We start from the raw sequence: 45795 nt of genomic DNA, 5'->3' as shown, positions 1-45795 counted from the left end.
CCTTTGTTGCAGGTTTCAGCAGCAGATGAAGTTTGCTTTTTCATAATCTGACTTTTTTTATTTATAGCAAAGTTCTTCTTTGCAGCCTCGATTCTTTCCCGGACTGCTGCCACTCTGAAACTTTTTTACATATAAACTCACGCTAAATAACAAATAAAAAAAACGGGATTGTGCAATGTGGCAACCATACAAGAAATCGTATAAAGCATACCTGCAGCTTGAAAAATCTTTAAGCGATAACTCCGTGGAGGCTTACATGCGCGACCTTGAAAAACTAACGCAATACCTGCAGGTGGAAAACATTATGCAAGCGCCTGCCGGCATAGTTTTAAAAGACCTGCAGCAGTTTATTCAAAGCCTTGCGAAAATGGGCATTAATGCAGCTTCGCAGGCAAGGGTTATTTCGGGCATAAAAAGCTTTTTTAAATATTGCCTGATTGAAAACATTATTGAAAAAGACCCCTCTGTTTTGCTGGAAGCGCCTAAATTAAAACGGGCATTGCCGGATGTGTTGAGTTTTGAAGAGATTGAAAACATTATTGCTGCAATAGATATGAGCACACCTGACGGTACACGCAACAGAGCCATACTGGAAACCATGTACAGTTGCGGTTTACGCGTAAGCGAAACGGTAAACTTAAAGCTGAGCAATTTATACCCTGATATTGGCTTTGTGCGCATAATTGGCAAGGGAAACAAAGAACGTTTAGTACCTATTGGCAGCGATGCCGTCAAACATATAAAAATTTATAAAGACAATATCCGCAATCACATCACACCAAAGAAAAATAGTGAAGACATCGTTTTTTTAAACCGGTTTGGCAGCGGCTTATCGAGAGTGATGATATTTTATATTATTAAAGACCTTGCTAAAAAAGCAGGCATAAGCAAGACCATTTCACCACATACATTCAGGCATTCATTTGCAACGCACCTGGTAGAAGGCGGCGCTGACCTGCGCGCTGTGCAGGAAATGCTCGGCCACGAAAGCATTACCACCACGGAAATTTATACGCATTTAGACAGGGATTACCTGCGGGCAACGTTAAACCAGTTTCACCCGGCTTTTAAGAAATAAACAGGAACAAATTATTCAAGCTGTTGTATATAACCATTGTAAGATATGCTTTGCTTATCGTTGCTGCTTGCCTGTAAACTGGCTGACTTATTATCAAACACCGTTAAATAAAATTCAGTTCCTGAAAACCTGTCTTTTATTTTCATAGAGATTTCGTAGCGATTCTTTTTTCCCTTTTTAATTGCATAATCATAATTAGTGGAAGTAAAATTATAGCCTGCATCTGACGGGTCTATTGGCGCACTATATGCTCTCCCCGTATATGGCAGATATACTGCAAGCGAGTCGCCTTTTACATCAAGGGAAAAACCGCCGGTTAATGGCCGCATCGTGCCCCGCGCCGGGCTCATTGTTTGAGGGATAAATGAATAACGTTTTGAATCAAGCAATGATTTTACAGCACTTGCTGAGTCCTGCGCATATAACCCGCCCATCAAAATCAAAGAAAAAAGCGGTGAAATAATCTTTTTCATACGAAAAATTTTTAAGCAACCGGTTTGACTGTTTATTCCCGGCGCTGTTTAATTATTAGCCGGCGCAAAGCTCAAATTAAACATTTTCTTAGAAGCTCCTATGTTTAAGATTTTTTCGCACAGAGAACACAAAGCCAGCAGAGGCGCTTCATTACGCTTATGCTCCCTTACCCTGTGCGACAAATCGCTAAACCTGTAAAGAATTAAATTTTCAAACAGATGCTTAGGGTAAGCCAGGCTTCAGCCATCAATAAACCTTGCCGTAATGCTTTCCTTAACTTTTTTTATACCGGCAGGGGCGCCTGCATACACCACATTGCCGCCTTTATCTCCGGCTTCTGGGCCCATATCAATTATCCAGTCGGCCGTTTTAATTACGTCCGTATTATGCTCAATTACGATGATGGAATGCCCCTGCTCAATCAACGCATTAAAGGCGCCCAATAATTTTTGTATATCGTGAAAATGCAGGCCTGTTGTAGGTTCATCAAAAATAAAGAGTATATGCCCGGCGCTTTTGCCCTTGCCTAAGAAAGAAGCCAGCTTCACACGCTGTGCCTCACCGCCACTTAAAGTATCACTGCTCTGGCCAAGCTTTATATACCCCAGGCCAACGTCCTGCAAAGGTTGTATAGCTTTTGCAATGGCAGCCCCTGTTATCTCCCGGCTTCCTGCTTCTGGGGACGAGAAAAATTCAATCGCATCATCAACGCTTAATTCCAGTACATCATAAATATTCCTGCCCTTATAGGTTACTTCCAAAACTTCTTCCTTAAACTTCTTGCCGCCGCAAACCTCACAGGTTAAATGCACATCGGCCAGGAACTGCATTTCAACAATTTGCTCGCCTTCGCCCTTGCAGGCATCGCAACGGCCGCCATCCACATTAAAAGAAAAATGTTTAGGCTGAAAACCACGCACTTTGCTTAAATGCTGTCTGGCAAACAAATCGCGTATTTCATCGTAAGCTTTAATATAGGTTACAGGGTTGCTGCGGCTGCTTCTTCCAATCGGGTTCTGGTCAACCATTTCCACCTGCGATATATAATCAACATCACCTTCCAGGCTTTTATGAAAACCGGCCTTCTCGCCAAACTCTCCTTTCAGCCTTCGTAATGCAGGATATAAAATCTGTTTTACCAGCGTGGTTTTGCCGCTGCCGCTTACACCGCTTACTACACATAATACATCAAGCGGAAAATCAACATCAATATTCTTTAGATTGTTTTGCCTCGCTCCGGTTATTTTCAATGCATGCTTTGATGTACGTAATTTTTCCGGTACAGGAATTTTTAAATCCCCGCGCAAATATTTGCCGGTAAGGCTTTCCGGATTTTTAATGATAGCATCATAATTACCTTCAGCCACCACTTCCCCGCCAAGATGCGATGCCAGCGGCCCCATATCAATAATATGCTCAGCTTCCCGCATCATCATCTCATCATGCTCCACCACCACAACTGTATTGCCTTCATCACGCAATCTTTTCAAAACACTTATTAAACATTCTGTGTCTCTTGCATGCAAACCAATAGAAGGCTCATCGAGAATATACAATGAATTGGTAAGATTGCTGCCCAGGCTCCGGGTAAGCTGAATGCGCTGGCTTTCGCCGCCGCTTAAAGAATTGGCTAAACGGTTCAGGGTAAGATAGCCTAAACCCACATCCAGCAGGGTTTGCAAACGCTGGTGAATTTCTATTAAAATACGCGTCGCTACTTTTGTATGGTAATCACTTAACTGTAAATTATCGAACCACTTCTTTAAATCATTTACCTGCATTTCGCAAAGCTCGCCAATATGCTTGCCGCCCACCTTTACATATAACGCTTCTTTGCGTAAACGATATCCTTTACAATCCGGGCATTTGGTGCGGCCACGATAACGGCTTAATAAAACACGGTACTGGACTTTATACAGATTTTGTTCTACTTCTTTAAAAAACTCATCTATGCCATACACGCCGCCTTGTCCCTTCCATAAAACATCGTATTGCTCATCTGTTAAGTCAGCTATCGGTTTATGCACGGGAAAATTGATCGCTCTTGCACCTTTCACAAATTGTTCGCGCCACCAGCCCAGCTTCTCTCCTTTCCATGGGGCAACCGCGCCGTCATAAACACTCAGCCTTCTGTCGGGTATTACAAGATCAGGATCAATTCCCAGCACCTGACTGAAACCTTCGCAGGTGGGACAGGCGCCGTAAGGATTGTTGAATGAAAATAAATTGGGAACAGGCTCTTCAAATACAATCCCGTCTAATTCAAACTTATTGCTGAAATGCAGGGATCCCGCTTCGTTTATTTCCAGCAGCATTTCACCATCACCTTCATAAAATGCGGTGCCAATGGAATCGTTTAAACGATGCATATCATCTTCATCAAAATCTTTGGTAACAATCCTGTCAACCAGCAAATAAACGGCAAACGCTGCCTTAAATTTTTGTTTAAGCGTTTTGCCATCTTCTTCCAGCAGATCTTCAATACGTATAATATCAGAAACTGGTGCTGCATTTTTTTTGGATGGATGCGTTGCAGCCTTATCGGAAAAATAAATTCTTGAAAACCCTTTCTGTAAAAGGATATTCAGTTCTTCCCTTACTTCCCTCTTGGCATGCTGCTTAAACGGTACAAGAATATACACTTTGCTGCCTCCTGGTAATTCCCGGATGGCTTTTAAAACATCAGGCACATCATCTTTTTTCACCTCCCTGCTGCTGACCGGGGAAACGGTAATGCCTGTTCTGCCATAAAGCAGGCGCAGATAATCGTAAATCTCCGTCATGCTGCCAACGGTGCTGCGCGGTGTGCGGGTAATAACTTTTTGCTCGATGGCTATAGCCGGGCAAAGACCCTTAATGAAATCCACATCGGGCTTTACCATTCTTGCCATAAACTGGCGCACATAAGCACTGAGGCTTTCTGCATAACGCCGCTGGCCTTCGGCAAACAAAGTATCCATGGTTAAAGATGATTTGCCGCTGCCGGAAACGCCCGTAACCACAATAAATTTATTACGCGGAAACGAAACCGAAATATTTTTAAGGTTATGTACCCTGGCCCCCCTGATAAAGATATTTTCGGGCAACTTTTTCTTTTGGGTTAGCTTTTCCATCCTGGTGCCTGTCTCGCTTAAGCTCATAATAATTTTTATCTTTCTGTCTTGGACACATTTCAAATTTTCGCTTCATACACGGCACTCCGGTCGGTGAAACACCGACCGGTAGCGGGCTCTACAGGTGGGTGGTGACCCCCACCTGCGAAAATTTGAAATACACGCTCTGTCTTGTTCAAACGTAGAAAACGCCGAAATTACGCTCTATAAAAATTTTTTCGGGGAATATCATTTGGGGATTTCACTTTTTTTTTACATATTGCATACAATAGCAGATCAACAAAAAAAATCGTTGCCTATACTTACACTTTTACCCGGCTTCTTATTTTATAAAGTTTAACTAATTTCTGTAAAACAGTAATGCTGCATTAAAGGCACGATTATGAAAGCACATAAATCATTAAGTGATACCCAGCTGATTCTTGGTTTCCAGGATGGCGATTGTGGCGCCCTTGAAACGCTTGTTTCCCGCTATAAAGACAAACTCTTCAGCAGCATCCTGTTTTTGGTTAAAGACAAGTTTCTTGCCGAGGATCTTTTCCAGGAAACTTTTTTGCGGATCATTGACACATTGCGCAGCCGCCGCTACAATGAAGAAGGCAAATTTTTGCCCTGGGCCATGCGTATAGCGCATAACCTTTGCGTTGATTATTTCCGCAAAGTAAAACGCACGCCCACCATTCTTACACAGGACAAAAAGGATATTTTTGATGTGATACACGTGGTTGTAAATGATAATGCAGAGCACAGAATCATGCGCAACCAAAACTATGACCGTATTCACCAGATGCTTGATAAATTGCCCGAAGAGCAGCGGGAAGTAATTGTTTTAAGGCATTTTGGCGATATGAGCTTTAAGGAAATAGCCGAAACCACCAACTGCAGTATTAACACGGCATTGGGAAGAATGCGCTATGGGCTGATAAATCTTAGGAAAATGATGTTGGAAAAACAAATAAATTTGTAAGATATTGTTGTTAGACAGTGAGGAAGATGGCCGGTGTGATGTTTCCCCTTTTATGCTTACCGTATCTTAGAACTGATTAACAACAAGATGATAAAGGCTGTTTAAATTAACAGCCTTTATTATTTCCATCATATCAGAACCATTTCTTCTTCATAAAGTACCAGGCTATTACCACAGATACTACTATTGACAAAACAACCGGTATGTAAAATGCATGCTGCGTATTGGCATAAGGTATAGCCACGTTCATACCATAAATGCTTGCTACCAGCGAAGGAAATGAAAGTATAATGGTGATGGATGTAAGCCGCTTCATTACATTATTAAGGTTATTGCTTATAATGCTTGCAAAGGCGTCAAGCGTACTGCTTAATATGTTGGTATAGATATTGGCCATTTCAAGCGCCTGGCTGGTTTCTACAATAAGGTCATTCAGTATTTCGCGCTCATCTTCGCTTAATGATAAAAAGTTCGTTCGCTCCAGCTTTATCATCAGCAATTCGTTGCTGCGCAATGCTGTTACAAAATACAAAAGGCTTTTTTGAATGCGCATGAGATTAAGCAATTCTTCATTACGGTTGCTGTCGTATAATTTTTGTTCATAGGTATTACGTCGGTTATTAATCTCCTTCAAAAAATCCATGAAGTTCTGCACCACCTTCTCAAAAATTTTCAGCACCATTATATTACGCTTGTCAGGATTGCGTTTTTGAAAAGTGCTGAGGAATTTTTTTATGGCATCGTTATCAAATGAGTTTACCGTTATTATCTGGTTGCTGGTAAGGATAATGCATATAGGAATGGTTATATAATAGGCATCGCTGTCGTTAAACGAATTGTTTTCAGCAGGGGTTTTTATTACAATGAAGCGCACATCGTCTTCCACTTCATACCTGGGACGTTCGTCTATATCCAATGAATCGCGCAAAAATTCTATTGGTATTTCAAGTGTTTTGCTCAGCTCCTGAAACTCCTCATCCTTGAAAGGCGGCACAAGGTTCACCCAAACTGCATCAGCCGGTTTTTCTATCTCTATTACACTGTTATTGGCGATCTTAAAAAGCTGGATCATTTTGGAGGATTGTAAATAATGAATGGGGAGCATATATTTCCCGCCTCATAAAAATGTGCAATGTATTCTATATAAAACCACACAGTTATACCGTTTCTGATTTTACCCGGAAGGAATTACAAATTCATAAAGATTGGAAAGTTTTCCTTCAATCCGTATGCTATATGAAAATTTATTTTTCTTTCCTATGCTAACCACAGCCGACTCTTTCCTGTTAAATTCATGTACCTGTGTGGTTACTGTACTTTCTGAGAAACAGTATATAACCAATGTATCAATTTTCCCATGAACGGTATAAATTGTGTGAAACCGCGCTGTACCGGACCGGTTGTTCATATTTCAATTTCGCCTTTAAAAACAAAAGTAGCCGGGCCGCAAAGCCAGATATTCTCAAAACTGGTCTCGCTGGTTTTATCAAAGTCAACAGCCAGGTTTCCGCCCGGTGTTTTAACGCTTATATGATTAAAGCCATTATCGTTATGTGCAAATGAAAGCGCCGATGCCGTAACGCCGGTGCCGCAACTTAGTGTTTCATCTTCTACGCCCCGCTCATACGTACGCACATAAATTTCTCCTTCATCTCCCTGCTCCACAAAATTTACATTAATGCCTTCACCGGCAAAAAGTTTACTGTAGCGTATTTCGCGGCCAAGCTTTACCACATCAATATCCATTATATTATTTACCTGCTTTACATAATGCGGAGAACCTGTATTAAGAATATAATCTGAAAACGCAGATATTTCTATGGCATCTACATCTATCATTTTTAAGTCAATCCAGCCATTGCTTTCTATAGCAGCTTTATGCGGCCCGTCAACTGCAATAAACAAAAATTCTGATTTATGCAGCCCCATGTTATAAGCAAATTTTACCATGCAACGCCCGCCATTGCCACACATGGTGCTTGTATGGCCATCCGCATTATAGTACAACATCTCAAAATCAAACCCCTCCTTTTCGTTCATAAGCATTAAGCCATCGGCCCCTATACCAAAACGGCGGTTGCACAAATGTTTCACCTGGTTATCTTCAAGACTGATATGATTATGCCTGTTATCAATAATTATAAAGTCGTTGCCGGTTCCCTGGTATTTATAAAAAGTCTGGTTCATATTAAAGATTGGTTGATGTAATTATGTTCAAAGTTTTCTCAATTAAGTTATTTACCGTTTTACCTGCATCTTTTGAGAAACTGCCTGCCACACGGTTAGCCACCACAGCACTCAAACTGATACAATTGTGCCCCAGCAGTTTGCCCAGGCCGTAAATGCCCGAAGTTTCCATTTCAAAATTCAGGATACGATGGCTGCCTGAATTAAAACTTGTTAAACGTTCTCTCAATTCAGGATACGCCAACCCTAACCGTAGCATGCGTCCCTGCGGACCATAAAATCCCGGGCAGGTAATGGTAATGCCATGATGGAAACCATCAACAAAATGTTTAAGCAAAGCCGCAGCGCCCGCAGCTATATATGGTTGCGCAAACCTGTTGCTTAACTGGGTATGCAAAATAAACTGTTGCAGCAGGTTCTTTTCTTCATCATTGTTGGAAATAACATAAAAATTAAGCAGGTTATCTATTCCAAGCCCATGCGTGGAAACGATGAAACTATCTTCAGGAGCTTCTTTTTGCAGCGAGCCGCAGGTGCCAATGCGTATGATATTCAGTTGATGCAGTTGTTGTTTTACCCGCCGTTCGGCAAGGTCAATATTTACCAACGCATCCAGTTCCTGCATGACAATATCAATATTATCCGTACCAATTCCCGTAGATACAACCGATATTCTTTTTCCACCCAACGTTCCGGTGTGGGTAACAAATTCGCGATGTGACTGCCGCATGTCAATTTGATCGAAAAACCGGCTCACCAATGGCACGCGGTCAGGATCTCCAACCGTTATTATGATTGAAGCAATTTCTGAGGGCAATAAATTAAGGTGGTAAACGGCACCACGCTCATTCAGAATAAGTTCGCTTTCGGCAATACGCATAAACCTGTTTATTAGATTTAGCAAATATTAAAATTTATTTTGTGAGTGAGGATTTGTTTTGACGCTTGAATGCTTTGTTTTATTTTCGCACCCCCTGTTTTATGGTTCCGTGGCCGAGTGGCTAGGCAGAGGTCTGCAAAACCTTTTACAGCAGTTCGAATCTGCTCGGAACCTCTGAAAGCCCTCTCCGCGCTGCGGGGAGGGCTTTTTAATTGAATGAAGGCAAAGAATATTTTACATGAAGCGCCATGTAAAATACTTTTCATTATAGGGAATGCCGGCCGGTAAGGCAGGTATATTAAGGCGTTCTCCCGAAGCAAGTTCGGGACAGACATGAGACCATTGAAAAAATAAACTTGTACGAATGAAACCGAGCATGATAATTTTTTCTCACACAGGGGAATGTGCATAGCGAGGTTCCATGAGGCCATTGAAAAATCAAACTTGTACGAATGAAATATTCACAAACCATAGGTTGCATACTTGTATTGCTACTGGCAGGCATTTGTTATTTACCCTGGAGTTTTATACCAGGCAGAAATATTCTCGTTACAGGATTGAGCGCCCCGGGAACCATGTATGGCAAGCCCGGGCTGATGCATTTTGCATTGGGGGTAATATTGATAGCGTTTTTTTCTATTCCCAAGATCTGGGCAAAACGCATTAACGTTTTTATAGGCACAATCAACCTCGCATGGAGCATTCGCAATTTCATGCTGCTTTCCACCTGTTTCATGGGTGAATGCCCGGAAAAAAAAATGGGTCTATATTTAGAACTATTGCTGTGTATAGGAATTTTAATTATGACTTTTCTACCCGATCTAAAGCAGCTCGAAAAAAATAAAAGCTAATTTATTAAGTATATTAAATATAATATATATTAATCTGTATTAACTTATCCTTTTTACAATCTCACCTCTATAATTACTCCTTAACAAGCTGATTTTGCAGACACTCCAATGTTTTCAGCATACAATCATCTATACATTAATGTGTTATAAATACATATTAAATTAAAAAAATATTTATTTAATTAATAGCATTATTGTATTTATTTTTAGTACTATTGCAATATAATATTCAAATTAATTATATTTTTTATATTTAATATTCTAATATTTTTCCGAATCCATGCTGATGATTCACTGCCCATACAGAAGAAACTTTTCGCTAACTAAAATTTAAACTATTATGATTAAAAGGATCCTCTCTTCCATTTCGTTGATGTTTACTCATTTTTTTGTATTTAGCCAATCAGACACAGAACAAAAATCGCCCTGGCCTACCATTTCAGGCTCTGTTGATGTATATTACCGTTATAATTTTGCAAACGCTAAAGATGCTTCAACCGGCGAAAAACTCACTAACAATTACACTGCATTTACCAATTCCCAAAATTCATTCGAGCTGGGTATGGCCAGCCTTAGGGCCGACCATACTTTTGGCAAGGCCAGCGCAACCGTTGATTTGGGTTTTGGCAAAAGAGCAGAAGAATTTGCTTATGCCAACCCTGACAACCCAACCCTTTTTGCAGTAAAACAGGCTTATGTGAGCTATGCCGTATCAGATAAGTTTAAACTAACCATGGGCAAATGGGCTACACATATTGGTTATGAGCCCACAGATGCCTATCTGAACCGCAACTATAGCATGGATTACATGTTTTCGTACGGGCCCTTTTCGCACACCGGCTTAAAAGCCGATATTGGCTTAGGCGCAAAAAGTAATCTTATGCTTGGCGTAGCCAACACAACCGATTATGTATCGCAAAGCAATTCCCGCTTTTTTGGGCTGGCGCAGTTTAGCACAGCAACCACCGACGATAAATTGAGCGCCTATATTAACTACCAGGGAAGTTATGGCGGGAGCTACGGCTTAACCCAATTTGATGTAGTGCTTACCGGAACCATTTCAGACAAATTTAATATCGGCTATAATGGAACTGTTCAATCCGTAAAACCGGATGGTGGCAGTGCTGACAGTTGGTGGGGCTCTGCCTTATACTTTAACCTTGACCCTTCAAGCACTTTTGGAATAACGCTTCGCGGGGAATATTTCGACAACAAAAAAGCGGTTGTGGCCGCACCCGGCACCAGTATTTTCGACATCACGCTTTCTCCCAATATCAAAATTGGTAACCTTACCATTATACCTGAACTGAGGTTTGAAAATGCAAAGGATGAAGTATTCTTTAAGAATAATGGCGATCCTTCAAAATCAGGCTTTACAGGCATTCTTGCTGCAACTTATCACTTCTAATTTTTTAAATAAACAAAAATTGTTATGAAAAGTAAACCAATCCCATTTCTCCTGTTAGGTATTTTTGCCGTTTGGGGCATATTTATTCCGCTCGTTGCAGACCATTCATCAGACGGATACAATTTCGGCGATATTGCCTGGATGCTTGTATCCACAGCCTTTGTATTATTAATGACGCCGGGACTGTCATTCTTCTATGGCGGCATGGTAGGCAAGAAAAATGTTATCTCTACCATGTTTCAAAGCTTTATTGCCACCGGCTTAATAAGCGTTCTCTGGCTGGTGGTTGGTTTTGGGCTTGCGTTCGGCCCTTCCATTGGCGGCTTTATTGGCAATCCTTCTGAATTTCTCATGATGAAAGGCATTAACGGCCATGAAGCCTGGAGCCTTGCGCCAACCATCCCTATCTTATTATTTGCTTTATTCCAGATGAAATTTGCGATTATTACACCTGCCCTGGTTGTGGGCGCCACTGCTGAAAGAATTCGTTTTATGTCCTATGTTCTTTTCATGGTATTGTTCAGCCTGTTCATTTATGCGCCACTTGCACATTGGACATGGAACCCCGATGGTTTGCTTTTTAAAATGGGCGTGCTGGATTTTGCAGGCGGCACCGTGGTGCACATTTCCGCAGGCTGCGCTGCATTGGCAGGTTCTATTGTTTTAAAAAGGCGCAAAGTTGCCATAACAGGCGAACATGTTAAGCCTGCACGGATCCCTTATGTTTTATTAGGCACAGGTTTGCTCTGGTTTGGATGGTTTGGCTTTAATGCCGGCTCTGCGGTTGCCGCCAACAGCCTTTCTGTTGACGCATTTGCCAATACCAATACGGCAGCCGCGGCAGCCGGGCTTGGCTGGATATTTTTTGATATGCTGAAAGGCAAAAAAGCTTCGGCTTTAGGCTTCTGCATTGGCGCTGTTGTGGGGCTGGTGGCCATTACGCCTGCAGCCGGTTTTGTAGGCTTGCCGCAAAGCATTTTCATAGGCTTTATTGCGGCGATCTGTTCAAATGTGGCAGTATTCTGGAAAGGCAAAACAACTATTGACGATACCCTGGATGTATTTCCCTGCCATGGCATTGGTGGCATTGTGGGCATGATACTAACAGGCGTTTTCGCCAGCAAAGCCATCAACCCCGGAGGAAACGATGGCTTATTATACGGTGGCGGCAGTTTCTTTGCCCACCAGGTATTGGGTTGCTTTATAGTAGTAATATTTGCGCTGGTAATGAGCTTCATTCTTTTCAAAATAGTAGATATCATCAGCCCGATGCGTGTGAGCGAAGAAGATGAAATGCTCGGCCTTGATATTACACAACATGACGAAAGTTTATAATTTTATTTGCCTCCTCAACTAACTTGCTTCAGCTTAAAAGGCCCTGCTGCATTGCGGGGTCTTTTTCTTTTTTCATTGCGGTAGTGACAGCTTCGTCCACCGGCTTGTCAACATAAAACGTCAGCTTAAACCTGACATGACAGGGTTATACCTGGCATAACACTACATTTGTCGGATGCAATACACGCTGAAAAAATCGTTGGGTCAGCATTTTTTAAAAGATGATACTATTAGCAGGAATATAGTGGCTGCATTAACCAAATACCAGTTTAAAAACCTGCTTGAGATCGGCCCCGGCGGCGGCGCACTTACCAAATTTTTAATTCAGTTAAATGATACCAGCTTTAAAGCAATAGAATTTGATATAGAAAAAGTGACATTTCTCTTACAGGCATATCCATCATTGCAAGACAAATTGATCCATGCGGATTTTTTAAAAGCCGATATGCCCTTTGAAGAAGATTTTGCAGTGGTTGGAAATTTTCCTTACAATATTTCCTCACAAATACTTTTTAAAATTCTCGAATGGAAAGAATATGTTCCGCTGGTTACAGGCATGTTTCAGAAAGAAGTGGCGCAGCGCATAGCATCAAAGCCAAATACAAAAGCGTATGGCATATTGAGCGTTTTGGTGCAGGCTTTTTATAAGGTGGATTATTTATTTGACGTGCCACCTTCTGCCTTTATCCCACCACCAAAAGTTATGAGCGGCGTTATTGCATTAACCATCAAAAAAGAATTATTAAACATAAGCAGCAAAGAAAATTTTTTCCTGCTTGTAAAAACAGCTTTCAACCAACGCAGAAAAAAGTTGCGCAATGCTGTTCGTAATTTATTTAATGAAGATATTTTGCAGGCCGGAATTTTTGATAAGCGCGCCGAGCAACTGAGCATTGAAGATTTTGCGGCGCTTACATTTAAAATGAGATAAGCTATAAAATTTTTTTTGGGTAAAACCAGGCAGCCATCATGTCAATCAAAAAAGCAATTATTACCGCCAAAGTGCATGCATATTTAATAGATGAATTAAAAACAAAAGGGTATGAAATTTTACATATACCGGCGGTAACATACCAGGAACTTGAATCGCTGATAAAAGATGTAACGGGCTTAATAGTAACCACAAGGCTGAAAGTAGATAAAGCTATAATTGATAAGGCCGCTAACTTAAAATGGATAGGCAGGCTGGGAAGCGGCATGGAATTAATTGATGTGGCGTATGCAGAAAAAAAGGGAATTGCTTGTGTAAGCAGCCCCGAAGGCAACCGCAATGCAGTGGCAGAACATTCACTCGGGCTGCTGCTAAACCTGCTGAACAATATTACCAGCAGTTTTGAAGAGGTAAAGCATGGTAAATGGATACGGGATGGAAACCGGGGAACGGAATTATCCGGAAAAACAGTTGGCATAATTGGTTATGGAAATACCGGTGAGGCGTTTGCCAAATTATTATCCTCGTTCAACTGCACCATTCTTGCACATGATAAGTATAAATTCGGTTACGCCAAAGACCATGTGCACGAGGCGGAGCCTGAGCAAATTGCACGCTATGCAGATGTGGTAAGCCTGCACCTGCCGCTTACCAAAGAAACATTTCATTACGCTGATGAAGCGTTTTTTAAACGCTTTGAGCGCAAGCCCGTTTTTCTTTCCTGCTGCCGGGGCAAGGTAACAGACACCAGGGCCTTGTTAAATGCATTAAACATCGGTTTTATTAAAGCTGCCGGCATAGATGTGCTGGAAAATGAAAATTTACCTGCTTACTCCGATGAAGAAAAAGCTACGCTTCAGGACCTGTGCAGCAAAAAGAATGTAATCATCACGCCGCACATTGCCGGTTACAGCCACGAAGCTTTTTTTAAAATGGCAAAAGTGGTGCTGGATAAGTTAATGGAAAAAAAAGTTCTATGACCAGTTACTGTAATACGTATTCATTACACCTTAATATTTTAACGCGAAGAAAAAAAACAGGTCAACAAGATTTATTCAGGCAAATTTCTGAACCGACCGTTAAATTTAAATTTCATTCGTACAGGTTTGATTTTTCAATGGTCTCATGCCTGTCTGTTCAGCAGACAGGGAACCTCGCTATGTACATTCCCCTGTGTGTTGAATACATTTTACATGGGCGTTTCATTCGTGCAAGTTTGTTTTTTCGATGGTCTCATGCCTGTCCCGAACTCGCTTCGGGAGAACGCCCTGATGCACATTCCCCTGTGTGAGAAAAAATTATCATGCTCGGTTTCATGCTTTTGCTCCTTGCGTAGTATAAACACCGGGCATTCCGTCAGGCAGCTATTGATCATTTTCTTTTTCAAATAAATCACGATTTTTTCTCAGGCGCGAAGAAAAATTCCATTTCATCGTTTTGTATAAAAAAGCCGGGCGATCTGCTGAATGCGCCACCGAATACAGGAGCAGGCAGCCCGTCTTTAACAACCAAATCTTTATTCGTTATAATCCTTATTTCGTCGCAAATGTTTTCATCAATAAACGATTGCAGCAATTTTGCGCCCCCTTCCACCAAAACGCTTTGAATATTCAATTCATAGCAGGCCTTGGCAATTTGCTGCACCAGGCTGTTGTATTTGTTTGTCCGGTAATAATATACCTGGTTTAAAAAATTTTGGTTAGGATTTATTGTGTGTTTTTCATAATTAAATACAATTGTTGGCGCATCGGCATTAAAGATTTTAAGTTTCAACGGAAGCTTTAAATTTTTATCAATCACCAACCTTACAGGATTTTTCCCGGCCCACAAACGGTTGGTTAAATAAGGATTGTCAGCAATCGCGGTGTTGGTTCCCACTAAGATCGCGGCTGCTTCGTGCCGCCATTTGTGTACCAGCCTGTCGGTTAATTTATTACTGATTATTAGTCGTCTGTCGTCATTTGTTGCTATTATTTTATTAACAGCCTGCGCCCATTTTAAAATAATGTACGGGCGCTTTTGGGTATGAAATGTGAAGAAACGCTTGTTTACATTTTTACACGCGGTTTCCAATATGCCGGTTACAACCTCTGCGCCGGCGGCTTTTAATTTCTCTATGCCTTTGCCATCCACTTCTTTAAAAGGATCGCGGCAACCAATTATAACTTTTGGGATTTTTTTTCGGATGAGGAGGTCGCTGCAGGGCGGCGTTTTTCCAAAATGGGCGCAGGGCTCAAGCGAAACATACAAAGTTGATCTTTCCATAAATTGTTTATCCGCTTCTTTTACAGAATCAATACAATTTACTTCGGCATGCGCTTCGCCATATTTTTGATGATACCCCTCGCCTATTATGCTGTTTTCATAAACCAACACCGCCCCAACCATGGGATTAGGCGCCACAGTTCCTGCTCCAAGCTTTGCCAGTTGAATGCAGCGCCGCATGTATAATTCATCCCGCTGGATCATTCTTCAAAAATAATTAATAGCATTGCAATATGACTATTTCCGAGGCCGGTAAAATGATAACGTCAGCGCTTAATTCAATATATGAACAGCGTGAGCGCACAAACATAATGAATATGGTTTTGGAAAAGCTTACAGGTTTGTCAGGAACAGACAGATTGATTTATAAGAATAGAACGCTTACTTCCACACAGGAAATTAATCTTAAAAAAAATGTTGACCAGCTTTTGCAACATAAACCAGTACAATATGTTCTGCACGAAGCGTGGTTTGCCGGCATGCTGTTTTACGTGGATGAAAACGTATTAATTCCCAGGCCGGAAACAGAAGAACTGGTTGAATGGGTTTTAGAAAAATGCAGCCGTTCCGGCCTGCAAACACCTTCAGTTCTGGATATTGGCGCCGGTAGCGGGTGCATTGCTATTTCAATTAAAAAAAAATTACCAACAGCAAAGGTATTTGCATTGGATTTCAGCTTGCATGCCATCCAAATTGCCGAAAAAAATGCAGAAAAAAATAAGGTTGCCGTACAGTTTTTCCAGGCTGATATATTGAATGTTCAGCAGGCCCTGCCTTTTTCTGAATTAGATGTGGTTGTAAGCAATCCTCCTTACATCATGAAAAGCGAAGCGGCAGCGATGCGTCCAAACGTTTTGCAGCATGAACCGCACAGCGCCTTATTTGTTCCCGATGATGATGCCCTGCTGTTTTATAAAGCCATTACCGGCTTTGCGCTTCAGCATCTTAAAAATCCCGGCGGGCAATTATATTTTGAAATGAATGAACTGTTGGGTGAACAGGTTGCTTCCCTGTTGCATAGTAAAGGGTTTAGTCCTGTCGAGATTAAAAAAGACCTGCAGGAAAAAAACCGTTTTGTGGCAGGTTTTTTAAGATAATACGGGAACATTTATACAAGGCATAAACTAAATTTGCAGTTATGGCTATTACTACAACCAATGCAGCGCAGGTAAAAGAAGAGGTGGAAGCAGGATTGCTGGATGTGCTTGCCGCATCATATAACCTTATAGTTTGGAACGATGAGGTGAATACGTTTGACTGGGTGATTAAAACGCTGGTTGAAGTTTGCGGCCATACGGCAGAGCAGGCCGAACAATGCGCTTATATAATACATTTCCAGGGGAAATATGCCGTTAAGCAAGGCGATTATGAAACCCTTAACCCCATGCGCAAAGCCATCATTGACCGGGGCATAAATGCCACTATAGAAGAAATGGCGGAGCATTAGTTATTATTTACCGGCTATTTAATTTTTTTAATAAACACTTTACGAACAGGTTTTACCTAGCCTGTAAATTAACGCAAGTTCGATATAAACATCCGCCAACCCAATGCTTTAGCTTTGGGCAGGAGATGCGTATAGATTCCCGGCTTTAGCCTGAGCGCTTCAATTAAAAATAAAGCCCTGGCTAAAGCCAATAACACTTTACCTGTAAACAGTCCGGGCTTAAAAGCCCGGGTTAAATTATATCAGACACACGTTAAATTAGTTTCCTTTTATACCGGTTCTTTCCTTTCTTCTGAAAAGCTGATAACTCTTAATAAAATTCCAATTTGTAAATTAATTGATAAATGTGTAAACAAACGCCAATTAAAATTTTAATTTGAATAATAAATTGATTAATAGCTGGTTTGAATTGGTATCAATTATGTTACGCAACATTTTATTTAGCAAGATTGATAATTCTCAAATTATCATTTTTCGTATTTTTTTTGGGATTTTGATTTTGATAGAATGCTGGGGCGCAATACCTACAGGCTGGGTAAAGGAAGTTTTTGTTGATCCGCAAATAACCTTCACTTTTATTGGTTTTGAATGGACTCACTTTCTTCTCGGCCAAACCATGTATTACGTATATGGTTTCCTGGGATTTTTGGGACTCTTAATAACCATAGGCGCTTTTTATCGTATTTCATCTCTGTTATTTGCATTACTATGGTCGCTAACTTATTTTATGCAGAAGGAACATTACAATAATCATTATTATCTTGTAATGTTGGTTGCATGGTTCATGGTTTTTATACCTGCAAATCAATATAAGTCTATAGACGCAGGGTTATGGCCACAAATACGTTCCAATTACACTTACAACTGGAATCGCTTATTATTTATTACCCAATCATTCATTGTTTATTTTTTTGCTGCAATAGCTAAATTATATCCCGGATGGATGAACGGAGATTATTTAAGAATAAGGTTTTCAAGATCTGGGCTTAACAGAGGAGCTTTGGCCAACATTGCATTATCAAAAGAATTTGTTCAGACATTTTCCTGGCTTGGGCTTGGGTTTGATTTGCTTATTGTACCACTGTTGTTATATAAAAAAACCAGAAAGGTTGCTTTTATTTCAGCTTTATTTTTCCACACATTTAATTCAATTACGCTTCAAATTGGAATTTTTCCCTATTTCGCATTGGCATTGTGTGTGTTTTGCTTTCCTCCCGAAACAATCCGAAAAGCATTTTTTCCTAAAAAACCTGTTTATATTCCTGTAAAAAAAGAATTGTGTTCGCAGCATAAAAGGCAAACGGCTGTTATGTTTATGCTTTTTATCTACGTATTATGGCAAATATATTTGCCACTAAGGCATTATAGTATTCCAGGCGATGTTCTTTGGACCGAAGAAGGCCATCGTCTTTCCTGGAGAATGATGCTTAGAACTAAATCTGCCAAAACAAAATTTATTGTAGAAAATAAAAAAACGCATGAAAGAGAAGTAATTAACCTTTTAAATTATTTAACCGATCTTCAGGCCAGTACCATAAAGGATAAGCCGGATATAATATGGCAATTTGCGCAATACCTTAAGAAAGAATATGCAAGAAAGGGCATTGATATAGGTGTTTATGTAAAGTCTTCCTTATCAATAAATGAGGGACCTTATCATAAGTATATTGATAATAAAACCGATTTAGCCAATACAAAATGGAATTATTTTGGGCATCAGCCATGGATTTTACCTGAGCCTGATGACTATTCAAAGCCATAAAATCAGGGTAAAACAGCTGTGTACAGGATTTTTTAAAAATACGGAAGAGCAGCTTAAAACCGGCAAAGGCAATGCCGGCAAATTTGCTTTTATTAATTATGTACAGCAATTAGCAGGCGAAAGCATCGTTGTAATAGATTGCCAGGTTTACACAAAACACCTGGAAAGCCTGGGCGCTGAAATGATAGGCCGGAATGAATTTCTGGCCCTGCTTCAGCATATTGCTTAAATTCTCTTGAATATTATGCTTTTTATAGGTCAGGAGGAATTTCCATTAAATTTTCACGCATTCTTTGTGTAATTTATGCATGAAAAATTTAATGTACGTTTGAGAATGATTATAAATTAATTTATTAACCGCTATATTACGTGTGAACTATCGTAAGTTATCTCTTATCATTTGCCTGCCGCTTGTTTGTTTTTGTGCCGGTGCGCAGGTTAAAGATACCATTCAAACCATATCAAAAAACAATATCTTTCATCATGCGCTAAAGCTTATCAAAAGGAAGAATAAAGATACCAGCACCATCAGCAAGTTCAATCAGCAGGAACTGCTTACCACAAAAAGTGAGACAGCCTTTAAACAATACGAAGGAAAGATCGTCCGCAACATTATTATTAACCGGTTTAAGTTTGAAAAAACATTTACTGACACCTCAAAGTCCATTAATTATTTCGGAACAAGGATATTGAACGAGCTGCATAATAATACCAAGGAGTGGGCAATAAGGGATAACCTGTTTTTTAAAGAGAATACACCGGTAGCCGCTTACCTGCTTGCTGATAATGAGCGTTTTTTACGCACCTTAGATTATATGCAGGATGCCCGTATTATCATTCAGCCCAAAACCGGTTCGCCCGATTCTGTTGATGTATATGTGATTACCAAAGACCTTTTCAGCATCAATGGTGTGCTTAACAGGGCCAGCACCGGCAAGTTTAAGACAACGGCAGAAGATGTAAACCTTTTTGGGGCTGCACAAAGCCTGCAGGCTACTGTTTTGGTAGAGAAAGACAGGGTACCGGCCACCGGCACAGGGTTTTCTTACACAAAATTTAATGTGGCGCATAGCTTTATAGATGCATCGGTTGGTTATTCAACTATTAACCCCGACCTTTTTGACCGCACAACCGATGAGCATGCCATGTATCTTTCCCTGCAGCGAAACCTTGCTTCGCAATACAAGCATTTTGCGGGGGGCCTGACGATAGGCGATTTTAAAACCATCAATTATTATAACAAGCCGCCATTTGATTATTATGATTATCATTATAAACTATTTGATGCCTGGATAGGTTATAACCTTGGCATAAAAAAATATGCGCTCAACCATAACCATCTCGAAAGGCATTTTGTAAGCATCCGTTACATGAATACAAATTTTGTAAAAACACCGCAGCAGGCCATTGATGAGCTTATATTCAGGTTTAACGACAAGCAGGCTGTTTTAGGCCAGTTTACTTTTTTTAAACAAGCATTTTATAAAACAAATTACCTCTATGGTTTTGGGAATACGGAAGATGTTCCCTATGGCTACAACGTGTCATTTACAGGCGGCTGGTATAAACAGTCCTTTCTTTCCAGAATGTACAGCGGCGTTGATGCCAACCTTTACAGCGTATATAGCAAGGGAGATATTGTTCAATACTTTTTACGCACCGGCACATTTTACAACAAAGGAAAAATGGAAGATGGCGCATTACTTATAGGCGCTTCCGCATTTAGCAGGGCTGTGCTGCTAAAAAATTTTAAGATGCGCCAGTATGCCCGTATTTCCTATACACATGTCTTTAATCGTACAGGGCTGGAGCCTTTGCGCTTAGACAATCCCTTTGGCATTCGCTATTTTAAAGCCGATTCGGTATTGGGTAATAATAGGTTTAGCCTGCATTCTGAAACCATTACTTTTACCGATTTTAAAATTTTTGGTTTTAAATTTTCTCCATTTGGCTTTGCAGACATTGCGGCAATAAAAACAAAAGATGAGCCCGGCATTCAGGATTGGTATTATGGTTTTGGCGGCGGCATAAGAACGAGAAATGAAAACCTGGTATTTAAAACCACAGAGCTAAGGTTTGTTTATTTGCCAAATATCCCGCAGGGCTTATCCCAATTTCTCGTGCGGTTTACAATAAACATACAGTTCCGGTATAACACCAATTATGTGCATGCGCCGGACATCATTCAGCTTAACAGCGATTACGATAATAATATTTTTTAAATGAGCCGCTCTCAATTCTCCAGCTTCGTTAAAATATCCTTTTTAAAGCTGTTCCACATTTTATCAAAACTGCCGTTATCGTTTTCTTTCCAGCGCTGAAGCCGGTCACGCATTTTTTGTTTGCGCTCTTCTTTGGCTTCATCAAAAAAATACCGGATAAACTCACTATCCTGCTCAAAAGCAATTTTGTTATACAATGCTTTCAATTTGCCTTCCTGCTGCATGTTGGTTTCTGTAATTTCTTTCTCCATTATTTCCTGCAACCTCAGTTTTTCATCATACGTCCCACCGGGCAATAATGATTTGGCAAGCACAGGCATCAGCTCAATCAATACCAAAATAATAACCAGTAAATAATAACGAAACTGTGCAGCAGCATTGTTTTGGATAATATTATGCAAAGCCTCCGTCTGCGTTAAGAAACCATCATTCATTAAAACATTAAATGCCTGCAATTCTTTTTGTTTGATTTGATGAATGGCGCTTAATGCACTGTCAGCGCTGTTTAGTGCTGGTTGCAATGCAGCATGCAGGTTTTTATACGCATCATCAAGCTTTATATATTCGTCTTGCTTTGCCCGGGCAATATCTTTCAAACCTATTTTACCGCTGCCGCCTGTGCCATCGGTTTCGGCAATAAAAGCGTTACGGCTGGCAGCTACCTCATTATATTTTATATTAAGTTGCTGTTGCATTGATTTTTTGTCCTGCTGCCACCTGCTTATTTCCGGCGCATACAGGCTATCCAGTTCATGCTGCCTGGCAATTTTCCGGTGTTCGTTATCCAATGAAACCTGCACATGAATTTCTTTATTGAATAAATACAGCAATGCCGGTTGCGCCATAAAAGTACCAATGGTAAGCGCCAATATCAGCCTGAAAACAACAGGCAGCATTTTGCGTTTATTGGCGGTTGTAATGCCCTTTATAAGAGCACGGTCAATACTGAGAATGATAAGCCCCATAAAAACACCCAACATGATTGCAGCAATTACATTGCTCACAACCGTACTGAAAAAATAGCCCCATGCAAGTGTGGCAAAGGCCCAGGTTCCCAATACCGCCGCGCCGGTAATGGCATAGCGGTTGCGATCTACCGTACAGTCTTTTATCAACTCTTTTTCAGCAGTTGCCAGCCACCATAAAAACTGCGTGCATGATGAAGGTGCATAATCGTCCCTTCGTAAAAGAGCATGCGTATCCGGTTCCATTACATGAAATTTTACTGGTAAATAATGATGGGTGAAGATTGGGACTTTACTGGAAACGCAGCAATTTAACGTTGATTGTGAAGCTGGAAAAATTTAACAGGCGAAAGTTTGCCTGTTAATTCAACCGGCACGGTGAAGCCGGGCTTATGAATACATTAAAAAAAATTAACCGGCAGATAATTTTTTGGCAAGGCAACCTTTTGCATTCGTCAATCCCTTGTAAGCAAGCGATTCAGGCGGCATGCTTTGCACAGCTAACCATAACTGTTTCTTTTCATAATCATTCAAATCATCTGCTTCATAAAAATACGTGCGTATGGTAAAAAGAAAAGCATTCACTTCAGGAAAGCCAATCATATTTTGTCTTTCCGTTCGTATAAACAACCTGGCGGCATCATTTATCTGCCTTCCCTCCCACGCTGTTTTATTAATGGAAGGCGGCGGCTCCGGGTGATGGTTTAACCTGTTGTCTGTTGCAATGCCCCACGCAAATCTTGTAAACGGCCCCTTTTGAACAATGGATTGAAGCATCTTGAAATAATGCCCAAAAGTTTTTTGCATGCCGGCCACAGGCGCATGCACCGCATCAAAAGGCTTCCCTGTTTTTTGCTGCGGCGACCAATGATTGGGCGAACATACATGAATAGCCGCCAGCCAGTCTTTATTGTTTTCTAACTGGCATATCGCAAAATCTTCCTGCGCCTGGCTGCACAATGCATCAAACAGGGAAATATAATTGTTGTTATACAACTGCATCGTGTTTTTATTCCATGCTATTGCTTCATGCGTTCTGACATTGCAGAAAAAACAATTTCCGCCGCTATCTTCAAATTCAAACAGCGAAGGATATTCTTTCTGAAGTTGTGAAGCTATATAGGCAGTAACCTGTTTAATGGTTGAAGGATTAAGGTTATGCTGGCAGCAGTATTTATGCATGTTTTCATTCCTGCAGTTTTTTTTGTTACCGAGATAAGCATCATAATCCTGATCAATATATGAAAAATAAGTTTATCATATTCTGCTTCCGCTTTTGATACGGGGATTAAGCCCGGCGCTACCGAATAAGCACCTGTAAGAAAAGGCAAATACTTCATACAACTGGAAAATTACCTAAGTTTTAGCAAGCTCAGCACTTTATTAAAATCTCGTATAAAAAGCCAGTTGTATTGCATTATTGGAAGTGTTGGCAGATGCGCCTTTTATATACTGGTTAAGATAACCGGCATCCATATCAAACTTAGCATTAAACCGATAACCAACTGCCCCGTAAACCCTGTTCTGGTCAAACAGTTTGCCATTAAGCATCTCTTTATTCTGAATGTTGAAAAAGATTTCGTTTTGAACAGCTGCAAAAAAACCTTTGGCAAAAGCTGCTTCCTGTTTTGCTATTGGAACAATCAGCCGGGCAAAATAACGGAGGCGTTGAGAAAATATCTGATCAGCCTGCCGTTCAATAAACCGTTGTTCCAGCCTGAAACGGTGCTGCAGCGAAACCTGGCTCAACTTCATGTTATAAATATATTGTTCCCATATACGATTTTCCACGAGTGTGTTTTTTGCCGGATCCGGTAATCTGTTGTAATGGCCTATAAAAGCATAACCCGCAGTTGCATTGCTTTTGGAATTAATGTAAAAGGTAAGGCCCGGCCTTATTAAAACATGCCTTACATAATCCCGGTTATCTGCAGAGCGAACCTGCACATCAGATGTTAAGCCAAAACGCTTTGAGAATTTATACGTGTTAAACCAGGCAAGCCAGCCTGTGTTTTCTGAAATGGTTTGTGCAGCCGGCGCCTTGAAAAGGAAAAAGCTGATAACAATAGTTAATATGATTTTCTGTTTGCGCATGGGTTTTTTGCGCAAGATAATTGCTGATTATTTTTTTTCAGGCTTTTGATCGTATATCTTAACATTTACCGGCTAAGCGCTGCAATAATATCATCCGCGTTTCCCAGTTCCCCTATTCTTGGAAAAATATATTGGATGCTTCGCTCATGCGCTTCTTCCACCCTGTCACTCATGGCATCCAGCGCAAAACTTATATTATAACCAAGCTCACTCGCAGCCCTTGCCGTGCCTTCTACGCCAATGCTTGTAGAAACGCCTGCCAGCACAATGCCGGTAACATTCCGCTTTCTTAATTCTTCGTTCAGCGTGGTTTCAAAAAAAGCATTCCATGTATGTTTGGTAATGAAGATATCGCTGCTTGCTGCGTGGAGCTTATCTGTTATTTTAAACAAGCTTTCATCAGTTGGAAATGCATTCATTGCTGCTTCTTTTCTGGATTGCACCCATGCGGCATTGCCCGGGTTTACATTCACAAAAATCACGGGTAGTTTTTTTTCTTTAAAGGCATCAATCAATTTGTTTGTATTATTTAATACCTTATCCATTGAATGCACAACAGGTGCAGCTACAACGGCATTCTGAAAATCAATTAACACAAGCGCTGTGTTTTTATCAATTGCTGTTATCATAATCTCTGTTTTATTTTATTTAGGATACTGCAGCTTCAACAGATTGTACTGCTTTACCAGCAGGTTCTTTATTTGTTTTTATTGTGCTGATATGGAGAAAACGGAAATGCAATAAACCAATTATTAAAGCAATACATCCTTCGGCTAAAACCGTATTGGGAACGCCGATCCATTGTGATACGGAACCTACGATCAGTCCGCCCAAAGGCTGCATGCCAAAGAATGCCATGGCATAAAAACTGATCATCCTGCCCCGCATGGCAGGGTCTGCTGTGGTTTGAACAATAGTATTGGTGATGGTAACCTGCGACATCATTCCAAAGCCTGTTAACACCGCACAGGCAAGCGCTACCAGATAGTGATGCATATAAGAAAACAGCACAAGCCCTGAACCAAAAATGAGGGTATTAATGGCAAGCACTTTCCGTATATCGCTTCCGGGCTTAAGTGATGCTAAAAAAATGGCGCCGCTTAATGCGCCTAAACCGATCATGCTGTCAATTACGCCAAACGTAGATGCGTTTCCCCTGAAAATATCTTTGGCATAAACAGGCATTAAAGTGGAGAATGGCAAAACAAAAAGGCTGATAAAACCAAGCATGGCGATAATAAACCTCAATTGCTTTTCCTGTTTTAAATAACGCCATCCGTCCTGCATATCCTGTAAAATATTCTTTTTATGATGTAGTATGTCCGCTTTCGGTAACCGCATCATTAACAGGGACGAAATAACCGCAATAAAGCTTAGGGCATTTAACCCGAAACAAAATACATCCCCGAATTTCTCCAGTATAAAACCTGCAATGGCAGGGCCGATCAATCTTGATAAATTAACCATGGAAGAGTTTAAGGCAAGCGCATTGCCAATGTATTTCTTATCTTCTATTAATTCATTCACCAGCGATTGCCTTGCCGGCACATCAAAGGCATTGATGATGCCAAGAACAAAGCTCAGTGATAAAATCGCCCAAACCGAATAATGACCGGAGAGAACAATAAGGGTTAATAACGCAGCCTGTATCATGGAGGCAACCTGCGTTATCAATAATACGCGGTAACGGTTATGCCTGTCGGCCGTGACGCCGCCAATAAAAGAAAATACGAATGAAGGGAACATGGTGGCAAACAACGAAAGCCCCAGCATAAGCTTTGAATGGGTAAGGGAATACACCACCCAGCTAACGGCTGTTTTTTGCATCCATGTGCCCATAAGTGATATGGATTGCCCTAAAAAATATAACCTGTAATTGCGGCTTTTAAACGCTTCGAACGTGGTAATGCCCTTCTTTTGTTTTTCTTCAGTCATCTTCGAAATCAACTATTTTTTTTAAAGGCACAAGCGCTTTTTTAAGAACCTGTATTTCTGCCGCAGTGCAGGTGTGCATAAGCGCCTGGTAAAGCCAGTTATCCTTCTCCTCTCCTACCCGCTTTACCATGGCAGCGCCTTTGGCAGAAAGGGAAATAAATGACTTGCGCTTATCTTCTTTTGATGCCCGCCTGTTAATATAACCGAGCGCTGAAAGGTGATTTAATATTTGCGACATGGATTGCGTGGTTATTTTTTCAGCAGCCGCCAGCTCATTCGGCAGCATTTCACCGGAACGGTTTAATAATCCCATTACCGACCGTTCCGTAAGTGAAAGCGTGATGCCCGTTGCTGAATGCCTGCGGAGTTTTTTAACAAGCCTTGTAACGGTTGTGCGAACTTCGGAAATAAGCTCAAGATCAGATTGCTTTGCCATTTTAGTAAATAAACTTGTAAGTTTACCTTACAAATTTACAGCCTTAAATCATTAAAATATTCCTGCAATTGCCTTTTTTAGATATTTTTAAGGCTTCAGTCATCAGGTTTTACAGAATTGATATTTTTACACGAAATCAAATAACTGTTATGCGAGCAAAAATTTTATTGTTATGCGCCCTCCTGTTTATGTTTTCTTTTTTATACAGCCAGCAAAAAGGATATTACCGCACACCTGCTATTAATGGCAGCACCATCATTTTTACGGCAGAGGGTGATTTATGGAAATATGATTTAAATACCGGCTTTACCATGAGGCTTACTACAGACAAAGGCCTGGAAATAAACCCGGTTATTTCCCCCGATGGAAAACAGATGGTGTTTAACGGCCAGTACGAAGGTATCTCCGAACTATACTTCATGAGCATAAATGGGGGCATACCCAGGCGCATTACTTATGATTTTGATGGCGCCATACAGGCGTATAGCTGGACAAAAGACGGCAAAATAATCTATAGAACATCCGCCCGCAGCTCAATACCTGCTTCCCAAATATTTAAGCTTGACCCTGCAACGCTTGCCAAAGAAATCATTCCCTTATGGCAGGCTTCTTACGGCTGCTATGATGATAATAATATTTTGTTTTTTACCCGTTTCAGAAACCAGGGCAGCAAAACAAAAAGATATAAGGGCGGCCTGATAGAACAGGTTTGGAAATTCAACGGATCGCAGGAGGCCGTAAATCTCACCGGCGATTATGATGGCGCCAGCACCAGCCCGATGATCTATAATAACCGGGTTTATTTTTTATCAGACCGCGACGGCACCATGAATATCTGGAGCATGAATGAAGACGGTAAAGACCTGAAGCAACATACATTCTCGAAAGGCTGGGATATTCAAACGCCATCCATTAACGGATCAAAAATTGTTTATCAGAAAGGCGCTGACATTTGGATGTATGACATCAGTTCAAACCAGGAAAAAATGTTAGACATCAACCTTGTTTCAGATTTTGATCAACGCAAAGCAAAATGGATTAAAAGCCCGGTTGAATCCATATCCAATGCGGATATCTCGCCCAACGGTAATTATGCAGTTATTATAAGCCGCGGAAGAGTTTTTGTATCGCCTGGCAAAAGTGACCGCTGGCAGGAAATAAGCAGGAAAAGTGGTGTTCGTTTTAAAGAAGCGCATTTCATCAATAATAAAAGTATTGCCGCTTTGTCTGATGCTTCAGGCGAATATGAAGTGTGGAAAATGAATGCCGACGGAAGTGATACGGCTGTTCAGGTTACAAAGAATACAAAAACCATCATCAGCTTTTTCAGGATATCGCCGGATGGAAAACAGATTGCCTTTTGCGACAAAAATGATGTATTACGCATTGCTGACGTGGCAAACGGTACTGTAAAGTTCACATTCGACAGTGCTTATTCGGGCATTAATGAACTGGTTTGGTCGCCGGACAGCCGCTATCTTACCTTCTCTCAAAACATAGCCAATCTGAATGCACAGATATTTGTAGTTGATACGCGCAACATGAAGATGCTGCCTTTAACAACATCCAGGCTTAACAGTTATAACCCATCCTGGAGCCAGGATAGCAACTGGTTATATTTTGTTTCAGAGCGGCAGCTCGTTTCGCAAACACGTTCACCCTGGGGTTCACGCCAGCCCGAGCCTTATTATACCAATACGGCAAAGATGTATGCTATGCCGCTCGACAGCGCTGCAAAGTTCCCTTTTCTTCAAACAGATTCATGGTTAACCGACTCTGTTTTTAACCCTTCTGCCAGTGAACAAAAAGCATCAGGCGACAAAAAACAGAAAGGTAAAACAACAACCCCTGCCGAAAAGAATTATAACTGGAGCTACCTGAAAAATATTTTGTATGAGGCGCCGGTTAAAAGCGCCAACATTTATAATATGGCTGTTGCCAATGGCTATTTATACTGGACAGAATCGCCTTCAGACCAAAATGATAACAGCGGTTCCAAATTATATGCTTTGAAAATTGAAGAAAGCAAAAAGTATGAACCAACACTGGTTGCATCAGGCATAAATGGTTTTACGGCAAGCGGTGATGGTAAAAAGCTGTTGGTATTTTATAAAAATAATTCGCTGGCTATTGCCGATGCCAATGGCCAGAAAGCTGATGCGGATAAAACCAAACTTGAACTGGATAACTGGAGTTTTGTGGTTGACCCGCAGGAAGACTGGAAACAAATGTTCAACGATGCATGGCGCATGATGCGTGATTATTTTTATGACCGCAACCTGCACAATGTAAACTGGGCCGCCATACGCGATCAATATGCGCCGCTTGTTGCAAGGTTGACAGACAGGTATGAATTAGATGACTTGCTTAGCCAGATGGTGGGTGAGCTTTCTGCCCTGCACACTTTTGTAACCGGCGGCGACAAACGCCGTTCAGATGATTTGATACAGGCAGGCTTTTTAGGCGCTTTCTTTACCAAAATAGCAACCGGTTTGCGTATTGATCATATTTATAAAAGCGATCCGGATTATCCTGATTTTTCTTCACCGCTCAATAAACCTGAATTAAACATAAAAGAAGGTGATGTTATAACGGCTGTTAATAATGTTGCTGTAAAAGATGAGGCAGATATGGCAACATTACTGGCGAATAAAATTGATGAACCGGTAAAGCTCAGCCTGCTTGATAAGAACAACAAACCTTACTTCCAGGTTGTAAAACCCTGTTCTGCAAGAGATGCAGCTACGCTGCGTTACGAAGAATGGGAACTGGTGAACCGTGAAAAGGTTGACAGCCTGAGCAATGATGATATTGGCTATGTGCACCTGAAGGCTATGACAGGCCCCGATATGGATGATTTTGTAAAACAGTTTTATCCTGTATTTAACCGCAGGGGTTTGATACTGGATGTGCGGGAAAACTTTGGCGGCAACATAGATAGCTGGGTGCTTGAAAAACTATTGCGCAAAGCATGGATGTACTGGCAGGGGCGCGCCGGCGGCCCTACATGGAATATGCAATACGCTTTCCGCGGCCACATGGTAATCTTATGCGATCAGCAAACTGCTTCTGACGGCGAAGCTATAACCGAAGGTTTCAGAAGGTTAGGATTGGGAAAAGTAATCGGCACGCGTACCTGGGGTGGTGAAATCTGGCTCAGCATGGATAACCGTTTGGTGGATGGCGGTATTGCCAGCGCCGCAGAAAACGGCGTGTATGGCCCTGAAGGCAAATGGCTGATAGAAGGCCGCGGCGTTGAACCTGATATTGTTGTTGATAACCTGCCTTATGAAACCTTTAAAGGTAAAGATGCACAGCTTGAATATGCCGTTGATTATTTAAAGCAACTGATAAAGGAACAGCCTGTTGAAGTGCCGAAGGCGCCGGCGTACCCGGATAAATCGGTGAAGTAGGATGAGGGTGGAATGGGTCATTAATCAATGCGCCTATTCCGGGCGCTGTTACGTATTCATCTGTAAAAGGTAAATTTTTGGTTTTAGTAGTCTTCAAACAGATGATGACATTATTTGTTAGATACTAAAATGGCGGTTTTAATATTTTTAAGGCTCAGACGCTACCGGAAATGCTGTCTGCATCTTCAACAATATTATTCTTCTTACGGTTTGGGAACCCATTATCGGGTATAATCCACAGTTTCCAAAAAGCGTTATACCATAATTTACTCCTTAAGGCTCCTGTATGGTGAATACAAATTCATAATTTCTTAAAGTCCGGAAATTATCAACCTGTTAACTTTGCCATCCAAAAAAAATGTTTGATTTTTTGACTTATCTGAGTATCAAAAATGGCGGTAGATCAACAATTAATTCTCCGGTTTACGGAAGGCAGTGACGTAAACAATAGAAATTGTTATGCAAAGCCTGCAGGCCCATTGGAACGGCGAAACCGGTCTGATTGATGTGGGAGGATTGCATGCATGCCTGTTCGCCCTTCGGTCAGACCGCTATCGCGGGCCGGCCGAACCTTGCAGCGGCTGGAAAAATATTTCAGTTGAACTGGAAATTTGATGCTCGTAATCTTTCTTCCGATGCAATTTCCGGGTGCTGATTGATTATTCTCCGTTTCTTTACTATAGGCATAAATTAACCGCTAAGGTTCGTTTATATGGAAAAAGACTGTCTTGTGGTTTGGTTCTAACGGCACTCCTCCTCCATCTGTGATGGATACAGGCAATACATAGTCTATCACATCGGCCGGAAGAAGCGTGAGGTTTATATATAAAGGAATATCAACAGAAGAAGCTCCCTTTGGAATTGTATATGTTGTTTGTTCCAGGCGTACAGCTTCCGCTGGTACGATCTTATAGCCGGTTTGTTTTTCGCTGTTCATTGAATCCAGCGCCACGGAATCTGTTTCTACGGTAAAATTAAGCGCCTTTTTAAGGCCGCCGGCAATGCTTACAGAACCCACCAAATGCACCTGCTGAAAGTCTGTAGTATCAATAGGATAAAATTCCGTAAATCCGCCGGCGGAAAGCATCAGGTACGCGCTGGATGCATCTTTATTATCAACAAATCCGCTTTTTGAACAGGAGACAATGCATAGTTGCAGCAGCAATACACAGCCCGTAATGGAAAAATATTTCATAGTTACATTATTTTCTTATTAATAAGTTGAATCCCATATCTCTACATCTGACACACCAATTGTAAGCGGAAACGTAGTCTCCGTATTGAACATATATACGCGGAACCAGTTTAAGGCAGTATAATCTGTGCTGCCGCCCGTACTGTTGGCATCAGCAAAATTCAGTTTCAGCAGGTTCCAGCCTGCTGTCAGGTTTAATTCTGAAAGTATAATAGGGAAAGTGGTTTCCTCCACATCGGGACCGCTGCCGCTGCCTATTTCAAACTGCCCTATTTCTGCATCCTGGTCATACGCTTCAGGATCTGAAATATAAAACCATAAACGGAGCTGGCCGTTTACCTGGGTCACTTCCGTTGCCACAACAGTATCCGGCTGATATTGTATAAGCTGCAGGGTTCCTGATGTGATTGTTGATTTTACCGAGCCATATCCATTCTGTGTATCATCAGGGTCGAACCACATGCTAACCCCTCCCCAATACTGTGAATTACTTGTATTGGCAAACAGCACCGGTGCAACCGCAGGCCCTAAAATAGTGACGTATCCTAAAGAAATATGGTTAGCGCAGGCTGTATTGCCAAGCATCGCCTTATAAACAACATAGCTGCCCGCCTGGCTGGCTGCAAGATTGATGATACCTGTAGTGGAATCCAGCACAAGGCCCGAATCTTTGGTGTAGAACAGGCCCGGAATATCGGCCCCGCTAATGTATGTGGGCATTATGGTATCGGGGGTAATGCCTTCTACATACCGGTACGTGGAATCCTGGTAAGTAAATTCTGAATCACAGAGCGGAAGCGTTTTGTCCTGCTTTTTACAGGATGTTACAACACAGATACCTATAAAGAACAATACAATAATAATTATCTGTATAAACGGTTTCAATTGCATGGCTTAAAATTTTAAATAACTAAGGTTTTACCAGCCGGGGTTTTGTTCCAAAAGTGGGTTTTTATTAATTTCTGACTGGGGTATTGGAAACAGGTCCCATTGCTGTTCTATGCGATACCTGGTGCGTACCGGCACTACTTCATAATTAAGTGTATTGCCGCTTTTGGTTATATACATTCCATGAGTGGTTATATTGAAAGCCTGCACCCCTATCTTCCAGCGGCGCACATCCCAAAAGCGGTTGTCTTCAAAAGCCATTTCTATCAGGCGTTCATGACGGATTTTTTCGCGCATTTCATCCTGGCTTAACCCTGTGGGTAAATCCGGTAACCCGGCGCGGCTCCTGATGGCGTTTACAGCAGTGTACACTTCTGAAACAGGCCCTGAAGCTTCATTACGCGCTTCTGCGAAATCCAGTATTACTGTTCCCAGCCGGTACAATATCCAGGTAGCATAACGGGTATTACCCTTGGTGATTATAACCGATTCATCTAAGAATTTGCGTATAAAATACCCGGTTTGGGTACGGGTGTGCTGCCCTATGCCGATGGCATCGGTGCCGCCTACAAATGTTTCAACTGAGCGTCCCTGCCAGGCAGCGCCATTATACAGGATGGATGCGTAAAAGCGCGGTTCCCTGTTATCATAAGGATTGGCAGGATCATAACCCGAAGCAGTGTTCACGGAACCGTCACTGTTAAAAGGCGCCAGGCCGTTAGACATTTCATAGGCATCTACTATTTCCTGCGTGGGGTTAAGCCCGGCCCAGCCACTATACCCGTTAGGCTCCAGGTAAAGATTCATGGCATTGGTAGAGCCTGCATTATAGGCATAAATAACTTCCTGGTTATAATTAGACAAAAATAGATTCTGGTAACTGGCGTACAGGCCATATCCCAAATCGGCGTTGCTGATGATTGCATACGCGGCATTGGCTGCAGCGTCCCACCGCGCCAGGTCATTATCGGGATTATACAGAGGGCTTGCATAGAAAAGCAGCGCTTCGGCTTTTAAAGCCAGAGCCGCCCCTTTCGTGGCCCGGCCTGTTTCCGAATTATAAGGCGTAACCGGCAATACGCCCGCCGCCGCATCGGCCATGCCAACAATATAATTAACACATTCTTCGGCTGATGCCCTGGGCAATTTCAGGTTGTCATTTACGCTAAGCACTTCGTCAACAATAATAAAGCTGCCATAGTTTTTAAGCAGTTGCATATAGAAAAATGCCTTTAAAAAAGTCGCCTCCGCTTTCCGCTCTGCTATTAAAGCCGCATCCCCCGGCACATTATCAATATTTTTCAGGTAAATATTCGCTGCCCTGATATAAGCGTATTCAAACAGCCAGTAGTCTCCTAAAGGATAGTCATAAGCGCTTTGCTGGCCGGCATTGAAATCGTAGGCCCCTGCTATCAGGTTTCCGGATTCAGCCTCATCTGTTGTTGCGGAAAAAGGGGAGATGTAAAGCTCCGAACTTTTGTACACAGACCCATACAGGTCTGAATATACATTGGTAAGAAATTTATCCGCCACCTGCATATCGGCAAATGCTTCCTCCTCGGTCATTAATTCATCGGGCTCTTCAAAAAATTTCTTGCAGCCCATGCTGCAAAAGAGCATTAATATGCTTAAAAAGCTAAATATCTTTTTCATTATATACCCAGAGGTTTTATTGATTAAAAATTTGCATTCAATCCTATATTTATTACCCGCTGCTGCGGATAACTGTGGTTACCCGACCAGGAAGGATTTTCGGGATCGGTGAGCTTTACTTTATCCCAGGTAAGCAGGTTGGTGCCATTGGAATATATTCTCAGGCTGGTTAACCCCGCTTTTTGCATAAACCTGGCCGTACAGGTATAGCCAATTTCAAAGTTTTTAAGGCGCACATAATCCCGGGGGCGCATCCAGAAGCTATTCAGGATTTGGTTATTGGCATTATCGCCCACATACAGGCGCGGGTAAGTAGCCGTGGCGGCGGTTTCCGGCGTCCAGCGGTGCAAATGCCATTCAATTGCTTTACCGGTTCCTCCCCTGAACTCCCATGTGGGAAAATTGTCCAGGAAAATAGTTCCATGCGCAGCGCCCTGAAACAACAGGCTCAGATCAAAACCTTTATAGGAAAAACGGCTTTGAAAGCCAAACATAATTTCCGGTATTGCCGGGTTATAACCCAGTGGCACTTTGTCCGTTTCATCAATCACGCCATCGCCGTTGATGTCTTTGTATTTTATATCGCCCGGGCGTAGGGTAGATGCCGATACAAAAGTGGGTTTGGCGCTGTTATCAATATCTTCCTGGCTTTGGAAGAACCCTGTTGCCACATATCCAAACAATTGCCCTACTCTCTGGCCGGTCTGCCGCAGGTAAGCATACTCTTTTGCTTCCTCATCCATATACAGCACTTTATTGCGGGCATAGGTGAAATTGCCGCCAAATTCATAATGAAACTTGTGAGCCGGGTCATTTTTATAGTTAAGCTCAAAATCTATCCCCTTGTTTTCCACTACGCCAATATTCACAGAAGGAAGATCCGAACCGGACCGGCCCAATATATAGGATGTGGTTCCGCTGGTAGTAAGAATATTGTCCCGCTTTTCATAAAACACATCGCCTGAAAAAGTGATCCTGCTCTGCAAGGCGCCAACATCTATGCCCACATTCGCTTTACGCGCCCTTTCCCATTTAACGGCAGGATTAGCCAGCGCACCTTCCGTAATGCCCGGGTATGTTCCCTGCATAAAATCATAGCCGGTGCCCGAACTAAACGTTTGCAGGTACAGGAAGCGCCTGCTTCCCAACTGATCATTGCCCGCCTGGCCATAAGAGGCCCTCAATTTCAGAAAATTAACCAGCTTGCCTTTTCCGTAAAACCCTTCGCGGGAAATAACCCAGCCCAAAGAATAAGAAGGGAAAAAACCGAAACGGTTCCTGGCCGGAAATTGCTCAGAGCCGTTATAACCCATATTTACCTCTCCAAAATATTTTTGTTTATAAGCATACGTAATGCGGGCAGCCGTTCCCATATAAGAAAAAGGCAGATCATAAGTCGCATCATACGTTACCTTCCTGTTCTGATTAAACAACACTAAGGCAGTAACATCATGAAAGCCAAATGTGTGGGCATAATCCAATGCCGCTTCTATATTTACCATCCGGTTAAAACCGTAGTCTTTTGATGTGCCCAATTCAGTTTCAGAGCCGATTGTATTATATGACCCGTCATCCAGCAACTGATATACAGCATAACCTCTTGTGCGGGATATATTATAATTGGCCTGGCCATCAAAAGAAAAAGAAGCCCTTGCGTTTAATCCCGGTGTAATAAAATCCAGCTTATGGGCCATCTTATAGGTGCCCTGCAGCATGGTAGCATAATAATTACGGTAGCCGGAATAAGCGATCAATCCAAGCGGGTTTTCAGGCTGTGAAGCATCGCCTGCAAGGCTGCCGTCTGCATTTCTTACCGGGTAGGTAGGCGGTATCCTGTTCAGTATCTCGAAGATCAGCCAGGTGTCCCTCCCGGGATAATTTCGGTTTTCCACCCGGCCTGCCAGGTCAAGCCCGATGCTGAACTGATCGGTAACATTTATATCTATGTTCGAACGGAAATTATACCTGTTGTATTTCACATTACTGCTGTAGGGATTCAGGTCGGAGAAATTGTACATCCCCTCCTGGGTAAAGGCGCTGGCAGAAACAAAATATTTCACCCGGTCGCTGCCACCCGATATATTCAGGTTTGCCCTCGACATGGGCGTGTTTCGCTTTAAAAATATTTTTAACCAGTCTGTATTGGAATACAGGTAAGGGTCTGCTCCTATTTTGTAATATTCAAGATCCTTATCACTGTATTTTGCAGGCAGGCCGTCATTAGCCAGCGCCTCATTGTACAGCCGGGCATAATCGTATGAACCTACATATTTTGGCAAGCGCATGGTGTTTTGCCAGGCCCGTTCAACACTGAATGAGATGCGTGGCTTTCCGGAGAAACCCCTTCTTGTGGTAACCAGGATAACGCCATTAGCGCCACGAACGCCATATAACGCAGTGGACGAAGCATCCTTTAAAATACTTACGGTAGCCACTTCATTAGCATCTAACTGCGCAAAATCACGCCCCAGCACACCATCCACCACTATCAGCGGCGAAGCATCGTTAAAAGTGGGCGTGCCACGTATATACAGGTTGGAAACATCGCCGCCGGGCTCGCCGCTCATCTGAATGGCTAACAGACCGGGCAGCCGGCCCGCCAGTGCGTTGGCCAGATTGGCCACCGGGCTTTGACGCAGGTCCTGGGTGCTTACCGAAGAAATGGCCCCGGTAAGGCTTACTTTCTTTTGCTTGCCGTAAGCCACCAATACCACATCGTCCAAAGTGGCTGCATCGCCGGGATATAGAGTAATATCAATTACCGTGCGGTTGCCAACTTCCATATTCACCGTTTTATAGCCGACATACGAAAAACTAAGTGTATCATCAGGAAGCGCAGTTACCGTATATTCTCCTGCGGCATTGGTGGAGCTTCCGGCATTGGGTGTTTTTTTAGGCACCACCGACACACTGGCAAGGGGCTCTGATTTAGGACCCATCACTTTTCCTTTAATGGTTATTGGCCCGTTATTTTGCGATATGGCAATAATGGGCAACAACATGACGGCTGCGCAAAACGGCAGCATATAGTTTTTAGCAACCCGGATGCAGAGAGTAATGGACAAGCGAATCATTATTTATTGTTTTATGTTTATTACGTCAGTTAATGTGATCAGTTAAAACATGATCTTCAACCGGCACCGCAAGGGCCATTAAAACTGTCTGGAAAAGTATCAATCATCATCATCGCACTGTTTTATTTTGAAGAAGGTATTGTTTATATAAGAGGAAAAACGAAGAAGGATTCAGCACTTTAATACTGCTGTCTTTCTGCTCCAGTTGCTGAACTACCTGTTTGTACCATAAAGGTGTTTTCAGGATACTCCGGAACCAGTGAAAAGGAATATTCCGTTTATGAACACGATCAATAATATGATCGGCCGCTGCAGACGGATCATCCTCGACTATATCATCATCAGCCGCCAGCACCGGCATACCATACCGCAGGCCTGTAAGCTTAAATTTTTGCGGTACGATCCCGTCTTTACTGAACACGGAATAACTCCGCAGAACATGGTCATTCATAGCAGGCGCATCGCCGTCAACAATAAAACCGGTAATGCTTATATCCCATCGTTTATAAAAAGGTTGTTATGCGCTTCCCATGCCTCAGCGCCATCCGGCAGGCCTGAAATATCCCGTGGAGCCTGCAACATACCGGGGTTCAGATAGCCGGCCCCATTATCTGCAGCGGCGAAAAAATCATTTGCCGTCGCTGTCTCCCGCATATAGTCCAGCGCCATGGGCGCCCTTCTTTCCAAAACCGGGCTAACAGACCACATTAAAGGCACTTTACCACGGCTGGAATCGTCCCATATAAATGGTATTTTTTGATACACCCATGAGGCGGCGTCATAATCTCCCGCATAAAAAACCACAAAATTTTTGTTGCCTGTTTTGAATTTTCCATTGGCAGCAAGCAGGCCCTGCTTTTTCAGAGCTTCGATGGTTGTACGATTTTGAGGATAAGATGATTTTAAAGGGAAATGCGCCCAGAAAGAAGCGTTGGCCATAGCGCCATAACCAATGGCATCGGCATCCTGAAAAGCATTATAGGCGCTGATGAGCCGGGTATATTGCCATTCTGTTTCCACGTCCTGGTGTTTCCCTCCCGCATGGCAAGTATATTTAAAAGCCCAGGAAGGGAACCCGCCTATATGCAACATTGCCTGGCCGCCATTTTGCGCATAAGCATATTGCAGCAGTAATTTTAAAGTAGCGTAATCAGTACCTGCGGCCTGCCCGGGATCATCTGTAGCCGGCTCGTCATCCCAGGGAGAAAGGTCAAAAAAGAAGCCCTTTTTGCTTACAAAAAAATCGTGATTGGTTAAAGTATGATGATTGGCCGGCGCACTGCCCGGTTTTTGCATCCAATACTGATCAATGTAATAAGCGGCATACGCGGTATTGCATTTTCCCGTTTTCAAATACTGCCTGATAAACCAGCGATATGCATCATTTTTGGCCGAGCCTGTGGATGGCAGCCCTGTACCGGGAATGATACCTGAGCCTGTAAACAGGGATGATCCGTCTTTATTGACCAGCCATTGTTTTACTGCAAAGCCCATTGATATCAATTTTGTATAAATACTCGTGGGCGAAGTGTCGTAGCGCACTGCAATTAAATCTTCAATACCCGCAATGGAGGATGCAATATTGCTGGTAGCCGCCACAGCAGGATCGTACACAACCAATCCTTTTACGCGTTTTTTATAACAAACAAAAGCTTCGTCAATATTGTTCAGTTGCACCACAGGCCTTGCTGACAGCCATTTTCCGGGCTGCCGGTATTTATCCAGCCAGTAGTCATCAATGCTCCTGCCATCCGTTACAATATATTTTATGTAAAAATCCGGGCTGTTCCTGTTTACAATTCCCTGGAGCGTGGCAATGGCATGAGCCGCATCCCATATCACTTTAATGCTATCTGCATTTTTATAACTGCTGCCCAGAAGATACCGCAGATCCAGCACGGTTATGGCGGCGCGCTGATCAGCAGGCTGCGGGCCGTTATGCCGGCGCTGGCACAACCCATGCTGGTAAACGGCCCCTATAAAAAATAATATGAACAATTTCCTTTTCACTGAAATATATAGCAAAGCGGCGTAACCTTATACTTGTATATACATGAACATCCTACCGGTTACAGCATTTAATTTTTGGTATTGCAACAATCGTTATCAAACTTCACGCTTCAAATATAATTACTTTATTTTAAACTTGTATATACAAGTTTGATTTTTTAAAAAAATTTTTTTCTAACCCGATACGTTATTCCACTTACGGTTGCATGGGCGGGCGTATTTTTTATTTATCGTTCCTGCTCATTGAATACGGCACATCCGCATCGCTGATCCCCCGGGCTTTATTAGGTTGTGCATCCATTTCAAAATCAACAGTCATTCCTTTTTGCATGCTGCTAAAGCTCAGCCAGTTTTTGGTATATGGCCGGCCGTTTACCTTAGCCGACTTTATATACCGGTTTTGATCGTTGTTATCAGGAGCATTAATGGCTATTTTTTTTCCGTTTTCAAGGTAAATTGTCACCTTTTTAAATAAAGGCGTTCCTATTACATATTGGTCCACGCAGGATGTTACAGGATAAAAGCCCAATGCAGAAAAAACATACCATGCGCTGGTTTGACCATTATCTTCATCGCCACAATAACCGTCCGGAGCAGGTTTATACATCCGGTTCAAAGTTTCCCGTACCCAATACTGCGCCTTCCAGGGCGCGCCTGCATAATTATATAAATAAGTCATGTGCTGTATGGGCTCATTGCCATGTGCATACTGGCCCATGTGCGCAATCTGCATTTCACGTATTTCATGAATCACCGTACCATAATAACTATCGTCATAAGCCGGAGGCAGGGCAAAAACAGTATCGAGTTGTTTCACAAAATTCTCTTTGCCGCCCATCAGGTCTATTAATCCCTGCACATCCTGAAACACGCTCCATGTGTAATGCCAACTGTTGCCTTCCGTAAAAGCATCGCCCCATTTGAATGGATTAAAGGGTGTTTGAAAAGAACCGTTTTTATTTTTACCTCGCATCAGGTTATATTCCGCATCAAAAAGATTATGATAATTCTGTGAGCGTTTTTTATATATTTCTGTTTCTGCCTCAGGTCTTCCCAGCGCTTTTCCCAACTGGTAAATTGCAAAATCGTCAAAGGCATATTCCAGGGTACGGGCTGCACTTTCATTAATCTTTACATTATATGGAACATAGCCCAGCTCCTTGTAATAAGATATCCCTTTTCTGCCTGTAGCGTTGGGCCCTTCATTATTGGCGCCATGCAGCAGCGCCTGGTACAAGGTGTTAATATCATATCCCCTCAGACCTTTTATATAAGCGTCTGACACTACTGCAGCCGAATTATTGCCTACCATAATATTGGTGTAGCCCAGCGCACTCCACTCAGGCAGCCATCCGCCTTCTTTATAATCATTTACCAGCCCGGCCTGCATTTCTCTGTTAATGGAAGGCGCGAGTAAATTCAGCAACGGGTATAAGGCCCTGAACGTATCCCAAAAGCCGATGCCTGAAAAACGGTATCCGGGATATACTTTACCGGTATGCGGGCTGTAATGCACCGGTCGGTTTGCCGCATCCATTTCATACATCTTATGAGGGTAAAACATCGTACGGTACAAACAGGAATAAAAAGTGCGCAACTGATCTAAAGAGGCTCCCTCTGTTTCAATCCTTTTTAAACGATCATTCCATAACTTCTTCGCCCTGGCCATTGTTTGTTCAAAGGCGTCTCCAGCCACTTCCCGTTTATAATTCAATTCAGCCTGCTCAAAACTGATAAAGGAGGTAGCGATACGCATGTGCACCTGCTCTCCTCTTTGTGTTTTAAAACCTATAATTGCCCCGGCATGATCTGCCTTCGTTTCCAGGCCCGTTTCATTCAGCTTATTCCCTTCCCAGGTATGCGCGTTATCGAAAGGCCTGTCAAAATAAATAACAAAAAAATTTTTAAAGTCAGGCATGTGCCCAAGGTCATGTTGTTTGGTGGAATAACCGATAACCTTTTTTTCTGAAGGAATTATTTTAATATAAGAACCGTTGTCAAAAGCATCTACCACAATAAAGGCGCTGTCGGTTTTTGGAAACGTAAATCTGAATTGCGCACCCCGGTCGGCAGGCGTACATTCAGCGGTTACATTATAGTCTGCCAGATAAACACTATAATAGTAAGGTTTCGCGGTTTCCGCTTTGTGCGAAAACCAACTGGCCCGGGCATCCTGATCAAAAACCATCTTACCGGTTACAGGCATTACAGAAAACTGGCCATAATCGCCAATCCAGCAGGAAGGCTGGTGTGTTTGTTTAAACCCGCGTATTTTATCCGCATCGTAAGTATATATCCACCCATCTCCCATCCGGCCGGTTTGTGCGGTCCATTGGTTCATGCCCCAGGGCACGGCTACCGCAGGGAACATATTGCCGGTGGAAAGGGCCGGTTTTGACATAGTGCCCATTAAAGGATTTACCAGTTCTGCAGGATCATTTAACTGGGCGGTTACCACAAGCTGGCTGCAAAGCGCCGCCATCAATAGGAGGCTGCACCGGTTGAAATATTTCATGTGCTTATTTTTTATAAATCAAGAGATGCTGTATCCCTTCAATTGCAAAAATGACCGTTCGTTTCATCCGTAAATGTTTGTTTTTTTAATGGTCTCATGCCTGTCCCGAACTTGCTTCGGGAGAACCTTGCTATATACCTGCCTCGCCGGTGAGAAAAATTATCATGCTCTGTTTCATTCGTACAAGTTTGATTTTTCAATGGCCTCATGGAACCTCGCTATGCACATTCCCCTGGTGTGAGAAAAAATTATCATGCTCGGTTTCATCCGTATTTTTTATCCCTGTCGCTTCATTACTTCTGGTTTTTATCTTATGCCCGATGGCGGTGCGGCATCATCCCCGCTGCCCCACTGTTTATTAGCCACAGGCCCCATCTGCAATTTTAATACGCCGCCTTTTGCCAGCGCTTCATGCGTGAACCAGGGTTTGTTGAGTGCAATTCCATTTAACGATGCCTCCTGAATATATTTATTTTCTTTACTGTTGTCTTGTGCAGTAATGCGAAACTGTTTACCGTTGGGTAATTGAATAGTAATATTGCTAAATACCGGGCTGCCGATATTATAAACCGGCACACCGGGCGTTACCTGGAAAAAGCCCATCATGGAAAATACAATAAAGGCGCTCATGCCGCCGCCATCCTCATCACCGGGCATTCCAAAAAGATTGGCCGGGAACCAAGTGTTCAGCAACATTCTTATGCGTTTCTGCGTTTTCCAGGGAGCTCCCAGGTAATTATACAAATACGGAATATGAAACGAAGGCTCATTGCCCATTACAAACTGCCCGGTGAGGCCCGATGCATCAGGGAATATTTGCCAGAATTTGAATTTGGGCAAGCCTGCATCTTCCCTGAATAACTGATCCAGTTTTTCTTCTGCCTTCTTCTTTCCGCCCATCAACTGAAATAATCCCGGCCAGTCGTGCATTACATCCCAGTTAAATGTATAGCCGTTAAGCTCAGTAAAGTATTCCCTGCCGGCAAGTTTGGGATCAAAAGGCTCAATCCAGTTGCCGTTCTTATCCTTAGGCCAAACAAATCCTTTATCGGTACGAAATACATTCTTATAGTATTCGGATCTTCTCAAAAACAATGCACGGTCCTGGTCGCGGCCTGCATAAGGCGCTAATTGTGCAATGCACCAGTCGCTGTAGCTATTATCCAGCGTTACAGATACAGCCTGCCGTTTTTCCCATGCCGTATCCACCTGTTTAACCGTTTCCCGCGCACCCGGAGCCAGGCCGGGCATATATCCATGCTCATTGTAAAAAGAATCCAGCGATGTGGCCGGCCCATTGTTCCAGGGCAGCAGTGTAGATTCCAGAGAGCCTTTTCGCATGCCTTCATACGCTTTCTTCGCATTAAAACCGCGAAGGCCTTTCATCCATGCATCCGTTATCCAGATAGCCGCATTATTACCTGTCATAGCCGGCCAGTCGCCAAACACCAGGGCAAAAGATGGCATCCAGCCGGTTTGTTCATACATCGTAATATAAGAATGAATCTTGGCGGTTTCTTTCTCAGGATCGAGGATTATATGCAATGGTTCCAATGCCCTGTATGTATCCCACAACCAGTTATCAACATAGAAAGGCTCATTATCGTTATGCACCTGGTGATCATAAGCGCTGTAATATTTTCCATATTCATTAATATTCACCATTCTTTCATAGCAGCGATACAGGGCAGTATAGAAAACTTTTTTCTGATCCAGGCTGCCTCCTGTTACCTGTATTTTGGAAAGTTCCTTATCCCATATCTTATACGCTCTTGTTTTAAGGGCCGCAAAATCCCAGTTCTTTATTTCCTGCTGCAGGTTATACTTTGCCTGTTCCGCACTGATATAAGAGATGGCATAACGGATACCTACGGTGGCAGATTCATCGGCAACATGCGCCAGCAGCAACTGCCTTCCGCCCTCTTCTTTCCGCTTAAGATCAAGAATGTCTTTATCCAGTTCTGCATAGAAATAGGCTTTCATGCCGGCAAAATCTTCTGATCCGCTTATAGTACGCTTGTCTGCCACAGTAAGTGCGCCATTTTGGTTTAAGGTTCCAAACCGCAAATAATGCGCTTCATTGCCTTTGAACGATACACGAAAAAAACCGCTTCTTTCCGCAGTAGTATATTCTACTTCATCTGCACCATCTTCTGATGTTACCCTGTAATAATATGGAGTGGTTGTTTCGCTTTCAACTGTGAGCTTTTTTGTCCAGATACTTTCATCCAATCCGCCGCTCACCGGCAGAAAGGAAAAATTCCAGTAAAGCCTGTGCGATGCCACGTTTAAAGGAAAATGGCTAACCTGGTCGTCAAGCTGGTCCTTTTTAAACGGATACACCCGCAGCATGCAATTAGGTAGCTGTACAGTAGGGCGCACAGGCTCAAGGATGATGCCTACGCCGCCAATGGTGGGATCAACATATTGCAGGTTGGATGTGGTTATCTGCTGCCCGATACATTGTACAGAAGCCAACATGAAAAAAAGTGTCCAGTGTCTCATTCGTAAATGTTTGATTTTTCAATGGTCTCATGGAACGCCTTAGTATAATTCCCTGTGAGAAAAATATTTTACATGGGCATGTCTTTATCTTATGCTGTTATAAATGACGACCGGTATCCATAAAGGGCAGGCAGGTTCAGGCAGGCCTGTAGCGGCAGGATGCCTTCAGACGATGTGGGCTGAAACAGGCTGGCGGCAGCCGCGCACACGCCATAGTTCAGGCTTTCCTGCATTGCCATCCCCTCATGAATGCCCAACAAAGCGCCCGCAGCAAAAGCATCTCCGGCGCCTACGGTTCCCGATATTGTGCCTGCCGGCAATTGCAATCCCGGCTGAAACACCTGCTCGCCGGCTGCGCTTACGGCAACTGCGCCTTCGGGAAAATGAAGCACTGCCCATTTACGCACGCCCATTTCAATAACCTGTTCTGCAGCCTGCCAACAGCCTTCCATGCATATACTCGTTCCTTTATATGTTGTAATGCCTGTGAGTTTAAACGCTTCAAACTCATTGATAAAAAGATAATCAAGCCAGGGTAGTGCGGGCGGAATTACAGAAGCAAACCGGTCGCTGTTTTCGCTTACAATATCTGCTGATGTAATAAAACCCTCATCTGAAGCACGCTTCAGCACACGCGCCGCTCCTGTAATGCCCGTTGCATCTGTACGATCCAACTGATCCAGCAGCAGCAAATAGCCCAGGTGAAATATTTTAGCACCTGATATAGCAAAATCAAACCGATGCTCATCCAGTAATGCATTTGCGCCCCGCTGGTGAAAGAAAGTTCTTTTTCCTGTAGCTTTTACTGTCATCACATCTGTATAGGAAGTATGCGCCGCCTCTGTTTGCCTAAGTTGCCTGGTATCAATGCCCATTTGCCGGCATTCTTCCATAATGGTATTTCCCCTTTCATCCGCGCCCAGCAGCCCGATGGCTTCCATCGGAAAATTGGCGCCGAGTTTATATAATGCCTTAAGCAGGTTATAGGCAGCACCGCCGTTGCTGCAATACTCTTCCGTAATATTGGCCAGTTTTTCCTGTTCGGGAAAGCAATCCGTTATTTTCACCTGGTCGGTAATCCAGTTGCCGCCTGCCAGGATCCCTTTTCGCATAATATTATTTTTGTATGGTTCAAAAAACAGTTTTTTCATCGGCCAGTAACGCAGCAGCTTCTGCGGGTGTTGCACCTTCGTGCACAATGGCCATCAGCGCAGCCGTCATGCCCGCCGGGTTTGCATGCTGAATCACATTTCTGCCATAAACAATTCCCTTTACCCCCTGCTGCATTAATTCAAAGGTTCTGCTTAAAATTTCTTCATCGCCTGCCCTGCCGCCGCCACGCACCAGCACCGGTATGGCGCCGGCGGTTTCAACCACTTTGTGATATTCATTAATTGCATCCGTGGGATCGGCTTTAATAATGTCGGCGCCTAATTCCACGGCCTGCCTTACCAAAGGAACGATCTTTGCCACATCGCCATCTACCTGGTATCCGCCGGCTATTTCGTTAGGCCGGAACACTAATGGTTCTATCATTAACGGCATGCTGTAATGGTCGCAAACCGGTTTTATTTTAAGAATGTTCTGCATACACTGGTCAGTTACTTCCGGCTGGCCGGGTATCCGGAACAAATTCACCACCACACAGGTCGCATCCAGGCGAATAGCCTGCTCCACCGGTTTTTCTATCATCCGGCTAAAGAGCGCACGTGGCAGTACATTGCCATATACATTGGCAACATCGGTCCGCAGCACCAGGGCTGGTTTTTGTTTACCTGGTATAGATTGCAGGTAATGGGCCTGCCCTGTTGTGAGCTGAATGGCATCGGGGTTTGCATGCACCAGTATGCTGATGGCTTTGTGAATATTTTCAATTCCCTGGAGAAAAGGCATTTCATTAAAAAAGCCGTGATCAATGGCCACATCAAAACAATTACCTGATCTGCTGTTAAAAAGCCTGTTTAATTTAAAAGTCTTCATCTGTATATTTTTTATTTTTCAACACAAAAAATGGTATTAGCCAGTTGCTTTCCTGCGCATACAATAGAGTCCGAAAACAGCAATATAGCAATAGCACAAAAGCGGTAATATATATGAGCGCTGCAGGCCGGCCCAGTCAGCAAGGCCGCCCTGCAGCAACGGAATTAAAGCGCCGCCCAGGATGGCCATAATAAGCAGCGAGGAGCCCTGGT

36 protein-coding genes and 1 tRNA gene are annotated in these 45795 nt (G+C 42.7%); 15 read left to right on the top strand and 22 right to left on the bottom strand.

The annotated features are described in order from the left end of the window. The first annotated feature begins 175 nt into the window (after positions 1-175). On the top strand, positions 176-1078 hold the full coding sequence (xerD, locus tag QM629_RS06550; RefSeq protein WP_415158411.1) for a site-specific tyrosine recombinase XerD: 903 nt from the start codon (positions 176-178) through the stop codon (positions 1076-1078). An 11-nt stretch (positions 1079-1089) separates the two neighbouring features. Here the strand turns inward: xerD and QM629_RS06545 are convergent, their stop codons facing one another. Continuing rightward, entirely contained in the window at positions 1090-1551 is a 462-nt protein-coding gene (locus tag QM629_RS06545) for a DUF4251 domain-containing protein (protein ID WP_415158409.1), read from the bottom strand. Positions 1552-1791: 240 nt separating this feature from the next. Then, positions 1792-4692, bottom strand: coding sequence for an excinuclease ABC subunit UvrA (gene uvrA, locus QM629_RS06540; protein WP_415158407.1), 2901 nt, complete (start codon positions 4690-4692; stop codon positions 1792-1794). Between the two features lie 355 nt (positions 4693-5047). Here uvrA and QM629_RS06535 point away from each other — a divergent pair, with 355 nt between their 5' ends. Further along, complete coding sequence (locus tag QM629_RS06535; protein ID WP_415158405.1) at positions 5048-5632, top strand: RNA polymerase sigma factor; 585 nt, start codon at positions 5048-5050, stop codon at positions 5630-5632. A 133-nt stretch (positions 5633-5765) separates the two neighbouring features. On the opposite strand, the gene QM629_RS06530 is transcribed toward QM629_RS06535, so the two are convergent. The 3 genes from QM629_RS06530 to QM629_RS06520 all read right to left on the bottom strand — a co-directional run bounded on the left by QM629_RS06530 (position 5766) and on the right by QM629_RS06520 (position 8723). Continuing rightward, entirely contained in the window at positions 5766-6704 is a 939-nt protein-coding gene (locus QM629_RS06530; RefSeq protein ID WP_415158403.1) for a magnesium transporter CorA family protein, read from the bottom strand. A gap of 332 nt (positions 6705-7036) precedes the next feature. Further along, on the bottom strand, positions 7037-7819 hold the full coding sequence (gene dapF / locus QM629_RS06525; RefSeq protein ID WP_415158401.1) for a diaminopimelate epimerase: 783 nt from the start codon (positions 7817-7819) through the stop codon (positions 7037-7039). Position 7820: 1 nt separating this feature from the next. Next, positions 7821-8723 carry a nucleoside phosphorylase gene (locus QM629_RS06520; protein WP_415158399.1) on the bottom strand — a complete coding sequence of 301 codons (903 nt, stop codon included), beginning with the start codon at positions 8721-8723 and terminating at the stop codon, positions 7821-7823. Between the two features lie 79 nt (positions 8724-8802). On the opposite strand from QM629_RS06520, the gene QM629_RS06515 reads away from it, so the two are divergent. The 6 genes from QM629_RS06515 (at position 8803) to QM629_RS06490 (ending at position 14204) form a co-directional block, all read left to right on the top strand. Then, positions 8803-8873, top strand: a tRNA-Cys gene (locus QM629_RS06515). A gap of 278 nt (positions 8874-9151) precedes the next feature. Next, on the top strand, positions 9152-9550 hold the full coding sequence (locus tag QM629_RS06510; RefSeq protein ID WP_415158397.1) for a hypothetical protein: 399 nt from the start codon (positions 9152-9154) through the stop codon (positions 9548-9550). A 340-nt stretch (positions 9551-9890) separates the two neighbouring features. Then, positions 9891-10958, top strand: coding sequence for an outer membrane beta-barrel protein (locus QM629_RS06505; protein WP_415158395.1), 1068 nt, complete (start codon positions 9891-9893; stop codon positions 10956-10958). A 24-nt stretch (positions 10959-10982) separates the two neighbouring features. Then, on the top strand, positions 10983-12293 hold the full coding sequence (locus QM629_RS06500; RefSeq protein WP_415158393.1) for an ammonium transporter: 1311 nt from the start codon (positions 10983-10985) through the stop codon (positions 12291-12293). A 175-nt stretch (positions 12294-12468) separates the two neighbouring features. Continuing rightward, a complete protein-coding gene (rsmA, locus tag QM629_RS06495; RefSeq protein WP_415158391.1) occupies positions 12469-13224 on the top strand; it encodes a 16S rRNA (adenine(1518)-N(6)/adenine(1519)-N(6))-dimethyltransferase RsmA in 756 nt (251 codons plus the stop codon). A gap of 38 nt (positions 13225-13262) precedes the next feature. Next, on the top strand, positions 13263-14204 hold the full coding sequence (locus QM629_RS06490) for an NAD(P)-dependent oxidoreductase (protein WP_415158389.1): 942 nt from the start codon (positions 13263-13265) through the stop codon (positions 14202-14204). A 412-nt stretch (positions 14205-14616) separates the two neighbouring features. Here QM629_RS06490 and ribD read toward each other — a convergent pair whose 3' ends face one another. Then, positions 14617-15693, bottom strand: coding sequence for a bifunctional diaminohydroxyphosphoribosylaminopyrimidine deaminase/5-amino-6-(5-phosphoribosylamino)uracil reductase RibD (gene ribD / locus QM629_RS06485; RefSeq protein ID WP_415158387.1), 1077 nt, complete (start codon positions 15691-15693; stop codon positions 14617-14619). Between the two features lie 29 nt (positions 15694-15722). Between ribD and prmC the strand changes: the two genes are divergently transcribed. From prmC to QM629_RS06460, 5 genes are all read left to right on the top strand, one after another. Continuing rightward, positions 15723-16586: a peptide chain release factor N(5)-glutamine methyltransferase gene (gene prmC / locus QM629_RS06480; protein ID WP_415158385.1), complete on the top strand. Its 864-nt coding sequence runs from the start codon at positions 15723-15725 to the stop codon at positions 16584-16586. A 41-nt stretch (positions 16587-16627) separates the two neighbouring features. Beyond that, positions 16628-16936: an ATP-dependent Clp protease adaptor ClpS gene (locus tag QM629_RS06475; RefSeq protein WP_415158383.1), complete on the top strand. Its 309-nt coding sequence runs from the start codon at positions 16628-16630 to the stop codon at positions 16934-16936. 421 nt (positions 16937-17357) lie between these two features. Next, positions 17358-18698, top strand: a complete 1341-nt coding sequence (locus QM629_RS06470) for an HTTM domain-containing protein (protein WP_415158415.1) — start codon at positions 17358-17360, stop codon at positions 18696-18698. Continuing rightward, positions 18679-18927 carry a hypothetical protein gene (locus QM629_RS06465; RefSeq protein ID WP_415158381.1) on the top strand — a complete coding sequence of 83 codons (249 nt, stop codon included), beginning with the start codon at positions 18679-18681 and terminating at the stop codon, positions 18925-18927. The genes QM629_RS06470 and QM629_RS06465 overlap by 20 nt, the downstream gene beginning before the upstream one ends. A 142-nt stretch (positions 18928-19069) precedes the next feature. Continuing rightward, on the top strand, positions 19070-20920 hold the full coding sequence (locus QM629_RS06460) for a hypothetical protein (protein ID WP_415158379.1): 1851 nt from the start codon (positions 19070-19072) through the stop codon (positions 20918-20920). A gap of 11 nt (positions 20921-20931) precedes the next feature. On the opposite strand, the gene QM629_RS06455 is transcribed toward QM629_RS06460, so the two are convergent. The 6 genes from QM629_RS06455 to QM629_RS06430 all read right to left on the bottom strand — a co-directional run bounded on the left by QM629_RS06455 (position 20932) and on the right by QM629_RS06430 (position 26350). Beyond that, positions 20932-22131, bottom strand: a complete 1200-nt coding sequence (locus QM629_RS06455; protein WP_415158377.1) for a DUF4407 domain-containing protein — start codon at positions 22129-22131, stop codon at positions 20932-20934. A gap of 165 nt (positions 22132-22296) precedes the next feature. Next, positions 22297-23124, bottom strand: a complete 828-nt coding sequence (locus QM629_RS06450; RefSeq protein ID WP_415158413.1) for a heme-dependent oxidative N-demethylase family protein — start codon at positions 23122-23124, stop codon at positions 22297-22299. A 144-nt stretch (positions 23125-23268) separates the two neighbouring features. Continuing rightward, on the bottom strand, positions 23269-23979 hold the full coding sequence (locus QM629_RS06445) for a DUF2490 domain-containing protein (protein ID WP_415158375.1): 711 nt from the start codon (positions 23977-23979) through the stop codon (positions 23269-23271). A gap of 65 nt (positions 23980-24044) precedes the next feature. After that, complete coding sequence (locus tag QM629_RS06440; protein WP_415158373.1) at positions 24045-24608, bottom strand: isochorismatase family protein; 564 nt, start codon at positions 24606-24608, stop codon at positions 24045-24047. A gap of 19 nt (positions 24609-24627) precedes the next feature. Continuing rightward, positions 24628-25914, bottom strand: coding sequence for an MFS transporter (locus tag QM629_RS06435; RefSeq protein WP_415158371.1), 1287 nt, complete (start codon positions 25912-25914; stop codon positions 24628-24630). After that, positions 25907-26350, bottom strand: coding sequence for a MarR family winged helix-turn-helix transcriptional regulator (locus tag QM629_RS06430; protein WP_415158369.1), 444 nt, complete (start codon positions 26348-26350; stop codon positions 25907-25909). Before QM629_RS06430 ends, QM629_RS06435 begins: the two co-directional genes overlap by 8 nt. Before the next feature lie 149 nt (positions 26351-26499). On the opposite strand from QM629_RS06430, the gene QM629_RS06425 reads away from it, so the two are divergent. Together QM629_RS06425 and QM629_RS06420 are read left to right on the top strand one after the other, a co-directional pair. Beyond that, positions 26500-29763 carry a S41 family peptidase gene (locus QM629_RS06425; RefSeq protein ID WP_415158367.1) on the top strand — a complete coding sequence of 1088 codons (3264 nt, stop codon included), beginning with the start codon at positions 26500-26502 and terminating at the stop codon, positions 29761-29763. A gap of 459 nt (positions 29764-30222) precedes the next feature. Continuing rightward, a complete protein-coding gene (locus tag QM629_RS06420) occupies positions 30223-30378 on the top strand; it encodes a hypothetical protein (RefSeq protein WP_415158365.1) in 156 nt (51 codons plus the stop codon). A gap of 82 nt (positions 30379-30460) precedes the next feature. On the opposite strand, the gene QM629_RS06415 is transcribed toward QM629_RS06420, so the two are convergent. The 10 genes from QM629_RS06415 to QM629_RS06370 form a co-directional block, all read right to left on the bottom strand. After that, entirely contained in the window at positions 30461-30958 is a 498-nt protein-coding gene (locus QM629_RS06415; protein WP_415158363.1) for a DUF1735 domain-containing protein, read from the bottom strand. Between the two features lie 18 nt (positions 30959-30976). After that, a complete protein-coding gene (locus tag QM629_RS06410) occupies positions 30977-31849 on the bottom strand; it encodes a hypothetical protein (RefSeq protein ID WP_415158361.1) in 873 nt (290 codons plus the stop codon). A 27-nt stretch (positions 31850-31876) separates the two neighbouring features. Beyond that, entirely contained in the window at positions 31877-33499 is a 1623-nt protein-coding gene (locus QM629_RS06405) for a RagB/SusD family nutrient uptake outer membrane protein (RefSeq protein WP_415158359.1), read from the bottom strand. A gap of 23 nt (positions 33500-33522) precedes the next feature. Beyond that, the gene (locus tag QM629_RS06400) at positions 33523-36573 is read right to left on the bottom strand and encodes a SusC/RagA family TonB-linked outer membrane protein (RefSeq protein ID WP_415158357.1); all 3051 of its coding nucleotides are present in this window, start codon (positions 36571-36573) and stop codon (positions 33523-33525) included. A gap of 109 nt (positions 36574-36682) precedes the next feature. Continuing rightward, positions 36683-37024 carry a hypothetical protein gene (locus QM629_RS06395; RefSeq protein WP_415158355.1) on the bottom strand — a complete coding sequence of 114 codons (342 nt, stop codon included), beginning with the start codon at positions 37022-37024 and terminating at the stop codon, positions 36683-36685. Between the two features lie 38 nt (positions 37025-37062). Continuing rightward, the gene (locus QM629_RS06390) at positions 37063-38583 is read right to left on the bottom strand and encodes a hypothetical protein (RefSeq protein WP_415158353.1); all 1521 of its coding nucleotides are present in this window, start codon (positions 38581-38583) and stop codon (positions 37063-37065) included. Between the two features lie 223 nt (positions 38584-38806). Then, complete coding sequence (locus QM629_RS06385; RefSeq protein ID WP_415158351.1) at positions 38807-41098, bottom strand: GH92 family glycosyl hydrolase; 2292 nt, start codon at positions 41096-41098, stop codon at positions 38807-38809. 306 nt (positions 41099-41404) lie between these two features. Next, positions 41405-43603: a GH92 family glycosyl hydrolase gene (locus QM629_RS06380; RefSeq protein WP_415158349.1), complete on the bottom strand. Its 2199-nt coding sequence runs from the start codon at positions 43601-43603 to the stop codon at positions 41405-41407. Positions 43604-43692: 89 nt separating this feature from the next. Then, positions 43693-44715: a carbohydrate kinase family protein gene (locus QM629_RS06375; protein WP_415158347.1), complete on the bottom strand. Its 1023-nt coding sequence runs from the start codon at positions 44713-44715 to the stop codon at positions 43693-43695. Positions 44716-44734: 19 nt separating this feature from the next. Beyond that, positions 44735-45583 carry a class I fructose-bisphosphate aldolase gene (locus tag QM629_RS06370; RefSeq protein WP_415158345.1) on the bottom strand — a complete coding sequence of 283 codons (849 nt, stop codon included), beginning with the start codon at positions 45581-45583 and terminating at the stop codon, positions 44735-44737. Positions 45584-45795: the final 212 nt, after the last annotated feature.

The sequence above is a fragment of the Parafilimonas sp. genome, assembly GCF_047606085.1.
Classification (GTDB): domain Bacteria; phylum Bacteroidota; class Bacteroidia; order Chitinophagales; family Chitinophagaceae; genus Parafilimonas.
This window is presented reverse-complemented; position numbering and strand designations above follow the sequence as displayed.

Bases quoted from the DNA above. Each gene is read 5' to 3' on its own strand.
- QM629_RS06530 (WP_415158403.1), bottom strand. From the start codon at position 6,704: ATGATCCAGCTTTTTAAGATCGCCAATAACAGTGTAATAGAGATAGAA.
- prmC (WP_415158385.1), top strand. From the start codon at position 15,723: ATGACTATTTCCGAGGCCGGTAAAATGATAACGTCAGCGCTTAATTCA.
- QM629_RS06395 (WP_415158355.1), bottom strand. From the start codon at position 37,024: ATGAATGACCATGTTCTGCGGAGTTATTCCGTGTTCAGTAAAGACGGG.
- QM629_RS06505 (WP_415158395.1), top strand. From the start codon at position 9,891: ATGATTAAAAGGATCCTCTCTTCCATTTCGTTGATGTTTACTCATTTT.
- QM629_RS06465 (WP_415158381.1), top strand. From the start codon at position 18,679: ATGACTATTCAAAGCCATAAAATCAGGGTAAAACAGCTGTGTACAGGA.
- QM629_RS06435 (WP_415158371.1), bottom strand. From the start codon at position 25,914: ATGACTGAAGAAAAACAAAAGAAGGGCATTACCACGTTCGAAGCGTTT.
- QM629_RS06430 (WP_415158369.1), bottom strand. From the start codon at position 26,350: ATGGCAAAGCAATCTGATCTTGAGCTTATTTCCGAAGTTCGCACAACC.
- uvrA (WP_415158407.1), bottom strand. From the start codon at position 4,692: ATGAGCTTAAGCGAGACAGGCACCAGGATGGAAAAGCTAACCCAAAAG.
- QM629_RS06420 (WP_415158365.1), top strand. From the start codon at position 30,223: ATGCAAAGCCTGCAGGCCCATTGGAACGGCGAAACCGGTCTGATTGAT.
- QM629_RS06380 (WP_415158349.1), bottom strand. From the start codon at position 43,603: ATGAGACACTGGACACTTTTTTTCATGTTGGCTTCTGTACAATGTATC.
- QM629_RS06500 (WP_415158393.1), top strand. From the start codon at position 10,983: ATGAAAAGTAAACCAATCCCATTTCTCCTGTTAGGTATTTTTGCCGTT.
- xerD (WP_415158411.1), top strand. From the start codon at position 176: ATGTGGCAACCATACAAGAAATCGTATAAAGCATACCTGCAGCTTGAA.
- dapF (WP_415158401.1), bottom strand. From the start codon at position 7,819: ATGAACCAGACTTTTTATAAATACCAGGGAACCGGCAACGACTTTATA.
- ribD (WP_415158387.1), bottom strand. From the start codon at position 15,693: ATGATCCAGCGGGATGAATTATACATGCGGCGCTGCATTCAACTGGCA.
- QM629_RS06410 (WP_415158361.1), bottom strand. From the start codon at position 31,849: ATGCAATTGAAACCGTTTATACAGATAATTATTATTGTATTGTTCTTT.
- QM629_RS06470 (WP_415158415.1), top strand. From the start codon at position 17,358: ATGTTACGCAACATTTTATTTAGCAAGATTGATAATTCTCAAATTATC.
- QM629_RS06510 (WP_415158397.1), top strand. From the start codon at position 9,152: ATGAAATATTCACAAACCATAGGTTGCATACTTGTATTGCTACTGGCA.
- QM629_RS06440 (WP_415158373.1), bottom strand. From the start codon at position 24,608: ATGATAACAGCAATTGATAAAAACACAGCGCTTGTGTTAATTGATTTT.
- QM629_RS06385 (WP_415158351.1), bottom strand. From the start codon at position 41,098: ATGAAATATTTCAACCGGTGCAGCCTCCTATTGATGGCGGCGCTTTGC.
- QM629_RS06445 (WP_415158375.1), bottom strand. From the start codon at position 23,979: ATGCGCAAACAGAAAATCATATTAACTATTGTTATCAGCTTTTTCCTT.
- QM629_RS06375 (WP_415158347.1), bottom strand. From the start codon at position 44,715: ATGCGAAAAGGGATCCTGGCAGGCGGCAACTGGATTACCGACCAGGTG.
- QM629_RS06490 (WP_415158389.1), top strand. From the start codon at position 13,263: ATGTCAATCAAAAAAGCAATTATTACCGCCAAAGTGCATGCATATTTA.
- QM629_RS06400 (WP_415158357.1), bottom strand. From the start codon at position 36,573: ATGATTCGCTTGTCCATTACTCTCTGCATCCGGGTTGCTAAAAACTAT.
- QM629_RS06475 (WP_415158383.1), top strand. From the start codon at position 16,628: ATGGCTATTACTACAACCAATGCAGCGCAGGTAAAAGAAGAGGTGGAA.
- QM629_RS06455 (WP_415158377.1), bottom strand. From the start codon at position 22,131: ATGGAACCGGATACGCATGCTCTTTTACGAAGGGACGATTATGCACCT.
- QM629_RS06415 (WP_415158363.1), bottom strand. From the start codon at position 30,958: ATGAAATATTTTTCCATTACGGGCTGTGTATTGCTGCTGCAACTATGC.
- rsmA (WP_415158391.1), top strand. From the start codon at position 12,469: ATGCAATACACGCTGAAAAAATCGTTGGGTCAGCATTTTTTAAAAGAT.
- QM629_RS06425 (WP_415158367.1), top strand. From the start codon at position 26,500: ATGCGAGCAAAAATTTTATTGTTATGCGCCCTCCTGTTTATGTTTTCT.
- QM629_RS06535 (WP_415158405.1), top strand. From the start codon at position 5,048: ATGAAAGCACATAAATCATTAAGTGATACCCAGCTGATTCTTGGTTTC.
- QM629_RS06545 (WP_415158409.1), bottom strand. From the start codon at position 1,551: ATGAAAAAGATTATTTCACCGCTTTTTTCTTTGATTTTGATGGGCGGG.
- QM629_RS06405 (WP_415158359.1), bottom strand. From the start codon at position 33,499: ATGAAAAAGATATTTAGCTTTTTAAGCATATTAATGCTCTTTTGCAGC.
- QM629_RS06370 (WP_415158345.1), bottom strand. From the start codon at position 45,583: ATGAAGACTTTTAAATTAAACAGGCTTTTTAACAGCAGATCAGGTAAT.